This is a genomic window from Cupriavidus sp. CuC1 (assembly GCF_044627735.1).
Taxonomy (GTDB): Bacteria; Pseudomonadota; Gammaproteobacteria; order Burkholderiales; family Burkholderiaceae; genus Cupriavidus; species Cupriavidus ulmosensis.
The window spans coordinates 1-57,491 of the sequence record NZ_JBIUHC010000041.1; the positions used below are offsets into that span (position 1 = coordinate 1).

Sequence of the window (57,491 nt, forward strand, 5' to 3'; positions counted from 1 at the left end):
TGCGGGTGCGGGTCATCGAGTATCGCCTGGAAGGCGTGCCTGACGCTGAGCCGCAGTATCGCCTGATCACCAATCTGCTGGACCCGGCGGTGGCACCTGCCATCGAGATGGCGGCGCTGTACCACCGGCGCTGGAAGATCGAGGAGATGTTCGACGAGATCAAGACACATCTGTGCGATGGAAAGAAGGTGCTGCGCAGCAAGACGCCTGATCTGGTACGTCAGGAGTTCTATGCGCTAATGCTCACGCACGCGGCGATTCGTCGACTGATGTACGAAGCTGCACAGGACAGCGGGCAGCGACCCGAAGACTTATCCTTTGTTCATGCCGTGCGTGTGCTCAACCGACGCCTGCCCGAGGCGGCGGCTATTTCCCCCTGAGCAGTGGCAAAGCTGGAAACAAAGTCTGCTGCGCGAACTCGCCAGCGGCCGCGCGGTGCAAAGCCGCGGCAAGCGCAATCCCCGCGGCGTGAAACGAAAGATGTCGAATTTCCGAATCCGGCGGCGATCCGAGCCGCTGAATCAGCGGATCGTCCCCAAAGTGGTTGTGAAGTGAACAGTATTGCGGCTAGGCAGGCATCGGCAGCGGGGCAAACACGCCCCGATTCGGCAAAGCGTACCCGTTTCTGCGTAGCCAAACGGGTAAGCAGTGGCAGCTGAATCAGCCCTGTCCCGCCAACGCCGAACTCAACCCACCATGCATGGCCGGCCCGGCGGCCACCATCCCCTGGCACCCCCACGCGAACGGCTTGCCATCCAGCGCGGTCACCAGCAAAACGCCAGGCAACCAATCGTAGTAATCCTGCCCGCACTCCCAGTACGCATCGAGCGCGCCGCCGGCAACCCATCCACCACCAGGCACAGCGCAATGGTCCAGCCGGGCATGCCTCTCAGGTAATGCAATGCACGGTGGGAGCAGCCAGTCTAGGCACTTGCCGCATTGCCAGCTAACGATAGAATGCCAACATATATTCGAAACGGGCCAAGCCGATGTCGCTCCGAGAAGTCCGCCCGATCACGCATGAAGCCGCCCGGGAACAGGTGCCGCATGCGCACGCCGAGGGCCAGCTGTTTTCCGTGAAATCCGGCGTGGTCAGCATCGAGGCCGGTGGCGGGCGCTGGCTGATGCCGACCGGCTGCACCGGCTGGGTGCCGCCGTATGCATCGCACGGGGCGCGCATCCATGGCTCGATGACAGGGATGAGCCTGTATTTCGACGAGGCGTGGAGCCGCGCCGCCATGCCGGCCACGCTCAAAGTGGTCCGCCTGTCGCCCCTGCTCGCCGCGCTGCTCGACACGCTGGCGCAAGGCGAGCCGCCGGCCGGGCCGATACGCGAGCATTATCTGGCGGTCTTTGCCGATGCCTTTACCCGCCAGCCAGCGCAAACGCTGTTCCTGCCCATGCCGCAGGAGCCGCGCCTGCTGCGCATGGCCACCGCCTTGCTGGCGAGCCCGGACGACAACACCGACCTGGACGGCTGGGCGGCGCGCATCGGCATGGCGCGCCGCACGCTGACCCGCCACTTCCAGGCCGACACCGGCTGGAGCCTGGCGCAATGGCGCCAGCAGTTGCGCATGCTGGCGGCCATGGAGCGGCTGGTGGCTGGCGAAAGCGTCACTACCGTGGCGCTCGGCCTGGGCTACGCCAGCGTCAGCAGCTTCATTGCCTTGTTCCGCCGTTACACCGGCACCACACCGCGTGCCTACCTGGCGATGGGCAAGGACTGATGGCACGGCGGGCGCGCAGGGCTTGCGCGGGTGCAGCAAGCGCCAACCCACCCGCTCTTGTATGCTACGGCTATTGCCGCCGAACAAGCCTGACCGCGCCATGAGCCACAAATCCCGCAGCCTCCTGCAGTCGATCTTCAGCCACCCGCTCAGCAACAACATCCACTGGCGCGAGGTGGAGTCACTGCTGCAGCAACTCGGCGCGAAGGTGGAGCCGATCCAGGGCGCCCGCTTCCGGGTGGTGCTCAACGAGTACGAGTTCTACCTGCATCACCCGCACCATGGCAATGTCTGCGCCAAGCAAGAGATCAAGCACCTGCGCGATTGCCTTGTTGCCGCCGGCGTGAGCCCTCCCGACGGCGACGACAAGCCGAAGTGACCCGGCGCTTGCCCAGGCAAGCGCCGCGGCGAACACCGGCGCGGCGATCCTCATCGGCCGGCAAGGCCAGGCACTGCCCCAGCCCATCCATCCCTACGGATTTCCATGACCAATCTTTCCGCATTCCTCGTTACCAACAAATGGCCCGCCTTGCGCCCGGACCGGATCCAGCTCTATTCGCTGCCCACGCCAAATGGCGTCAAGGTCTCGATCATGCTCGAGGAGACCGGCCTGCCGTACGAGCCGCACCTGGTGCGCTTCGACGCCAATGACCAGTACACGCCGGAATTCCTGTCGATCAGCCCCAACAACAAGATTCCCGCCATCCTCGATCCGAGCGGCCCCGGCGACCAGCCGCTGGCCCTGTTCGAGTCCGGCGCGATCCTGCTCTACCTCGCCGACAAGAGCGGCAAGCTCATCCCGCAAGATCCCGCCGGCCGCTACGAGACCATCCAGTGGCTGATGTTCCAGATGGGCGGCATCGGGCCGATGTTCGGGCAACTTGGATTCTTCAACAAATTCGCCGGCAAGGAATACGAGGACAAGCGCCCGCGCGACCGCTATGTCGCCGAAGCCAAGCGCCTGCTGGCGGTGCTGAACGGCCGCCTCGCGGACCGCGCCTGGATCATGGGCGACACCTACACCATCGCCGACGTCGCGACCTTCCCCTGGGTGCGCAACCTGATCGGGTTCTACGAGGCCGGAGAGCTGGTCGGCATCCAGGACTTCCCCCATGTCACACGCGCGCTCGAGGCCTTCCTGGCGCGTCCCGCGGTGGCCAAGGGCCTGGATATCCCGAAGCGCGTCTAGACCAGCCCGGAGCAACGCCAGTGCCGCTGATTCAGTTTGATGCCCTTGCCGCCGCGCTACCGGGCAGCCACGGCACGCTGGTGATCGTCGACGTCTGACCCTATCTGCACGCGCGCGCGACAAAGCCGTCCCGCACGCGTTGCATCGCTCAGCTGTCCTTGCCGCCGGCCGCGCCGTGGCAACCGCAGCCGGCTTGATGGCCGTGCCCCCCGCGGCTGTCGTCCCACGCCGACCCCAGAATGATCTGGCAGAAGTTCAGGCGCTGGTAGGTGGGGTCGCGCAGCGCCAGCACATCGGCCTTGACGTTGCCAAAGGTGGTCTCCGGCTTGTGGATCGTGCCGTGGGCGAACGCATCGATGATGTCGTTCTTGAACGTGGTCTCGCGCGGATGCGCCGCCACCACTTGGATGCGTTGCGCCTCGCTGAACTCGTCGTAGGCGAGGCCCAGCACATCCATCTCCACACCGGCCGTCACCAGCGCCACCACCGGCTTCATATGCTCGGGCACGCCCGGCGTGGTGTGCAGCGCGATCGACGCCCACACCTGCTCGATATCGTAGTCGTTCGCGCCATGCTGCAGGAGGAAGTCGCGCGCCGCATTGGCGCCGTCGACCTCGAAGCGGTTCGTCTTGCTGCTGTAGGCATCGACCAGCCCCATGTCATGGAACATGGCGCCGACATACAGCAGTTCCGGGTCATAGATCAGGCCCTTGCGCTGCCCGGCCAGCGCGCCGAACAGGAACACGCGGCGCGAGTGGTGGTACAGCAGGTCGGGCTCGGTATCGCGCACCAGTTCGGTGGCGGCGCGCGCCATCGCGCTATCGGGTATCTTGATGCCTGCAATCGTGGTTGTCATGTGGGCTCCTGGGTATGCGTTGCCATGCTGTTTCGATGGAACCCAGTATTGGCCAATCCCATTGCGCGGACAACGAAGACGGACCGTCCAACACTGCCAACCATGCAGCGTCTTCTGCCATGACCCACAGACAGGGAGTCAGGAGTCAAATGCACCACGTTTCTCAATAAGGCCCATCGATGCAAACCGTCGCGATCGCGATCTTTCCCGGCGTGCAGGCGCTCGATGTCGCCGGCCCCGTCGATGTCTTCGCGGAAGCCAACCGTTTCCTGGCACCGCAGGACCACTACGAAGTTGCCTTGCTTGGCGCCGCGGCGGGCACCCTGCGGGCATCCAACGGCATGAAGCTCGTGGTGGATGAAACGTTTGAGCGTGCTGCGCCTCGCTTCAGCCTGGCCTTGGTGGCAGGCGGCCCCGCGCTGGCCGAAGCGGCGCCGGACCCGCGCCTGGCGCACTGGCTCGCGGCCGTCGCCGCGCATTGCGACCGTTACGGCTCGATCTGCACGGGCGCATTCGCGCTGGGCCATGCCGGCCTGTTGGACGGACGCCATGTCACCACGCACTGGCAGCACGCGCAGCAACTCGCCGAGCAGTTCCCCAAGGCCCATGTCGATTTCGACCGGATCTACCTGCGCGACGACCGCCTCGTCACGTCGGCCGGCGTGACCGCTGGCATCGACCTGTCGCTGGCCCTGGTGGCGCAGGACCACGGCCCGCGCGTTGCGCTCGCGGTCGCCAAGCGGCTGGTAGTGTTCGCGCAACGCCAGGGCGGCCAGTCGCAGTTCAGCCCCTACCTGAGCGCGCCGGCGGATGACGCCTCGCCGGTGGCCAAGGTGCAGGCGCACGTGATGGCGCACATCCGCGAGCGGTATGCCGTGCGGCAGCTCGCCGAGGTGGCCGGCATGAGCGCGCGCAACTTTGCCCGCGTGTTCGTGCAGGAGACCGGTGTCACGCCGCATGAATTCATCGAGCGCGCGCGTGTGGACGCGGCGCGCCAGTTGCTGGAGAGCAGCGGCGCCGCGCTCAAGGCGGTGGCGTGGGACTGCGGGTTTGGCACGGCGGAGCGCATGCGCATCGTCTTCGCGAAGCGCCTCGGCGTGACGCCGATGCAGTATCGCGAGCGGTTTCGCCGCGCGCCGCGCTAAAAAAAGCGGGCACCCACGCGGTGCCCGCCCGATTGCAGCTGCCGTCAATCTCAGCCAGCCATCTCCACCACCGCCGCGGCAGGTGCCGCGGCATAGTGATCGAACTGCATGGCAAAGCTGGCACGGCCCGAGGTCAGCGCGCGCAAGCTGCCGATATAGCCAAACAGGCTGGCCAGCGGCACATGCGCCTGGACCACCGTGGTGTTGCCGCCACCGCGTTGCGATTGCCCGCGCACCATGCCCCGGCGCCGGTGGATATCGCCGATGACGTCGCCCACATGATCGGCGGACGTCACCACTTCCACGCTCATCACTGGCTCCAGCACCACGGGCGCAGCCTGCCGCGCGGCTTCACGGAAGGCGGACGCTGCCGCGGTCTCGAAGGCCAGGGCCGAGGAGTCGCGCTCGTGATAACTGCCGTCCAGCAAGGTCGCCTGGAAATCCACCACCGGGTACCCCGCGAGCACGCCCTGCGCGGCCGCGCGCCGGATGCCGGCTTCCACCGCCGGGACGAACTCGCGCGGCACCGCGCCACCGCTGATGCGGCTCTCGAACCGAACGCCCTCGCCACGCGCCAGCGGCTCGACGCGCAGCACCACCTCCGCGTACTGCCCCGGGCCGCCGCTCTGCTTGCGATGCAGGTAGCGTGCATCAGCGGCACGGGTCAGCGTCTCGCGATACGCCACCTGTGGACGCCCCACGGTGACTTCCACATGAAAGCGCGTACGCAGCTTCTCCCGCGTGACCTCCAGCTGCAGCTCACCCATGCCGGACAGCAGCGTCTGCCCGCTCTCCGGATCCTGGCGCAGGCGCAGGCTCGGATCTTCCTGCACCAGCACTTGCAAGCCACGCGACAGGCCGGCCTGGTCGGACTGGCTCTTCGGCTCGATGGCGACGTCGATCACCGGCTCGGGCGTGTCGATGGACTCCAGCACCATGGGATGCGCCGGATCGGTCAACGTATCGCCGGTGATGGTGGCCTTGAGTCCCGCGATCGCCACGATATCGCCCGCCACGGCAACCTCCAGCTCCTGCTTGCGGTCCGCGTGCATCTCGTACAGCCTTGCCACGCGTTCGCGCTTGCCACTGCCAGCGTTGAGCACGGTGTCGCCGGCAGCGAGCCGCCCGCGATACACGCGCACGAACGTCAGCGTGCCGTGCGCGTCGTGCACGACCTTGAAGGCGAGCGCCACCAGCGGCTGGCCAGCGTCCGCGCTCACTTCATGACGGTCCACCTCGCCAGGTGCCGGCAGGTAGGCTGTCACCGCATCGAGCAAGGGCTCCACGCCCTTGTTCTTGAAGGCGGAGCCCGCCAGCACGGGCACCACGGCACCGCTGATGGTCGCGCGCCGGATGGCTGCGCGCAGTGCCTCCTCGGCCGGCTCGCGGCCCGCCAGATAGTCTTCCAGCAAGGCATCGTCCTGCTCGGCCAGCGTTTCCAGCAAGCGCTGGCGCCACGCCGCGGCCTGTTCCGCCAGCGCCTGCGGCACGGCATCGGTCACGTAGCCTGTACCGCCCGAGCCGCCTTGCCATAGCAGGGCCTGCATGGTCACGAGATCGACTATGCCGGTGAAATCGCCTTCGCTGCCGATCGGCAATTGCAGCACCAGCGGCACCACGCCGAGGCGCTCCTCGATCATGCCGACCACGCGCAGGAAGTCCGCGCCGGTGCGATCCAGCTTGTTGATGAAGGCGAGGCGCGGCACGCGGTAGTGGTCCGCCAGGCGCCAGTTGGTCTCCGTCTGCGGCTCCACGCCGGCCACGCCGTCGAACACCACCACGGCGCCGTCGAGCACGCGCAGCGAGCGGTTCACCTCGATATTGAAATCGATGTGCCCCGGGGTATCGATCAGGTTGACCTGGTGGCCGCGCCAGAACACGGTGGTGGCCGCGCTGTTGATGGTGATGCCGCGCGCCTGCTCCTGCGGATCGAAATCCATGGTGGCGGCGCCGTCATGCACCTCGCCCAGCCGGTGGCTGGCGCCGGTGTAGAACAGGATGCGTTCCGAGGTGGTGGTCTTGCCCGCGTCGACGTGGGCGATGATGCCGATGTTCCTGAGTTTCCTGCTTTCCTTCCTGCTTTCTTTTCTGCTTTCCATGATGGGCTGCCTGAATGCAAACACCCTGGCGGGTGCGTGCCTGCCAGGGTGTTGATCTGCGAGGCCTCCCGGACTGCATGTGCAGCCAGGAGGCTATGGGATCGCTTGCGAGGCGGCGCCGGCATGCCGCATGCGGCACGCAATGGTCTCGGTGACTACGCCAGACGACGCCGTTACCGCACCAAGGGACGAGCGCAAGCTCCCGTTCCCTTGGCCGGTTTGAATCGTGGCAATCAACTTGTCGTAAGTACGCATGGCGTGTCAGATGGTGGCGAATCAAAAAAAACAAAACCCCGGAGGGCCTGCGGGCCGTCCGGGGTTGGCGATGTTCTGATCTCGTCGTTCCCGGAACCGGCCTTGCAGCCCTCCGGGCGGGACGCTCGGAAGACTAGACGTGAATGGCCAGCAGCACGCGTTCACCGTAAGGTGCCGCGGCAAACGCTGCGATGGCGAGGCGTTGCGCTGCTTGCTTCATGTCGTTTGAACTCCAGAGAATGGAGCGCAGTCTAGCACTTGTAGACAGAACGTGCAGCACGCCATACTTGCACCAACCGTGCACCTCGCCGCAAAGTGCACTAGGCTGAAAAGAGCATCCCACGCAGGAGATCCCCATGCCAAGCCACCCAGTCCTGGAACGGGTCACCGCCCGCATCAAAGCGCGCAGCACCGCCACCCGCCAGTCCTACATGGATCGCACCCGCGCCATGGCGGGCCAGAAGGTGGAACGCGCGCAGCTCTCATGTACCAACCTGGCGCACGCCGTGGCGGCCATGCCCGAGCAGGCCAAGATCCGCCTGAAGGCGCAGGAGCGCCCCAACCTCGCCATCGTCTCCTCGTACAACGACATGCTGTCGGCGCACCAGCCCCTGGCCGAGTATCCCCAATGGCTCAAGGAGGCCGCTCTGGAAGCCGGCGGCACCGCGCAGTTCGCCGGCGGCACGCCGGCCATGTGCGATGGCGTGACGCAGGGCCAGGACGGCATGGATCTCTCGCTGTTCTCGCGCGACGTGATCGCGCTGGCCACCGCGGTGGCGCTGTCGCACCAGATGTTCGACGGCGCGCTGTACCTCGGCGTGTGCGACAAGATCGTGCCGGGGCTGGTGATGGGCGCGCTGTCGTTCGGCCACCTGCCGGCCATCTTCGTGCCCGGCGGGCCGATGACCACCGGCATGGGAAACGAGGAAAAGGCCCGCGTGCGCCAGCGCTATGCCGAGGGCAAGCTTAGCCGCGCGGAGTTGCTGGAGGCGGAGAGCAAGTCCTACCACGGCCCCGGCACCTGCACCTTCTACGGCACCGCCAACTCCAACCAGATGCTGATGGAGATCATGGGCCTGCACCTGCCCGGCACCGCCTTCGTCAATCCCAACACGCCGCTGCGCGAAGCACTCACGCGCGAATCCGCGCGCCAGGCGCTACGCCTGGTGCATGGCGGCGATCGCTATACGCCGGTGGCGGACGTGCTCGACGAGCACGCCTTCGTCAACGGCATCGTCGGCCTGCTGGCCACCGGCGGCTCCACCAACCATACGTTGCACCTGGTGGCGATGGCGCGCACCGCGGGCATCGTGCTGGGCTGGGACGATTTTGCCGAACTCTCGGAAGTGGTGCCGCTGCTGGCGCGCGTGTATCCGAACGGCAGCGCGGATGTGAACCAGTTCCAGGCGGCCGGCGGGCTGGGGCTGGTGATTCGCGGCCTGCTGCAGCTTGGCCTGCTGCACGACGACGTCACCACCGTGGTGGGCAAGGGCCTGGCCGATTACACGCGCGAGCCGGTGCTGCGCGATGGCAAGCTCACCTGGATCGACGGGCCCGAAGCGCCGCTGGACGACAGCATCGTGCGCGCCGCCGGCCAGCCCTTCGCGCCGGAAGGCGGCATCAAGCTGCTCGACGGCAATATCGGCCGTGCCGTGCTGAAGATCTCGGCGGTCAAGCCCGAGCACCACATCGTGGAGGCCCCGGCGATGGTATTCCACTCGCAGGATGCGCTGATCGAAGCCTTCAAGCGCGGGGAACTGGAGCGGGACTTTATCGCGGTGCTGCCATGGCAAGGTCCGGCCGCCTGCGGCATGCCGGAGCTGCACAAGCTCACGCCCACGCTGACCGTGCTGCAGGACCGCGGCTTCCACGTGGCGCTGGTGACTGACGGGCGCATGTCCGGCGCGTCGGGCAAGGTGCCGGCCGCCATCCATGTGTGCCCCGAGGCGTTGAGCGGCGGCGGGATCGCCCGCGTGCGCGATGGCGACCCGATGCGCGTGGACGCGCATGCGGGCGTGCTCGCGGTGCTGGTGCCGCAAGCGCAGTGGGCCGCGCGCTCGGTGACGCCGCCCGATCTCAGCGCCAACCGGCACGGCGTGGGGCGCGACCTGTTTGCCAATTTCCGGCGCCACGTCAGCACGGCGGAGGCCGGGGCCTGCTCGCTGTTCGCGGAGGAGGGCTGAAGCGCGGCTCAGAAACTATGGCTGATGCCGGCACCGAACCCGGTGCCGCCGCTGGCGTACCGGCTGTGGCGATAGGACACCGCGCCATGCAGCGTGGTGCGTTTCGATAGCGCATAGTCCAGCCCGCTGGTGACGTAGCCGGTCACGCCCGCCGTGCCGTAGCCCTGGAAATCGCGCGCGCCCGAGAGCTTCAGCGTATAGGCGCCCACGCGCCAGTTGACGCCAAGCGTGGCGGCGCTGCGCTTGGCGCTGGCGTCGCCAAGGAAGGCCTGGCTCGCGGCGCTCAGATGGGTCTGGCTGTATGAGGCCATCAGCCGCACCTTGGTGAACGCATAGGCCAGTCCGGCGAACCACGTGCTGTCGTACGCCGCATTGCGCTCCGCCGTCAGCATGGCCGACCAGGGCCCGGCATCGTAGTTGAGCGAGGCCGCCAGGGGCCGCGTGCGGTCCCGGTTGCCGGCGGCGTCCGGCGTTTCGTTCTTCTCCACGCCTGCGGATACGTGCACGTGCATCCCGCCCCATTTCGGCGAGTCGTAGAACACGCCGTTGTTCAGGCGCGAGTATTCGCCCGCGGGTCCGTTGTGATACGGATCGGTGCGATACGACGGGTGGTACACGAACCACGCCACGGAGCTCACGCGGTTGAAGTTGTCCCAGCTGTCGTACTGCCAGTCGTATTGCCACATCGGCGTCAGCGCGCGGCCAAAGCGCAGATCGCCATAAGGCGACTGGATGCCAACGGTGGATTCGCCCTGGAAATGCGGCGTGGCGCCGCTGGCTTCAAGCCGGCCGTCGCCCAGGTCGAAGCGCGTTTGCAGGTTCAGGGTAGCGGCCCAGCCGGGCGCCAGGGCTTCGCTGCCGCGCAATCCGATAAAGCTGCGCTGCATGGTGCCGAGCTGAATTGGCTGGCCGGGCGCGGGACGAAAGATGCCGACGTCGGCAAACCCATAGAGCGTGAGGCTGCCCTGCGCGTGCACCAACGGCGCGGCGGGGGCGAGCACAGCGGCGCAGGCCAGCGCAGGCAGGCACCGCGCGAGCGTTGCGCGTGGCGCGCAAGCGGGGATGCCTTTATTGGCGGGAGGGACTGTGCGCAAGGTACGCGGCTTCCGGGCGATGGGGTTCAGTTCGAGCTTGTGTGCAGACAGCAAATCCAGTTCCAGAGATTGAAGACATGCCGTGTTCCGCAGCGTGGCGCAGCGGGACGCGGATACCGGTGAAAAACCCAAAGGGGCGAAAGGAATAGAAAGATGGAAGAGGCCAACGGCGGCGCAAGGGCGCGCCAGAGACAGGATCGCCGCCGGGGTGCTTGCGCAGCGCGGCGGCGGTAGCGAAGAGGTTGGTTCGTCAGCTCAAGCGATGCGCGGGATTGGGCACAACGGGCGCAGCCGCTTGCGCGTCCTCGGGCACGCGCCATTCCCGCACCGGCACGGCGATGGCGCAGCCGGCGGCTTCGAGCACCTGCTTGATGCGGTGGTAGAAGGCGAAGCGCACGTTCCAGTAATCCCCGGCGGCAAGCCAGCAGCGCACGTTGAGCGTAACGCCCTGCGCGGCATAGTTGACCACCATGACCTCGGAGGCCGGGTCCGCCAGGACGCGGTCCTCGGCGGCGAGCATGGCGCGCAACGCGTCGAGCGCGGCCTGGATGTCGGCGCCGAAGGTGACCGTGACTTCGATGTCGAGCCGGCGGGTGGGGTTCTCGCTGTAGTTGGTGATGGCACTGCCCCAGATCTTGCCGTTGGGCACGCGCAGGCAAACCCCGTCGAAGGTGGTTAGCTCGGTCATGAACAAGCCGGTCTCTCGAACGGTGCCGGCCACGCCCTGCGCATCGATGTACTGGCCCACGCGAAACGGCCGCAGCAGCACCAGCATGATGCCCGCGGCAATGTTCTGCAGCGTGCCTTGCAACGCCAGGCCGATGGCCAGGCCGGCCGCGCCGAGCATGGCGATGATGCTGGCGGTCTGCACGCCGAATTGCGACAGCACCAGCACCACCGTGATCACGCGCACGATCCACTGCGTGACGCTGGCCAGCATCGGGCGCAAGGTGGCGTCCACGCTCGGGCGGTCGAACGCGCGCAGCACCGCGGCGCGGCCGCGCCCGGAGAGCCACCAGCCCAGGATCAGGATCAGCACGGCGGCGATGCAGTTCAGGCCTTGCTGCACCACCAGTTGCAACAGGTAGGCCCAGGCTGCTTCGAGCTTGTGGGGCTCGGTGAAATTCAGGTTCATGGATTTGGCTCCGGCGATGAGTGTGGAAAGGCTGGACATGCGCGGCTCAGGACGTTGCGTCGGCGCGGCGGCGGTGCACCAGTTCCCCGGCATCCGGCAGCGGTGTTTCGCTGCGCGCCAGTTGGCCCGGATCGAGCTGGTGCGAGAAGCCGGCCACCGAGCCCATGCGGCGCTGGCGGTCCTCCGGCAAGGTAGGTCCGCTCTGAATATAGACGGTGAGCAATTCCGCAAGGTGCACCAGCACGGACAAGCGGGTGCGCTCGTAGCCATGCGAGGCGTCGGTGCCGAAGCAAAGCAACGCGGTACGCACATCGTGCCCGGCACTCACCGCCGCGCCCGCGTCTGAATGGTAGAAGCGGAACACGTCCCGATGGCTCGGAATACCGTGCTCGTCGCACAGGCGCAGCAAGCGGCGCGTGAGGTGGTCATCGTGGGGGCCGGCCGAGTCCATCAGCGCAATGGTCACGCCGTTCTCGCTCGCGCCCTGCCCCGGCGCGACCGGCCCGATGTCGATGCCGACCACTTCGCTGACGTCATCCTCGATCACCGCGGTCGCGCCCGAACCAACTTCTTCGGTGAGTGTAAACACCGCGTGACAATCCATCGGCACCGGCGCGCCGCTCTCGCGCACGGCCTTGAGCGCGGCCAGGACGGCGGCGACTCCGGCCTTGTTGTCAAGATGGCGCGAGACGATAAAGCCGTTGTCGAGGAGCTCGGGGTTGGCATCGAAGGCGACGAAATCGCCCACCTGTATACCGAGTTGATCGAGTTCGCGCAGCGTGGCGCGGATGGTGCCGCGCCGGGTGAGCTGGTACGGAATGTCCAGGCTGTCGAGCACGCGCGCGGTGTAATGCACGATCTCGCCGGTCAGTCCGGCGGGGCTGGGAATGGCGAGCAACTCCAGCAACGTGGCCTTGAGGTAAAGCGAGTCGATCTTCAGTGTCTGCATGCGGACGGGTTCATGGTTCGGTTCGAAAAAAATCCAGGAAGAGGTTGGTACGCTCGTGAAGAGGTTGGTACGCACGGGTGTCGCGTCAGTGATAGCCGCCGAAGACTTCGTCGGCGCCCTGCCCGCTCTGCACCACACAGCTGTGTTTCGCCACCGCAGCCGAGAGCAGGTAGAAGGCCACGCAGTCGTGGCTCACCGCCGGCTCGCTCATGGCGTCGATGGCGTCGGGCAGCGCGCTCAGCAAATCGGCTGCCGGGATCATCATCTTCTCGTGGTGGGTGCCAAAGTGGTTGGCCACCAGGTCGGAGTAGTGGAACTCGTCGCCGGCCTCGCCGCCTACGATTTCGAAGCCGATGGCATAGGTGCGCAGGTCGGGCGTACCCGTTTCTGCGAGCAATCCGGTGATCAGGCTGGAGCCCACGCCGCCCGACAACAGCACGCCCAGCGGCACGTCCGCCACGGTGCGGCGGCGCACGGCGGCGCGCAGCGCCGTGAGGGTGAGATCGCGCCAGGCTTCGAAGGGCCGCACGATGTCCGCTGCGCTCGGGCCGAAATCAAGCCGCCACCAGGCGTGGGGCGCAGGCACCACGGCGTGCAGGCTCAGGTAGTGATGCAGCGCGACGGGATCGAGCGTGGTGTCGACATCGCCCCCGGCCAGCAGCGCCGGCAGCGTGGAGGCAAAGCGCAGGCGCTGCGCGGTCTGCGAGTAGTAAAGCGGCTTGATGCCGAGGCGGTCACGCACCAGGTGCGTGACGCCGGAATCGCGCTCCCACAGGGCAAAGGCGAACCTGCCGGCAAAGCGGTCGAGCGCGGCCGGGCCCCAGGCATGCCAGGCCTTGAGGACGACTTCCGTGTCCCCCGTGGAGGCAAAGCGATAGCCTTTGCCGGCGAGTTCCTGGCGCAGTTCATGGTGATTGTAGATGGCGCCGTTGAACACGACGCCCAGGCCCAGGTCGTTGTCGACGAAGGGCTGGTGCGCGCGCTGCGACAAATCCATGATGCGCAGCCGGCGATGGCCGAACGCGCGGGCGCCCAGGCCGAACAGGCCCTCTCCATTCGGGCCGCGCCTGGCCTGGTCGCGGGTCATATCGGCAACGGCGTGCAGGTCGGCCATGACCTGATCGAAACGTAGTTCTCCGGCAATGCCACACATGTTTAGCCACTCTCCTGTCACCGGCGGTGTCGGGACTGCCAAAGCCGCGGCACCGCGCCACGCATCGTTTTCGCATGGCGCGGTGTCGGGGTCTGCCCGCGACGGCCTGACTTGATGTCAGACGATCACCAACAATTGATTGAAATTGAGGATAAATTCAGGACAAATGACAGGGGAATTGGTTTCCCCGGGGTGTGCAGCGAGAGCCGGGTGAATCGGCGCCAGCCCTTAGTGGGCAAGGGCTGGCCGGGATCGAAAAAAAATTTCGCCGAAGTGGTCTTTGGGGTAATTCTGGCGGAGCGGGAGTCGTGCGGAACCCGGGCGCGGGGCACGCAGAATTGGGTACGCTTTTGGTGCGCGAGGAGATCGGGCGCTGCACCCGGCAGGTGCTCGGACCGGCCGGGTTCGACAATACGCAGGCAATGCTCAGGCCGTGACGGGATGATCGTGCAGGCGGTCGCGCGAGGCCAGCGAGGGAAACAGGCGCATCCACACCACTACCACCAGCAGCGTGCCGATACCGCCAAGCAACACCGCGCCAACCGGCCCGAACAGCGCGGCCGTCACGCCGGACTCGAACTCCCCAAGCTGGTTGGACGCGCCGATAAAGACCGAATTGACAGCGCCCACACGCCCGCGCATGTCGTCGGGCGTATCGAGCTGGACCAGCGTGGAGCGCACCACCACGCTGATCATGTCGGAGGCGCCAAGCATGACCAGCGCCGCCATCGACAGCGGCAGCCAGTGCGAGATGCCGAACACCATCGTCGCCGCGCCGAAGACACCCACGGCACCGAACATGACGCGACCCACGCGGCGGTTCATCGGATGGTGGGCCAGCCACAGCGCGGTCGCCAGCGCGCCGATGGCGGGCGACGAGCGCAGCAGGCCCAGGCCCCAGGGGCCGGTATGAAGGATGTCGCGCGCGTAGATGGGCAGCAGCGCGGTGGCGCCGCCCAGGAGCACGGCAAAGAGATCCAGCGAAATCGCGCCAAGCAGCACCGGCCGGCTGCGGATATACGAAAAACCCGCGAACAGCGTGGCGATGCTGACCGGCGTGGTCAGCCGCTGCGCGGCCTGGCGCAGCTTGAGCGCGGTGACCAGGCAGGCCGCCACGGCGAACAGCGTAGCGCTGATGGCGTAGACCACGCCCGGGCCGGCCACGTAGGCGAAGCCGCCCAGCGCTGGGCCAATGATGATGGCCGTCTGCGTGGCGGAGCTGGACAGCGCCACCGCGCGGGGAAACTGGCGCGGCGTGACCACGCTGGGCAGCAGCGCCTGCAGGGTTGGCGTCTCAAAGGCTCGGGTGGCGCCCATCAGGGCGACGAAGACGAAGATGTGATCGCGCGAGATCCAGCCCGACAGGCTCGCCACCGCCATCGACACCGCGATCAGCGCTTCCAGCGTCTGGCACGTGCGCACGATCAGGCGCCGGTCGAAGCGGTCGGCCACATGGCCGGACATCAGCAGCAGCATCACCGAGGGCAGGAATTGCACCAGGCCCACCATGCCGAGCATGAACGGGTCGCGGGTGAGGTCGTAGACCTGCCAGCCTACCGCCACCGTAAAGATCTGGTAGCCGATGGTGGTGCACAGGCGGGCAAACCAGAACAGCCGAAATGAAGGATCGCGAAAAACTGAATCCGGCTCGGGGGCCGGAACGGAAGCAGGGGTCGACATGGATGGTGGTGATGACGGGACGGGCGGCGGGGCAAAGCTGGGACGCATTCTATCCGAGCCCTGCGATGTATGCAGCCGCATGCATCACCTGGCCAGCCCTTCCATGTATCAACAATGATGCAATGCCCCTGCCGGGAAGGCACGCACCGCAAGTTCAAGAATGCGCCAAGGTGCTTTCAGCGCCGAAAGCGGGCAAAAACGTGGGCATGCCGCGCACGTTCTCGATCCAGGCCTCGCTGGCTTATTGCGGCGACAGCGCCGCGCGCAGGCTGTCGGCCAGCGCCGCGGTGGCTGGCGCCGCGGCGCGGCGCGACAGCAGCAGTACGCGGGTATCGCAGCCGGCATCGGCCAGCGGTACGCAGCGCACGCCCGGCGGCACCATGCGGCCGAGCGAAGCCGGCACCAAGGCCACGCCAAACCCGGCCTCCACCAGCGCCAGCTGCGAGAGCTTGCGCGAGATCGCTGCCGCCGCGCGCGGATAGAAGCCGTGCTCCAGGCAGCACTGCGCCACGCGCTGGCTCAGGCCGCCCCGGTCCGGATGCGGCAGCGACACGAAGGCCTCCTCCCGCAAGCGCGCCAGCGCCACGCTTTCCTCGTGCGCGAGCGGATGCGCGCTGCTCACCGCCAGCGCCAGGCGTTCCGTGTAGAGAGGATCCACGTCGACACCAGGCAGCCGGCGCAGCAGCGGCTCGCGCGCCAGGCCCAGGTCGGCGCGGCCTTCTTCGATCTCCATCGCCTGCTGTTCGCTGGACGCCTGCGAGATCTCGAAACGTATTCCCGGATGCCTAGCCTGGTACTCGCGCAGCACCGCCGTGCAGGCCGGCGTCAGCGGCACCGAGCTGGAATGCAGCAGGCGCACCGCGCCTTGCTCGCCGCGCTCGACCTGGCGCGCCTGCGCCGAGGCCTCGGTCAGCTCGGCCAGGATGCGGCGTGCCGCTTCCAGGAAGGCGCGGCCGGCCGGCGTGGTCTCCACATGACGCGGCTTGCGCACCAGTAGCACCACTTGCAGCATGCCCTCCATCTCCTTGATCTGCCGGCTCAGCGCCGACTGCGCAATAAAGAGCCGCTCGGCGGCCAGGCTGAAGCTGCCGGCATCGACGATTTCAACGAAGTAGCGTAGCTGCTTGAGGGACGGACTCATTGAATGGGCGGGCTCATGGGACGGACGGGCTGGCATCGGCCTGGATCGTGCGCGCAGTGTGCCATGGCGCGCACGCCGCGCCCAGCGCGCTGCCATGCCGCTTTGCGATGGATCGCGGGGCGCTTTGATATTGGTCCGCGGCAGCATGCGTCCCTATGCTGTGGGGCACGCAACCCTGACGCCAAACTCCGTGGACCTGACCCCCCTGCTGTCCGATGTTTCCTTGCCCACCTACCTCGCCATGTGCGTGGCGGTTGCCGGCGCCTATGTGATCTTCGGCATGGCGGGCTTCGGCACCGCGCTGGTGGCCGGGCCGCTGCTGGCCTACCTGATGCCGGTGAGCCAGATCGTGCCGCTGCTGGCGCTGATGGACTGCACGGCCGCCGCCTTTGCCCTGCTGCGTGATGGCCGCGCCGCCGACCGCACCGAGCTTGGCCGGCTGCTGCCCTGCATGCTGGCCGGCAGCCTGGTGGGCGCGGCACTGCTACTCAAGCTGCAATCGGAACTGCTGCCGCTGCTGCTGGGCGTGTTCGCGATGGGATATGCGATCTGGTCGCTTGCCGGCAAGCGACCAACCGGCTTTACGCCGCGCGCAGCGCTGCCCTTTGGCCTGGGCGGCGGCGTCTGCTCGGCCATGTTCGGCAGCGGCGGCTTCCTGTATGCGATCTACCTGTCGGGCCGGCTGGGCAAGGACGCCATGCGCATGACGCAGTCCACGCTGACGGCGTGAGTACGCTGACGCGGCTGGTGCTGTTTGCCTTGGCGGGGGTGTATGCGGGTGCGGCCATCATCAAGCTGGCGCTGTTGCTGGCGCCGGCGATGGCGCTGGGCCTGTGGGCTGGGCGCAGGATCACGCTGCGCTTGTCGCGCGAGCAGTTCCTGCGCATGGTCAACGCGGTGGTGCTGTGCTCCGGCGGCGCGCTGGTCCTGCACTTCCTGCTGCGCCTGGATTAAACGCGCCGCCCGGGCGGGCGGCGCTTGTGCCAGATCGCTCCAGCAGCGCGAAATCAGACGATTTCGCGCGTCTCCATGAACTGCAGCTTGGGGAAGCGCTCCTGCGTCAGGCGCAGGTTGACCATGCTGGGCGCCAGGTAGACGTGGTCGCCGGCGCCATCCAGCGCCACATTGTGGCCGGCCTTCTCGATCAGCTTCTCAATCTCCGCGGGGTCGCCCTTGAGCCAGCGCGCGGTGGCGCAATCATGCGATTCGAAGATCGCGTCGACACCGTACTCGTGCTCCAGGCGGTGCGCCACCACATCGAACTGCAGGATACCGACCGCGCCCAGCACCAGGTCGTTGGAGGCGATCGGGCGGAACATCTGCGTGGCGCCCTCTTCCGCCAACTGCTGCAAGCCCTTTTGCAGTTGCTTGACCTTGAGCGGGTTGTTCAGGCGCGCGCGGCGGAAAAACTCCGGTGCGAACGACGGAATGCCGGTGAACTTGAGCGCCTCGCCCTCGCTGAACGCGTCGCCCAGGCGGATGGTGCCGTGGTTGGGCACGCCGATGATATCGCCGGCATACGCTTCTTCCGTCGTATTGCGGTCCTGCGACATGAAGGTGATGGCGTTGTTGATGGCCATGGTCTTGCCGGTGGACACGTGCTGCACCTTCATGCCGCGCTCGAAGCGGCCCGAGCAGACCCGCACGAATGCGATGCGGTCGCGGTGGCGCGGGTCCATATTGGCCTGGATCTTGAACACGAAGCCGCTGAACCTGGGCTCCTGCGGCTCCACGGCGCGCGACTCGGCATTGCGGCCTTGCGGCGGCGGCGCCAGCTCGCACAATGCGTCAAGCAGCGATTGCACGCCAAAGTTGTTGACGGCCGAACCGAAGTACACCGGCGTCTGCTTGCCGCTGAGAAAGGCCTCCTTGTCGAAGGCGTGGGAGGCGCCTCGCACGAGTTCGATCTCGATGCGCAGCTCTTCCGCCTGGGTCCCCAGCACGCGGTCCAGCTCCGGATTGTCCAGGCCCTGGACCATGGACGAGGTGCCCTTCTCACCGTGCGGATCGAACAGCTGCACGCGGTCGTCGATCAGGTGGTACACGCCGCGGAAGGCCTTGCCCATGCCGATCGGCCAGGTCATCGGCGCGCACTGCATCTTCAGCACGTCCTCGATTTCATCGAGCAGCTCGATGGGCGAGCGGCCTTCGCGGTCGAGCTTGTTGATGAAGGTGATGATGGGCGTGTCACGCAGGCGGCAAACGTTGAGCAGCTTGATGGTCTGCGCTTCCACCCCGTTGACCGAGTCGATCACCATCACCGCGGAGTCCACCGCGGTCAGCGTACGGTAGGTGTCTTCGGAGAAGTCCTCGTGGCCCGGGGTGTCGAGCAGGTTGACGATGTTCTCTCGGTACGGGAACTGCATCACCGACGAGGTCACCGAGATGCCGCGCTGCTTTTCCAGCTCCATCCAGTCGGAGGTGGCGTGGCGGTCGGCCTTGCGCGCGCGCACTTCGCCCGCGACCTGGATGGCGCCACCGAACCACAGCAGTTTTTCGGTCAGGGTCGTCTTACCCGCGTCAGGGTGCGAAATGATGGCAAAGGTGCGACGACGCGCAATTTCGGATACGAGCGAGCTCACGGCAATGGATTCGGCAAACAGAGGATGAAAAAGGGGCCCGGGGCGCAGCGGACCGGCGCCAGGGGCCGGCGCGACCATCAGCTTGCGGTCGGGGGCCGGGCACTGCGGGCATGCACGAAGGGAATCGGGCCGTATTTTACCGGTTCGCGGGACCGGCCGCGCGCGGATCGGGCGGCGGGCTGACGCTTTGCCCTCGCAAGCTGCCGAATTGCAGCGCGTATTGGCGGGTTAGCTCAGCGCCGAAGAAGAATATTTGTGCCGAATAATACACCCACAGCATCAACGCAACCACGGAACCGGCGGCCCCATAGGACGAGGCCACGGCGCTATTGCCCAGGTAGAGCCCGATCAGCCGCTTGCCCACGGAAAACAGCAGCGCGGTGATGATGGCGCCCATGATTACGTCGCGCCAGGCAATGCGGGCATTGGGCAGCATCTTGAAGATCACGGCAAACAGCAGGGTCACCACGACAAAGGAGAATGCCGTGGAGATCACGTCGGCCACGGGCGCAAACCACGATTGCGTCCACATCTGCCCCCAAAACCGGTCGACCACTGCCAGCGCGGCATTGACGATCAGCGACACCAGCAGCATGAAGGCCAGCACCAGCACCAGGCTGAACGAGAGCAAGCGGGCCCGCAGCAGTTGCTGCCAGCCGGCACCCTGCGGCGCCGGTGTCTCCCAGATCTCGTCCAGGCTGCCTTTGAGCTCCGCGAAGGCGCTGGTGGCGCCGACAAACAGGATACCGGTGGCGATGGCCGCGGCCAGTCCGCCCCCGCCCGAGCGGTGCGTGGCGGCAAGGATTTCCTGGATGGCGGCCGCGCCCTGGGCGCCGACGAGGTCGTCGATCTGGGAGAAGATCTCGCCCCGTGCCGCCTCCGCGCCAAAGAAAATGCCGGCAATCGAGATCACCAGCACCAGGACCGGCGCCAGCGAGAAGAGCATATAGAAGGACAGCGCCGCGCCCTTGCTCGCGGCTCGGTGCGCCAGCCACGCGCTGATCGCGGCCAGCACCACCCTGACCGTGCGCGCGGCGGTATGGCGATCGGGCAGCCAGTGGCCGATGCCGCGAGCGCGTGGCGTGGGTGGCGTGCGGTCCAGGGACTGGTCCGGGGAATCTGCTGGATTCACGCGTGGATCCCGTTGTTGGTCCGGCGGCTGAATGGTCCGGCGACCTGCCCTAGCGCTGGTCTTTGCTCAGGCCCCATATCAACGACACCGCTGACAGTACGAGGAAGATGATGAAGAGGATCTTGGCAAACTCGGCCGCCGCAGCGGAGATGCCACCGAAGCCAAACACGGCCGCGATCATGGCGATGACGAAGAAAACCACGGCGTAGCGCAACATGATGGGACTCCAACGAAGCCATCTCCCGTTTTGTTATCCGTTCCAAGGTTCATGATACAGCCCATCCCGCGCTTTGCCCAAGCCGCCGGGGCGCGGCTCACGACCCGGTTCCGGCCCGGTCCGGGCGGTGAACGGCTAGACTGAAAGGCGGGCAACGCGCCCTCTCGCCGCAGGCGGGGCGCGCCACCGGACCGGCTGGCAGCAACTCCCAACCGTGCTAGCACCGTCCTCCCGCACGCAATCTTTCGACAACCAGAAGGAGGCACCATGAACCGGAAAACCCTCCGCCGCCTTGGCACCGCCGTCTTCCTGGCGCTCGGCCTGCTCGCCGCCGCCGGGTGCGAACGCAGCCAGCCGGGACCTAAGCCGATTTCCGGTGCACTGGCCGGGCACACCGCCGGCACCGCGCCGACGCACCTCGCTCCACCCGCCATGCCGGTACTGTCGGCCTGAGCGTCGACAGCTTCGCAACCGCGCGCCCAGGCCAATGCCGCCAACCCGCGCATCACGCTCCGGCAAGCTCGGAGCGTACCCGTTTCTGCGTATGCAATCTCGCGCCGCTGAACGCGCACAAAGCGGCGCAGACGAGGCGCAAGCGACCGGGGCCGCCCGCGTTGCTGCCAGCACCAAAGACGGGCCGGCACGCTAGCCGGCCCCTGCGTTGTTTCAGCGATGCAACCAGCACCGGCCCGCCCTTGCGGGCGCTCATGGCGTGTCGTCGTGCCTGACTCAGCATGGCCGTGCGCCCAGTCGGCCATCGCTTTGGGCCGGTGCCATCGGCAATGCCGCGTTACAGCACTGCAACCAAAATGTTCTTCCTCTCTCGGGGAACTTCCGCGCGCTCTTGCCTACCACCCGCAAACCGTTGCCAGTGCTCGATTGCCGGGTATTGGCACGTTTGTCGCTCTGTTCGCCACAGGGAGACATATAAAAATGACGCGACGAGTCCTACAACGTGGGAGTGAGTTCAGCCATGCGTCAGCCGCCAGCGCGAATGACGGCGCGGAGGCGTTCGTATCGACTGGCGCGGCCTGCGCCATCGGTCTTGCAGCTTTTGTCGCCGCCCTTGCTTCCTTCTCCGCGATTGCAGATCCAGGCGATATCGTCGTTCTGCGCAGCGTCGAGCCGCGTATTGCCTATCGCGGCATTCCGCAGGGGGACATGCCGATAGCCGCCGCTGCCGAGCCGTTTCCGTCCGCACGTTTCCAGCAGTCCGCCACTGCCGTGGCCAGCGACCTGACCGACAGCGATCTCGCTGCCGCGGTAGGCCGCAACACCGCCGGCACCGCCGTGTCCGGCGCCAGCCAGTCCGCCACCGGGCGGCTGGCCCTGGCGCCCAGCCAGATCGAGGGCCTGGCTAATGGCAGCGGTGCTGGAGGCGTTTCGGGCGGCATCGCCGGCCAGGTCGCGCAGGCTACCGGCAACATGACTGGCGCCTTGATGCACGGATTGGCGCCGCTTGCGGTGGGAGGCCGGCCATGACCCGCATCCACACCGCGCACGCCAGGCACGCCGTCTTGCTTGCCGGCCTCACGCTTGCCTGCATGCCGATCCACGCACAGGTCCAGGGCGCCGGCTCCGACAGCACCCGCATCGATGCCGGTGCGCTCGCCGGCGTTGCCGGTCGTGCCGCCGTGAACCTGGCCGCGGGCAGCGGCAATGCGCAAAGCAACCAGGCCGCCATCGCCGGTGGCAGCGCCAGCGTGCAATCGCAGCAGCGTGCCGGCGCAACCGCGCCCGCGACGGGCGCGGTCAGCCAGATCGGTGGCGGCGCCTTCGCCAATGGCAGCGGACTGCTTTCGGCGAACGTGGCCAGCGGCAACGGCAACGTGCAAATCAATGCGGCAGTGCTGGCGCCGGCCGCCAGCGTCAGGATCGAAGCCATCTCCGACGGCTTGCTAGCCGCGGAATCGGCCGGAGGAAGTCGCCCGGGTTCAGCGGGCCATGCAACGGGTCAGCGCGAGGCAATCATCCAGACAGATGCCTACCGCAACGCAACAGGCCTGGTGCAGCTGAACCAGACGGCAGGATCGGGGAATGTCTCGTCCAACGTTTTTGTGCTCCGTCCCCCGGCGGGCACTTTTTTCTAAGCAGGGAAGGAGAAAATCATGAGAACGAAAATCCTCGCCATCGCAGCGGGCATTGCGCTTTCAGGCAGCGCATTTGCTGGCGGCTTCAGTTACTTCGACCGGCCGGACGATGCCGATATCTACAGCCAGACAGCGATCAGCAACGACATCTATGTCCGTGGCTTCGGCTTTGCCTGGGGCGATATCCACTTCAGGTCCGAATCTGGCGCGGTGGTCAACAGCCAGCAAAGCGCGCGTGACAATAACGTGCGCATCGGCCCGTCCAGCAATAGCGCATTCGGCGGCGGCAACGCGCTGTTCAATGCGCAAGGCAATATCGGCGTGAACATATCCGCGGGCGCGGGCAACGGCCAGTCCAACCAGGCCGCGCTGGCCAGCATCGACGCGTCGGATGTCTTCGCCTCGGCGCAGGTGTTCTCCAGCCAGAAGACCGGGGATAACGGCATGCACATGGTCGGCGCCGCAAACAGCGCCAGCATGGGCGATAACATGCTTGCCGGGGCCAAGGGCAACGTCGGCGTGAACATCGCCGCGGGCGCAGGCAACCTGCAAAGCAATGCGCTGGCGGCCTCGGTCAATATGGGCAGCGGCGGCCGCAAAGGCGGGGAGCCCGTCGGCGCACTGGCCAAGGCAACCGCGTCCAATGACCAGGCTACCTACGGCAATGACCTGTCGATGTGCGGCTGCAGGCCGAACAACGCCGCCACGCTCAACGGGGGCGCTCTGGCCAACGCAGTGGGCAACATCGGCGTGAATATCGCCGCCGGGGCCGGCAACGCGCAGAGCAACGGGCTCGCCATTTCCACGGCGACCCACTGAGCACGGCGGCAAGAACGCGAACGCGGCAGGAGAGCCGGGGCCCCGGGGGGGCGCCGGCTCAACCCGCCCAAGGGGGAGTGTCATGCGCGCGCTATTCCGCGTGATCGGGGCATGCGTGCTGCTAGCAGCGGCATTCAGCGCTTATGGTCAGAGCACGATGACGATCGACATCGACGGACAGCCGATGCTCAGGAAGCCCGTCAAGAGCATGCTCGAGATGCGCTACCAGAACATGATGCGCCAGCAACTCGACTTCAGTTGCGGCGCGGCCGCGGTGGGCACGTTGTTGCGCTACGGTTACGGCTTTGACCTGGCGGAGCCCAGGATCGTCGAGGACATGCTGCGCATCTCAGACGCCGATACCGTGGTCAAGAACGGGTTCTCCATGCTCGACATGCGCAACTACGTCGAAACGCTGGGCTTGCGCGGACGGGGGTTCCGCGTCGACTACAGCGCCCTGCGGCAACTCAAGATCCCGGTCATCACCTTGCTTGACGTCAACGGCTACCTGCATTTCGTGGTGGTGCGCAAGGCCATCGACGGGCGCGTGTTCGTTGCCGATCCGGCATTGGGCAATCGCATCATCAAGGAGGAGGACTTCGCTGCCAACTGGAACGGGCTGGTGTTCGCCATCGTCGGCCGGCCGTTCGATCCGAACTCGCCGCTGCTCGACATCGCCGCGCCCGCCTTGCGCAACCGGACCAACGCCGCGCTGGCCGGGGGCATGGTGCCCGCGGCGCTGGACTTTGGCCTGATCCGGATGGATTACTTCTGACATGGACACCGCGCATCGCCTCCTCTGCCTGGGCTGCTCCGCCGGCATGGCGCTGGTCACGCCAACGCTTGCGCTCGCGTCCTCCGAGGCTGACGATGCCAGCGACGTGATGGCAGCGCCAGCGATGGCCGAACTTGTCTCCGACGCGGAAATGGCCGGCGTGCGCGGCAAGTACATGGGGGCGAGCCTGGTCAGCGGCTTTGTGGTGGAAATGGTCTCGCGCTGGCAGAACGACACAGTGATCGCCACGGCAACCGCCCGTGTGGCCGCCGCCAACCTCGCCGCCAGCAACGCGGCCGCGCAGGCCACGGCGAGCCTGTCGGCTCACGTCCAGAGCCTTGCCCCGGGCAATGTGCAAGGCAATGGCGGCATAGCCAGCTCCGCGGTGCGGGCGGCGGGCGTGGGCCAGGTCGCGCAGATCGCCGGCGACGGCAATTCGGCCAGCAACGTCAGCACCATCACGACCCAGACCACGCCCATCGCGGCGGTGCCGACCGCGAGCGTGGCAAGCAACACCCCGGCATCGAAGGTGGCACATGCCAACGGCATCACCGCCAGCGCCACGGTCGCACCAGGCGGCGGCGTGTCGCTGGCCATCCAGTCGGCCGCGGGCAGCGCCACGCAGAATGCGCAAGGCGGCAGCCTGATGCAGGCGGCGCGCATCACGGGCGACGCGCAGCAAGTGCTCAACCTCACCAACATTACGCTGCAGGTGCAGCAACTGACGATCCGGCAACTGACACAAACCAGCATGCGGGACGCACTAGCGGCAATCGCAACGATGCGACGATAATCCAGCATGCAAAGGGCTGGCGCACCCGCTTCGCGCCCATTCAGATTTCCGGGGGGAAAGATGAAGACCGAATTCGCTCTGATAGGTACCCTGGCGGGTACGCTGATCTCGGCTGGCGCGTGGGCGCAGGTCAGCGCCCAGCCCAGTGCCGACGAGCGGATCGAACGGCTGACACAACTGGTCGAGCAACAAGACAAGACCATCAAGGCTCTCGAGCAGCGCCTGAACGACCTGGAAATGGTCGGGGCGCGCGGGCGAGGGGTAGTAGTGGGAACGGGGAGCAGTGCCGACGGGAACGCCGGTGGCGCCATGGCCGCCGCCGGTGTTCCCTCCTTGGCACAGAGCGCCGGCCCCGCCGCGAGCGGCGCGACCACGGCGACGCCTGCCGGCGACACGCCGGTAGTGGGCTCGGATGCGCGCGAGACACAGCAACAGGCACGCGTGCAGAGCAAGGACCTGGTCTACCAGAGCGAGCATGCGCCACTGTTCGAGCGGCGCCTGACCATCGACAGCGGCTTTATCTACAGCTACTACGACCGGCGCGCCCTGTCGCTGTCCGGCTTCCTGGCGCTGGATGCCATCTTCCTCGGCACCATCAACCTCAACCAGACCAAGTCGCACACGCTCACGTACGATACCATCGCGCGCTACGGCCTGTCCGACCGCCTGTCGATGGACTTCGATCTGCCGGTGATGTACCGCAACACCAACTTCATCTCCGGCGGCGCGGGCGGCTCCGCCTCGAGCCTGTCCGATGCCACGCTCAGCACCACGGCGCTGGGCGATATCAGCATGGGCTTGTACTACCAGTTCCTGCGCGAGAGCGGCGCCGCGCCTGACGTGGTCGGCAGCATCCGCGTGCGCGCGCCCACCGGGCGCACACCGTTCGGCATCAAGCTGGTGTCGGCGGATTCCAATAACAACAACCTCAACATCGCCGACCGGTTGCCAACGGGCAACGGCGTGTGGGCCGTGACGGCCGGGCTGTCGCTGCTCAAGACGTATGACCCCGTGGTGCTGTTCCTCAATGCCAGCTACACCTACAACATCAAGCGCTCGGTGAGCGATATCTCTTCGGTGCAGGGGCAAGTCACGCCGGCCGACGTGAAGCTGGGCGACACCATCGGGTTCGGCGGTGGCCTCGCGCTCGCGCTCAACGACCGCACGTCGATGTCGATGGCCTTCAATGCCGCTATCTCGTCCAGCACGCAGGTCACCACCTCGGGCATCACGCAGACCGTGATCGGCAGCCGGGCTAACGTGGCAACCATGACATTCGGCTTCAATCACGTGATCACCAAAGGCTTGTCGGTGAGCACCGCGATCGGCCTCGGGCTTACGCCGGACGCGCCGAACTACACTGTGACGCTGCGTTTCCCCTATACGTTCTGAACGCCGCGGGGGCGCGAGCCTGCAAAGCAAAGCAAAGCGGGCCGCGGCCCGCTTCTGCCTTGTGCGTCCCCTCGCCGGCTATTCGCCGGCGCCGGGGTGTGCTTCGATGCGGATATTGTGCTTGTGCATCAGCCGGTACAGCGTAACGCGCGAGACGTTGAGCTCGCGCGCGGCCGGCACCACGTGGAAACCGTGGCTCGCCATCACGGTACGGATCGCCTCGCGTTCCGCCTCTTCGCGGATCGCGTCCAGGGTCTTGCGTGGCGAGTCGCTGCCGCCGTGCAGTTGCAGGTCCTCCGCCGTGATCTTGCGGTTATCGGTCATCACGATGGCGCGCCGTACCCGGTTGATCAGTTCGCGCACATTGCCCGGCCACTCGTATTGCATCATGGCCTGGGTGGAACATGGCGAGAATCCGCGAATGCGCCGATGGGCCTCGTGGCCATGCTCGGCAAGCACCGAGTTGGCCAGCAGCAGGATGTCCTCTCCGCGCTCGCGCAACGGCGGGATCGACAAGGTCAGCACGCATAGCCGGTGGAACAGGTCGGCACGAAAGCGCCCGTCCGACTGCGCCGCGACCAGGTCCACGTGCGTCGCCGAGATAATGCGCAAATCCAGCGGGATCGACTGGTGGCCGCCAAGCCGGGTGATGGTGCCTTGCTGCAAGAAGCGCAACAGGGCAACCTGGCTTTCCAGTGGCAGGTCGCCGATTTCATCGAGAAACAAGGTACCGCCCTGCGCCTGCTCGATCCAGCCGATCTTGCGCTGGTTGGCGCCGGTGAACGCGCCCTTCTCATAGCCGAACAGTTCGGACTGCACCAGGTGCGGGGGAATGGCGCCGCAGTTGATCGCCACGAAAGGGCCTTTGCGCCGGCTCGAGGCTTCATGGATGGCTTGCGCCGCCAACTCCTTGCCCGTGCCGGACTCGCCGGAGATAAAGACGGGCGCCTCGTTGTGCGCGACCTTGGCGAGCGAGCGGAACATGCTGCGCATCACCGCGCACTCGCCGATCATGGGACCGTGGCCGATCAGTTCGTGGCTACGCGCGCCATGCAGGCACGCCATGCCATGGGCATGCTTGAGCGTGTAGAGCAGTTCGCTGAACGAAAACGGCGTGCGCACGTAGTCCACGCAGTAGTCGCGTATCAGCCGGCGCACGCGTTCGTCTTCCAGCATGCGCGACGACGTGATCGCCACCCACATCACGTGCAGGTATTGCAGGCTCTGCTCGAGCTGCGTCAGCTCGGCATCGCTGTATTCCGTCTCGAGATCGAGCACGCCGGCCATCGGCGCGCTGCCCCGCACTACCCGGCTAAGATCCCGGATCTGCTGGATGTGGCGAATCTCCCAGCCAGAGCCGAACTGGGCCGGATCAAATCCATAGGCTTCGTGGCGCGATACGACCAACACCTGTGCGGTGCGTGTCGCCGCCTTGCACAGTCGGTCCATAACGTTCTCCCTGACATTGAGCATCTTGACTATTCCGGCTTGCTCCGCGGTCCCGCTCTCATGCGGGCCCTGTATGCGGTCAAGCCGAGTCGGTTGAGGGGCATCCCCCACGCGCAACGTCGGCATCACGGCTTGGACTGACTACGGGACTGCTCGCCAAGAATGGCGGTATGGTCGCCACCGGCATGGAGCTGGTCGCGAATATGTCGGCGCACCTGGTCTTTCTCGCGCATCAGCTCGGTACGCGGCGCTTCCGGCGATTGGCCGGAGTACCGGTAATAGAGCGCCTTGTAGGTCAACTGGCTGAGTATCCATTCCTGCAGCAGCGCGCGCTGGCGGGACAACTCACCATCCATCGTTCGTTGTCGCTGCAGCAATTGCTCGATCGCGGTGCGCGCGTAAGCCGGCAGCGTCTGGTCCTGGCTCAGGAACGCTTCGACGGTACTGGCGGCGGGGTCGCCGCGCTCGCTGGCGCGGCTTCGGCGTGGTGCCTCGGCTGCGGCTTCTCCCAAAGCCGCCCAGGCACGGTGAATGGAAAGACTGGCGGACTCGCTGATGGGCCCTATGGCGGGTCGCCGGATTTCTCCTGCAGTCATGATTGATCCCCGTTGAACAACACCCCCGGCACTACACGTTCGCGATTGCCACTTTTGTTTAGTCTTATTGTTTGCTCTAATCGGGCGGGCGTGTATCCGCGCGCTCCTTTTCGTGGTGGCGAAGCCATCTTGGCGATGGTTTGCTCATTCAGTCCTTGCCCTCTGTCTTGAGGTGGACTTGTTGTTGTCGCGATAGCAAGCCTGACGACGCTGAGCCAGCCGGCGCGACCCCGGAGTGCCGGAGTCAAGAAGGGGCGCCCTGAAGCGCCCCGCAATCTGCCACGCCTCTAGTTCAGTGCATTTGGGCCAGTTTGTCCAGTCCTCAGTATGGGTACTCAGCCGAATATCATCCTTTAGTATGAGCGCCTTGGCACACATAATCTGCCACGCGAGGTAATTGGTCACTTACATTCCGCGCAGAAATGGGTACGCAATCTTATTCGGAGGTAGGCTCCGGGTACGCAGAAACAGGTACGCCCCCGCGTGGCGGGGAAACGCGGGAGGGTCGCGGCGAGCCACGCAGAAACGGGTACGCTCTTCTCGTCACCCGGCAAACGCGCTCGCCTATGCGGCGCTTCAAGCGGGCGCCTGGCTCAATGCCCCGGCAAGTAATAAAACTTGAAGATGAAGACCGCCGCGATGATCCACACCATGAGCGGGACGCTCCTGGCGTGTCCGGTCAGCAGCTTGAGCCCGGCATAGGTGATGAAGCCGAAGGCCACGCCGTTGGCCACCGAATAGGTGAAGGGCATGCCGAGCGCCGTCAGGACGGCTGGGACTACCTCGGTCGCGTCGCTCCAGTCCAGGTCCACCAGCTCGCGCAGCATCAGGCAGGACACGTAAAGCAGCGCCGGCGCAGTCGCATAACCCGGCACCGTGCCCGCGAGCGGCGAAATGAACAGACAAGCGAGGAAAAGCACCGCTACGGTGACCGCGGTCAGCCCGGTGCGGCCGCCCGCCTGCACGCCGGAGGCACTTTCGATATAGGCGGTGGTGGACGACGTGCCCAGGAACGAGCCCGCCATGATCGCCGTGCTGTCGGCCATCAGCGCCTTGTTCAGCCGGTCCATCTTGCCCGCCTTGAGCAGCCCGGCGCGATTGGCCACGCCCATCAGGGTGCCGGTGGCATCGAACAGCTCGACCAGGAAAAACACCAGCACCACGTTGATGATGCCGATCGACAGCGCGGCGGAAATGTCCAGCTTGAACAGGGTCGGCGCAATCGAGGGCGGGGCGGAAAACACGCCGTGGAAGGTGTTGTCGCCCACCACGAAGCTGAGCAGGGTGGTCAGCAGGATGCCGATCAGGATGGCGCCTTTGACCTTGAGGTGGTCGAGCGCGACGATCGCAAAAAAGCCGACGATCGCAAGGATGGCAGGGGTCTGGTGCAGGTCGCCGATGGTGACGAGGGTGGCGGGGCTCGCGGTGACGATGCCAGCGTTCTTGAGCGCGACGATGGCAAGGAAGAGCCCGATGCCCGCGGTAATCGCCACCCGGATCGAGTGCGGGATGCCGTTGACGATCATCTCACGCACCCGGAACAGGGTCACGAGCAGGAACAGGCAGCCGGAGATGAAGACGGCGCCCAGCGCGGCCTCCCAGGGAAAGCCCATGCCCTTGACAACCGTGTAGGCAAAGTAGGCGTTCAGTCCCATGCCCGGCGCCATCGCGATCGGGTAGTTGGCGTACAGCCCCATGATCAGCGTGCCAATCGCGGCCGCCACGCAGGTTGCCACGAATACGGCGTCCTTCGGCATGCCGGCATCGCCCAGGATGCTCGGGTTGACGAAGATGATGTAGGCCATGGTCAGGAACGTGGTCAGCCCCGCCAGCAGCTCGGTGCGCACGTCCGTCCGGTGCTCGCTAAGCTTGAACCAGCGTTCCACCAGCGAAGCGCCGGCGGCGGCGGGTGGCGTGGGTTGGCTGATGGGTTCCTGTACCGGCATGGGGTCTCCTGTTATCGTGGTTGCGGCCTGTGTTTCCGGCTTGCGCCTGCGGCTCGGGTTGCGTGCCGTGCACGCCGGCCCTGCCGAGCGTACTGTCGGGCAATTTCCGCCTCGGCGCAGCGCTAGCGGCGAATAGGCTTCATCTGAAGAACGTGATGTTCCAACGATGGCTGGCAGTGGATCCAGGCAGACATCCAGAATGACCCTACCTTGACGCTGGCGCTAATCCGCCGTATAAACCCCGCTAGATTCAAGCGACGAGGCAACAGCACATTCGTTAGCCACCGTCATGGTACTTCCGTTGTCCATGGTGTCCTTTCCTTGAGTTGCTTTGCTCGGATATGCGTGAGCTATCCGTTTCTTTTAAATTTTTCCCAGGAAAAGCAATACCATGCAAACCGGTATCGTTAAATGGTTCAACGACGCCAAGGGCTTCGGTTTCATCAAGCCGGACGCTGGCGGTGACGATCTCTTCGCGCACTTCTCTGAAATCCGCTCCGACGGTTTCAAGTCGCTGCAGGAAAACCAACGCGTGTCGTTCGAAGTCAAGAACGGCCCGAAGGGCCTGCAAGCTGCGAACATCACGCCGCTGTAAGCAGTAGACTGGCACCCCGCTAGGGGTGCGCCCAGTCAGGAAGACCCCGCCTCTCGAGGCGGGGTTTTTTTTCGTCCCGCAATCCGCCTTGGCCTTGCCCAAGTCCCGCACCGCAGTGGGATCGCCGCAGAGACGGCGCCACTGCTCTCGCCTGGCACGCCATCAGCCAATCCCCCTCGCAAGGCACGCAGAAACGGGTACGCCCCGCTCTCTGCGGCCAGATCGATCCCGGCATGCCTGCGAATCCCCACGCAGAAATGGGTACGCACGGTGCTGTTGGACCGGCCCATCGCTCTCAGGCTGGCTTCCGTGCTGGCCAGCGCGCCGCAGAAACGGGTACGCCCCCTCCCGGGGACCGAGATTTCACCGCCTGTAGTCGCCTCTCCTGAAGCCGGGCAGCGACCAGCCACGCAGAAACGGGTACGCAAGGTGTGAAATTCAGCTGCGCATCGGCATCTGAGCGCAGCGAGCATCTCCGAGGGCATCTCGCAAGGGGTCGACTGACGCAATATCACAACGCAGAAACGGGTACGCCGCCGTTTTTTTTCTTCTCGCCGCCCCGGCAACTCGAACACCTGAAATTTCGCAGAAACGGGTACGCCCAGGCGCTCAGATCGCGTTTTCGCGCACCTGCTTGCCCCCTCCAGGCAGTCCCTCGGCCGTATTCCACGTCGCTTACCGCCCCAATTTCCTTGCCCAGGCAAGGAAATTGTCATTTTCGCGCAGAAATGGGTACGCGCTGGACCCTTCCCGGCCTGGTTGCCGCCGCAGAAACGGGTACGCATGTCTGACAGACGCTCGCAGCAGAAACCCGCATCGGCACGGGCCCCTTCGGCAGCAAGCGCAGAAACGGGTACGCCTGGCAAAACCTTTTTACCTATTTGCTATTTTTGAGTGCAAGCACTCGCTTTCGGTACGAAGCTTGTGTATAATGAGAAGAGAAATATTTTTCCCGCAAGAGGACCCGCCAGGTGGACGCAGAAACGGGTACGGAATGCGGAAAACGTGGTCGCGGCAGGCACGCAGAAACGGGTACGCTTTCGGCGAAACGCGATCTCCAACAGGGGTTCGCAGAATTGGGTACGCCGCAGAAACGGGTACGCTTCGGGCAGGCGAACCCTGAAAAGTCGGTTTTCAAATGCCCCAGCGCAGAATTGGGTACGCAAATGGAACGGCGAGGGCCTTCGCTACGCAGAATTGGGTACGCAAGGCGGCTAAAAGGGCTTTGGTAAACCTGGGGGCGTACCAAAATCTGCGGGGATAACTTCTCCGAAACGCCGGTTTACGCGGTATACGTGACGAAAAGCGCTCAGCGCACGCAGAAACGGGTACGCTTTTGATGCTCCCAACTGTGGAAAAGCCTGTGGGAACAGGGAGTTATCCACGCAGAAACCGGTTCGGGCTTTGCGCTGAAACGGGTTCGGTATACCGCAGAATCGGGTACAGCACTTCGCAGAATCGAGTACGGTTTCACGCAGAATCGGGTTCGCGGAGGGTGTTTTTCCCCATACGAATCAAGGCCCTGGGTCTCCCGTATACGGTTTACAAGTAGTTAACCCATACTCTTAACGTTTACCGGTAGCTGATGGCTGGCCTTCCGTGGACAACCCTTCGGGATTGCCCACCGCAGTCCACCATGCAATCAGCCATGAGACCCAGCACCCCCAAAACACGCGGCATTGCAGGAAATTCGTCTACCGAACCCGTTTCTGCGTGACAAGGCGGATTGCTTCGCGTAAAAAGTCGTGTATTCCGAAGCACGCCAATATGCCCATCAAACGCAGCCAGACCATCCTTGGGTCTCGCGGTCCAGCCGATATGGACAGTGAGCCCCCCCGCATCATCGTTCCCGGCGACGAGAACAGTCTGGTTCCGTCCGAGAAGTTCCAGCGCCTGTTCGACGAAGCCCAGGCCATGGAACGCGAAGATGCCTGGCAAAGTGGCGAGGTTGGCTTTCTGAGCCGCGCCAGCGTGCAGGTCACCTTGCCTTACCGGGCGCCAAAGGGCGCCCCGCCAGTGTGGACGCGGACCAGCGGAAATATTTCGCTGATGATCCAGCCTGGATACTTCACCCAGCAGCGTTCAGAGAAGGCCAGCAACGGTCGCCAGAAACTGGTGTCCGAGACGGTCTCGCTGGGCTATCCCTATGGCTCCTATCCGCGCTTGATGCTTGCCTGGATCGGTAAGGAGATCATGGCCAAGAAGAAGCGCGGCGAGTTTACCGGGACGGTAGAGGACCGCCGCATTTCGCTGGGCAATTCGTTGTCCGAGTTCATGTACAACCTGGGCATTCCGATGGCCACAGGTGGCAAGCGCGGCACCATGACCTTGGTGCGCCAGCAGATGATCCGCCTGTTCTCGGCCACCATTGCGATCGTCCAGAACAAATCCACGCCGAGCCAGAATCAAAACCAGAGCCACGAGCCGCTTTCGATCGATCGCGTCGGTTATCTGCTGGCAGACCAGCTGTCGACCTGGTGGGATCCCATGCAGCCGGGGCAAGGTTCGATGTTCGAGAGCTTTGTGGTGCTGTCCGAGCCGTTTTTCAATGAACTGGTTAACCGGCCCGTTCCAGTCGATATGCGTGCGCTGAAGGCGCTCAAGCAGTCGCCGTTCGCGCTGGACGTATACTCCTGGCTGACTTACCGCTTCTTCACGATCCAGCGTCGTACCGAGATTCCGTGGGAAGCCCTGCAGATGCAGTTCGGCACTGAAACCGAGAGTGAGCGAAAATTCCGCGCACTGTTCCGCAAGGCGCTCAAGGACGTGCTGGTTGTCTATCCGGGCGCCAAGGTGGACGCGGATTCGTCCAAGGCCCTGATCCTGCAGCCTTCCCGGACGAGCGTTCGCAAGCTCGCCTGAGCCTGGCCGGATGCATTGCCGAACCCGCCCGCTGAACCACCGGGCGGGTTTTTCATTAGGTACGCCGGAAATGGAGCGGAACCGCCTCGGCGTTGAGCAGGGGAGAGGTTTTCGCGCTGCAAGAAGCACAAAAGGCAAGCGTGGAACGCTTGCCTTTTGCTTTGCCTACCGCGTCAAGCCCGAGAGCCCGGCGCAGTCTGCGATTTCGGCGTGATTCGTGAGATCAGGCCGGCTTGATGGCGGATGCCTGCAAGCCCTTCGGGCCCTGCTTTACTTCAAACGTGACGCGCTGACCATCCTTGAGCGTCTTGAAGCCCGAACCCTGGATTTCGGAGAAGTGCGCGAACAGATCCGCACCGCCGTCGTCCGGGGTAATGAAGCCAAAGCCCTTGGTCTCATTGAACCATTTGACCGTACCGGTTGCCATGTGAATTTCCTTTCGAAGCAAGTTCTTGTACACAACGCAAACAACGCTAACAACCGTTCAAGCACGCTAAGTTCTCGTAGTTACCGAACGGACGCCGACGAGGTGACACGACTTGACTCGACTGTTGCGCGCATCATAACCAGTTTGTCTAGTTGTGTCATGTGCGTCGAAAGACGCACTATCGCTACTTTAGGCGTATTCCATGCCGCATTTCAAGTGGAAATCTTTCATTTCCATAACGCGAAATATTCCCGCCAATATTACATTTAAAATATAAATTCAAAAAACAGTTGAGCCAGCACGTCACTTTGACTAAAGTTGCGGCTAGAGATAATCGCGCTTTCAGCGCTGAAAGAGAGGTCGTAGTGCCAGCTAAAATCATCACGGTCTTTAACCAGAAAGGCGGGTGCGGAAAGACTACGGTCAGCATGCATCTCGCAGGTACGCTCGGATTGCGCGGCGCGCGATCGATGCTTGTGGATATGGATGAGCAGGGCACGGCAACGCGCTGGGCTGCCCAGGCAAGCGACGAGCGGCCTTTTCCTGCTTCCGTGATCGGCCTGGCTCCGTCCGGCGGCGCGATGCACCGCGAAGTCAGGAAATTCATCCAGGACTACGATTACATCGTGGTCGATTGCCCTCCGGCGGTACATTCGGCAGCGCCTTCGAGCGCCCTGTTGATTTCCGATCTGGCAATCATCCCGGTTGTCCCATCGCCTCCCGACCTTTGGGCCGCGGTGGCCGCCAAGACCCTGGCCCAACACGCTCAGGTCCAGAATGAGACCTTGCGTATTCGCGTCATGGCAAACATGGTGCAGCGACGCGTTTCCATTGCGCGCCAGGCGATTGAAATCCTCGGGGACGACCTGGAGATACCGCTGATGCAATCGATGATCGGCTCGCGCTCACCGTTCCGCGAATGCCAGGCGATTGGATGCACCGTGCACGGTGTGGCAGGCGCGCGCGAGTCCGTGCAGGAAGTCGACATGATGGTCGACGAAGTATTGTCTTTGATCGAGCACTAGGTATGGCGACAAAATTGAAAAGCCTCAAGGCAGGCATGTTGGCGGGAATGGCGGCTGAAAAAACGCGAGGAGACGCAATCGATCGCTTTGCCCGTGCCGAAGCGGCAATTTCGCAACACCCGAACGGCTTGCTCCAGGCGCGCGGCCGAGAGCCAACCCCCATTTTCAGCGCTGAAAGTGAGTTCGAGGAGGAGGGCGGCCGGATCCTGATGAACGTGCCGCTGGCGCAGCTCCACGACAATCCGTTCAATGCCCGCCGCATCTACGATCCGGTGGTGGTGCAAGAACGCGCGGCTTCGATCGCCACTCACGGCCAGAAGACACCGGGCCTGGCGACACCGGATCCGGCCCGGCCAGGGCACTACATCCTGATCGATGGCCACTACCGCAAGCGTGCGCTGGCCTCCGCGGGCAAGCTCGAGATGGAATGCTTCATCGAGAGCAACCTGAGTGACCTCGATTTCTACCGGCTGTCCTTCTTGCTCAATGAGCAGCGTTCCGATCAGTCGGCGCTGGACAATGCGATTGCCTGGCGACAACTGCTGGACGAAGGCAAGGTCCAGAAAGAGGAAGATATCTGCGAACTGACGGGCATGTCAGCCGGCACGGTTAACAAGACGCTGGCGCTGCTGAGACTGCCCGAGTCGGTCCTGGGCGTCATGCGCGAGCGTCCCAGCGCGATCGGGATTGCCACCGGCTATGAGCTGACGCTCTACTGCAAGATCGTTGGCGAGGACCGCACGCGGGACCTAGCCACACGCATCATGGCAGAGGGCTTGTCCAGCCGTGAGGTCGAGGCGATTCGCAAGCATGCGCAGGAAGGCAAGGCGCGCAAGATCAAGGAGATCAGCCGCCAATACAAGATCCGCAGCGACGCCGGGCAGTTGCTGGGCACGATCAAGGAGTGGGATTCCGGGCGCGTGGTGCTGGACGTTCAGGTGGGCGACCGAGGCGCGCGCGAAGCCTTGGTCGAGACCCTCAAGGCGCGTTTCGGCCTGGAGAAGACCGCTAGCTGACAGCTTGCGTAGAAGAGAAGAGGAGAGGGGGAGGGCAGCGCTCACCACCCCACCGGTCACCCCAGGGCCGCAGCGACACGGTCCTCCATGCCTGCCCCAGAATCCTCAGGGGCCATGCTTCCCGCCCCGCCCGCCGCAACGCGTTTCATCCGGGTTCTTCGCCCCGCCAGGTCGCGCGGCGAGCGGGCCGCAAACTCGCCATCTTCGGCCTCCCGATACCGCTCCATTGTCTGGCTCAGCAAGGCGTGCAACCCCCTTACCGAATAGCCTGAGCCAGGCGACCTGTCTGCCTTGCGCCTGGCACGGCCGGTCGGTGGAAGCCGGGGAGGGCCGACGAGCACGATCGGCTGGCCAGCCAGGCTGGCCCAATCCAGCCCGCGGTCCTGCCAGTGACGCTCCAGTGCGCTGCGAGCGGCTTCGCTAAGACCCTCGTTCCCGCGGCGCTCTTCCATGGCGCCGGGCGTACCAACTTCTTCATGCGTACCAACTTCTTCGTGCATTCCAAGCTTGTCGCGCGTGAACGTCGCCAGGCTCGCAAATCCGATCGGCTGCTCTTGCAACAAGCGCACTGCGGCTTCGGCGGCGCGATAGCGAAGGCCTTCGGGATCCCGGCCCTGGGCAGCTAGCCAGGCCAGGAATCTAGCCAGCGCTTCGGGCTCGAGGGTGGTACCGGCGGCAACCGGCACCGCCATGCGCAACGCCATCCTCTTCGCCTGGCTCTCGGGCTGCCAGATGTGCTCCGCAACATGCCCCTGGCTTTGCAGCCATTCAAACAGCGCTCCCAGGATGCGCGAAGCATGGAGCACGCTGCTCTCCGATAGCGGACCGGTGAACGGCCGCCATGCCGCGGACTCCCTTGGCGCACGCGGGCCGACCCACAACCGCGCGGGAGCAGGATGACGAAGGAAAGCAAAATAGTCCTGTCGATCCTGTCGATCCAGCTTGGCCAGCGGCTTGCCTCGCTCCATCGCCGCCCAGAGCAAGAGCCGCTCGGCCTCCTTGCGGTAGGCCAGCCAGGTACTTTGCTGCGCCTGATTCGCTGCGAGCCAAGCCCGAACGGCAGCAAGGTCACTTCTAAACGTGCTTACAACATCACTCACGGGCTCGATGGTCGCCACCGTACCCGATTCATCTTCGCGCATCAGTTCAAACGGCACCAGCTGGCGCAACCGCGGCCCAAGCGTGGCTTCGGCCAGGGCGCCCCGGGCGAAAACGTGCTCGCGCAGCAACGGCTCTCCGCGCTCATCCCGGACGACATCCCGATGATCGGCGAGCCACCGGTTGATCGCTGCCCCGGCAAGGGCGCCGATGCGCGGCACCGAGCGCCACCATGCATTGCCATGGCGATTGGCAAGATCCACCAGGACGTGCAGATTTGATATCTTTTGCGCTCGCAAGCGCCTCGCCAGGGCCGGGGAAAACCAGAGTTCGATGCCATGATCGGCACGAGGCTGGGCGGTACCAAGCCGCTCCAGTTCGGCCAGGGCTTCGACCCGTCGATCCATCCCCCGGTTAGAGCGGCCAGGGCCGCCTTCCAGCAGTTCGGCCAGATCCTGCCGGCTATGCAGGTGCGCCAGCTGCACCATGCGGTCGCGCAGCCCGAGCAGCAGCCGCAAGGCGGATTCGCCACCGGTGTCGTCATCGTCGCTGTCGTCGAAGAGGTAGCGCCCGGCTACCATGGCGGCCGGCATGCCCTGTACGTAGGCCCGAACAGCGGCAAATTCGCTGCGAGTGAGACTCAGGTTAGGGGCCTTACCGGGCTGCATGACAACGCTCGATTTGGTCGCTAAGATCTTGATTCATAAGGCACTTAATCAATCGCTAAATGCATCCGGGTATAAATGCATAGTGAAATTCAATGCCGATAATTATAGCGGCAAAACACCCCACTTTCCCCGGTTAACCCCCCTGGGGCAGCCCAATCCGGCCACGCCGCCCAACGCCGTTGGTATCGCACGACACGCTTCGCCGTGTGTAACCCTGACTTGCATTCACCCCCGCCAGTGCATATCCTGAGACCCAGAGTTAGATTTCTTTAACTCTGACTTAAGAAACATCTACAGCGTAAAAAGCGCAAACGGGGCGATTCGAAAGCGACTCCACGGGATGGTCAGTCCGGCAGCGGGACCTGGACGGGTACGCAGCCACGGCCTGGAGACGAAACGGATCGTATGGAAATGCAACCGCAGCATAGTGGGCATTTCCGTTAGCATGTGCGGGTTGTCGCGGGGCTCGCCATGCCGTAACAAAAAAAGAGAGCGGCCATGGCCACAATCCTCTTGATCGAGCCTCATCCCCTCCTGCGCCTGGGTCTGCGCCATTTGTTGACCCAGGCCGGCCTCCACGGCGACCTCGTCGATATCGATCCAGGCGCTCTGCCTTATCCAGCCGAGTGGCTCTGCCATGCCGACCTGATGATCTACGGATTGTCGGCGGATCCGGCATTGAGCTGGCAGGAACTGGAGCAGGTCTGCCAGACCCTGATGCCGAAGCGGGTGCTTGTGCTATCCGAACAGATCCTGTCGCCGCAAAACGGAGCCGCCATGCCCGACAGCGTGCGCGGCCTGTTGTCCAAGGCCTGCAGCGCCGACATGCTGGACGCGGCGATTCGCCTTGTTCTTGCCGATGGCGAGTGTTTTCCGGCCCGGGCCCAGGCGGGGCGCGTCAACGCGAATCCGGTCCCATGGCCTTCGGTCCCGGCCAGGCCGTCGCCGGCCACGCTATATATGCATGCCGGTCCGATCCAGGTGGACGGCGAACTCGCCGCTGCGGCCCATCCGGCGCAGCACCTCCCCACCGCCGCCACGCCCGAGCCGGAAACGCCCTCGGCCGGCTCGCACCTGCTCAATATTACCGAGCGCCAGTACGAGGTGCTGGCGCTGCTGGCGCGTGGCTATCCGATCAAGACCGTCAGCCGCCTGCTGAATATCTCGGTGGCCACCGCCAAGACGCATGCGTGCACCCTTTACCAGCGGCTGCACGTGCGCAACAAGGGCGAGGCCGTGTACGTAGCGCTGCAGCGTGGCGCGAAGCTGAGCTGGCCGGGCCCGGCAACGGCTGCCGTGCCCGTTCGCGGCGCCGGGCTGTCGCCGGTCGAGTTGGCCAGTGTCTGCCAGGCGGCCTGATTGTTAGTCCCGCCGGGCGCGCGCAGTGGCGCCCGGCGGTCCAGAGCACCAGCGACTCCATCCTCTGCAACACGCCGCCTCATCCGAATGCACGAGGCGGCGTAGTGCTGTACTTGCTACCCTGATCAACAAGTGCCTCTCGCGGGAAGCCGATCCTGGCGCTCGCTGGCTTCGCGCAACCAACGCAACCCGCTGTCACCCACAGCCGATGACAACGCTCCTGCTTGCCCACAATATGATGCTGCGACGGGGTGTGCTGCGGCACCTCCGCGAGCTCTCCGCGCTCGCCCCCGTGCTATCGCAGACCCCCGAATGGCTGCTGGAAGCGACTCCGGCCGAATTACCGCCAGGTCCCATCGATTTCGCGCTGCTCGATTGCAGCGGCACCGATACCGATTCGTTCCGTCTGCTCGATGCACTCCACTCCCGCCTGGCGCCGCGGCGCTGGCTGGTCATGTGCGAGGCCCCCGACCCCGAGTTCGCGCGCTACGCCGCCAGCCTTGGCGCCAGCGGCTGCCTGCCGGTGCCCGCCACGCCCGAGCAAACGCGGGCCGCCGTGGCGCTGGTGCGCGCCGGCGGCCAGTGTTTTCCGCGCCGGGCTTTTGCCGTGCCACCGCCTTCCCCCATCAGTTCAGGTGGGTCTACGGCAAGGGGATGATGCGCGCGCCGATGCGGCCACCTATGCTGAAAGCGCGCGGATAACGAAGCCGGGACGCTCAGTGTCAAACCGGCCGCCGCGCGTTGCACAGGGGGTCGTATGGAAAACGGGCTGGATATCCTGGTCGTGCGCGGCTTTGCCGTGCCGGAGGGCCGGGGCAAGTGGGCGTGCTGCTACGAAATCAGGTTGACTACCGGGCGCGACGAACCGCTGCTGTATCGCGGAGAGTTGCATGGCAGGCGTTACGCATGCGAGGCTGCTGCGATCGCGGCAGCGACTTTTGCCGGTGAGCAGGAAGCACGAAGGCAAGTGGCATCCGTGCGGGCCGGGCTGCTCGCTCGCCACGAGTACTGCGTGGTGGTGGCGAGCGAGCCGGCGCTGGAGCGCGTGCATGAGTGCGTGCATGAGCCGGCGGCCGGCTAGGCCGCGGCCACTGGATAGGGCGTCCCGGTAGCAGCGCGGGATGCAGACACCTGGTCATCCGCGGCAAGACCACGAGGGCAGGACAAGAAGAGGGAGCGACGAGAAGCGCGTGTTCGGGGGACCGGAGCTTTTCCGGTGCGCATGCCGGCAGTGATGCGCGCACGCGTGTTTCGGTCGCAGCGCATGCTGCGCCGGATCTTGATGGCCACGGTCGAGCCGGCCGGCAGAGGCGGCAAACCGTGGCCTGTTTCTTTTCCTGCCTGCCGATGGCTGCCCGGCAAGATTGCCAAAACCAGAATGCGCCGCACAAAAAAAAAGAGTCCGCCGACCGGGGGACCATGCGGACTCTAAAGTGGCCTGCTCGATTCCGCTCGGCCGGCCACTCTCCGACGATAGCTAAACCCCGGCGGTAGCTGTATCGACCAGAAGACGCATCTGCCACATGGCTGAAGGGCTGGCCCGCCGGCTCCCCGCGCAGACCCGCCAGCCCAGCGCGCGCTTCGCGCCACCGCGTGGCCCCGCGGCTGGCACCCTGGCCGCCTCATGCTTTTGGCTGGGTTTAGGCCGACCCGAAAGCACGCGCGGCAGGCAAGCCCGTCGCGCAACTGTGTTACTTTGCTCGCGTGCTCGCCCCCTGACAGCCATCATGATTCCCTGGCATTTCATTTCCCGCTTTGGCGAAACCTCCCTTCTGCTGCCCTGCGCCGTGTTGATCGCCGCATGGCTGTTCCATGCCGGCGCCGTTGCCAGCGCGCGCCGCTGGGTGCTGAGCTTCGGTGTGACCGCCGCGGTGGTGCTGGCCTCCAAGCTGGCCTTCATGGGCTGGGGCATCGGCTGCGCGGCGCTCAACTTCACTGGGTTTTCCGGGCATAGCATGATGTCGGCGTCGGTACTGCCAGTGCTGTTCTACCTGGTCGTGTCGGCGCGGCATCCTCGTCTTGCGGTTGGCGCTGGCTGGATCGGCCTGCTGCTGGCGTTGCTGGTTGGCGTATCGCGGCTGAAGCTGGAGGCACATTCCGGCTCCGAAGTACTGAGCGGGCTTGCGCTCGGATTTGCCGTCAGCCTGAGCTTCATCTTCTGGGGCCGGCGGCCGGCCCGCTCCGCGCCGGCCCTGGCAGGCGCGCTGGTGGTCGTCCTGATGCTGGGGGTGCCGGCGGTTGGCGTCGCCGCGCCCACGCATCACTGGCTCGAAATCATTGCCGCCCGGCTGGCCGGGCGCGACAAGCCATTCCAGCGCGGGCAATGGCGCGAATGGGCTGGCCAGCGCGAGGGTTCCGCGCTGCTGGCCTGCATGCCGACCTCCACGCCGCCCTGAGCCGGGCTGCCCAGCCGGCCAGCACGCGTCCTGAGCGTGTGTGTGCGCAAGCAAACAGACTGTATCGCCGCCGCGGCGCAACCATGATCTGCATAACAAGTCCGGCTCGCCGGATGGAGGCAAATCATGTCGACGGTGCGCGCATTCGTTGCCGAGAGGCAGGCCGCCCTGCAAATCCTGTATCGCTTCGCCGACGCGGCCATCGTTGCCGCCTGCGGCGCGGTGGTCGGCGCGCTCCTGTTCCCCCAAGGCCTGCGGGGCGCCGCCCCGGTCCATGGCTTCATCACCGTGCTGTGTTCGGTCAGCACCTTGCTGGTGTTCCCCGCCTGTGGCCTGTACAACTCCTGGCGCGGCCGCAGCCGCGCCGCGTTGGCGGTGCGCACGCTCGCGGCCTGGGGCGCGGTGTGCATGCTGGGCTTGGTCACTGCGTACCTGATGCACCAGTCGGCCGCGCTGTCCCGGCTCTGGTCGATGGGCTGGGTGCTGAGCGTCGCCGTCATGCTGCTGGCCTCGCGGGTGGTGCTCTACGGCATGCTGGGCAGCGTGCGCGAGCACGGCATCAATGCCAAGCGCGTCGTGATCCTGGGCTACGGCTCGCTCGGCCACGAGATGTACCAGCGCGTACGGAACAATCGCGGCGCGGGCTACGACGTGGCCGGTATCTACGACGAAGGCACGGAGCAGCCGGTGCCCGCGGGCGTGACGCGGCTGGATTCGCTACAGCAGGTCTGCGCGTTCGTGCGCAACAACGGCGTGCGCGAAATCTGGCTGACGCTGCCGATGGCTGCGTGCCGTGATCTCTATGACGTGGTATCCCACTTCCGCAATGACCTGATCGACATCCGCTGGGTGCCCGACATCATGGCGGTCGAGTTGCTCGGCCATCGCTTCAGCGACTTCCTCGGCCTGCCGGTCATCGACCTGAACAGTCCGCCGCAGTCGGGCATCACGGGTCTGCTCAAGGCCAGCTTCGACCGCGCCTTCGCGCTGGCGGCGCTGGTCGGGCTGTCGCCGCTGCTGCTGCTGATCGCCGTGCTGGTCAAGCGCTCCTCGCCCGGCCCGGTCCTGTTCCACCAGACCCGCCTGGGCATGGATGGCCGGCCGTTCCGCGTCTACAAGTTCCGCACCATGGTGCAGCACCAGGAAGCAGGCAGCGTGACCCAGGCCGTGCGCGGCGATGCGCGCGTCACCCGTATCGGCGCCTTCCTGCGCCGCACCAGCCTGGACGAGCTGCCGCAGTTCATCAACGTGCTGCGTGGCGAGATGTCGGTGGTGGGCCCGCGTCCCCACGCCATCGAGCACAACGAGATCTACAAGGAGGTCATCGATCGCTACATGCTGCGCCACCGGGTCAAGCCCGGCATCACCGGCTGGGCGCAGATCAATGGCCTGCGCGGCCAGACCGACACGGTGGAGAAGATGCGCAAGCGCATCGAGTTCGACATCTTCTACATCCGCAACTGGTCCTTCCGCCTGGACCTGCACATTATCCTGCGCACCGCGCTGCATGGCTGGACGGGACGCGAGGCGGTCTGAGCCGTTCGCGCCCCCGAGCACCGGCGCCGGCAACCGATATGCAAGGTTGGTGGGCCAGCGCACCGAAGGCGGCCTGCCGCTGCGGCCCAATGATGAATCCCGACCATCCTCACCGAGGAGACACAGTGATGAAGGCAACCATTCGACAAATCCTTGCCGATGTGGCGCGGCTCGACGTGTCGGTCGACGCGCTCGACGACCAGGCCGATCTTTACGAGGCCGGCTTGTCATCGCTTGCCACCGTCCATGTGATGCTGGCGATCGAAAACGCATTCAATATCGAGATCCCGGACGCCATGCTGACCCGCCAGCTCTTTCGCAGTGTCAACTCGCTGGCAGCGGCGGCCGCGCATCTAAGACAGCAACAGGAGGCAGCATGAGCCCCTCGCTAGCCAGTGTGGACCTGGCACGCCCGATGGCGGCCCACACCACCGCCGCCGAACTGATGGCTGCAGCGCAGCTCGCCGCGACCGAGGCGGCCAAGCATGCCGACCAGGTTGACCGCGACGCAGCCTTTCCGCATCAAGCCTTTGCCGCCATCAGGCAGCACCGGCTGCTCAGCGCCATGGTGCCCGCCGCGCACGGCGGCGCCGGCGCCTCGCTCGACACCGTTGCGGCCCTCTGCCGTGTGCTGGGCGGGGCCTGCTCGTCGGCCGGCATGGTCTACGCCATGCACCAGATCCAGGTGGCTTGCATCGTCGAGCACGGCACGGGGAGCCCTTGGCATGAGCATCTGCTCGAACGCATTGCCTCGGAACAGTTGCTGCTCGCCTCGGCCACGTCCGAAGAAGCGATCGGCGGCGCGCTGCGCAACAGCGGCTGCGCCGTCAATGTCGAGAGCGGCCGCTTCCATCTGCTCAAGATGGCGCCCACGATTTCCTATGGCGCGCATTCCGACGCCATCCTGGCCACCGCGCGCCGTCATGCCGATGCCTCGCCCTCGGACCAGGTCATGGTGTGCTTGCTGAAAGACGATTTCACGCTGCAGGGCCTTAGCACCTGGGACACCCTTGGCATGCGCGGCACCTGCAGCAACGGCTTTCGCCTGGAGGCGCGCGGCGCCTGCGAGCAGATCCTGCCGGTGGCGTTCGGCGAGATCGCGGACGGCACCATGACGCCGGTTTCGCACATCCTGTGGGCCGCCTTGTGGACCGGCATCGCCGGCGATGCCGTGCAGCGCGCCAAGGCCTTTTTCCAGGGCCAGGCGCGTGCGCGCCCGGGCTCGCTGCCGCCCTCGGCGACGCGGGTGGCGGATGCGGTGGCGATGGTGCAGATGATGGAAGGACGGATCGAGCTCGCATTGGCGCACCAGCGCCAGCGTCACGCTGGCCTCTCGGTGTCGGCGCTGTTCTCGCTCGCCGCGGAAATGAACGGCCTGAAGACCAGCGTCAGCACGATGGCGATCGAGGCCGTGCAGCAAGCGATGATGGTCTGCGGCATGGCCGGTTACAAGCAGGGCACGCCCTACAGCCTGGGGCGTCACCTGCGCGATCTCTGGTCCGCGCCGCTGATGATCAACAACGACCGGATCCTGACCAATACCGCCAGCCTGCTGCTGGCCGAGCGTTCCAGCTAGGGAGCACGACATGGATGCCAACGTCAGCGTGGAAGATCGCGCCAGTTCCGCGCCCGGGGACGCCGCCGCCGCCTCGGCCGCTACGCCCTCGTACAGCGATCCGCAGGCAGGCCAGCGGCGCTACCAGCAGGCATTGATCGAGGCGGGCCTGCTGATCCCGAGCGGGGTCGATGGCGTCTATGGCCGCAGCGCAGTGTTCGAGGCCATCGCGGACGGGCTGAACGTGGCCGTTACCGAGCTCGGCGCCGACCAGCGCGCGGAAGTGATGCGCTTTCCGCCCGCCATGTCGCGCAAGGATTTCGAGGCCAGCGACTACCTGAAGAGCTTTCCGCAGCTAGCCGGCACCGTGCACAGCTTCTGCGGCAGCGATCGCGATCATCATCGCCTGCTGGCGCGGATGGAGACGGGCGAGGAATGGGCCGACGAGCAGCGGCCGACCCGCGTGGTGCTGACGCCGGCCGCGTGCTACCCGATCTATCCGGCGGTGGCGCGGCGCGGCCCGATGCCGCCGCAGGGGCTGGTGGTGGATGTGCTGTCGTATTGCTTCCGCCATGAGCCGTCGATCGATCCGGCGCGCATGCAGATGTTCCGCCAGCGCGAGTACGTGCGCCTGGGCAATGCAGGGCAGATCATCGCCTTTCGCCAGCTGTGGATGGAGCGCGGCCAGCAGCTGGCCACCATGCTCGAGCTCCCGCACGAGGTGGACGTCGCCAATGACCCGTTCTTCGGGCGTGGCGGCAAGATCGTGGCGGACAGCCAGCGCGAACTGAAGCTCAAGTTCGAGCTGCTGATCCCGATCAACGAGGGCGCCCCGCCCACGGCGTGCATGAGCTTCAACTACCACATGGATCACTTCGGCCAGGTGTGGACGCTGCGCACCGCCGACGGCGAGCCGGCGCACACCGGCTGCGTGGGTTTCGGCATAGAGCGCCTGACGCTGGCGCTGCTGCGCCACCACGGCTTCGACCTGTCGCTGTGGCCCAAGGACGTACGCGCCACCCTGGGAGGGCTGTAATGCTCGTCGACCCGCGATCCCTGGAGCGTGGCACGCACGTGTCGCACGCCTTGCACAATGGCAATCCCGTCTGGCCGCAGACCAACTGCTATGTGGACCTGTGGATCGAACTGCTGCACGGCTGGGGGCTGGACCCGGTGGCGGCGCTCGGCTTCACCGTGTCGCAGGATTTCGAGGGCGACCAGTTCACCTTCTTCAAATACCCGCCGGACGATCTCGAACGTCTCTACGGCGTGGTGGTGCAGGAGCTGTCGCTATATGAGTCGATGGAAGACCGCGTCGCCGGGCAGACCTGCCGTGGCCACGTGGTGCTGCTCGAGGTGGACGGCTTTTACCTGCCGGACAACCGGGCCACATCGTACCGCCGCGAACATACCAAGACCACCATCGGCATCGATGTGATGATGCCCGAGACGCAGTCCGTGGGTTATTACCACAACGAGGGCTATCACGTGGCCAGCGGCGAGGACTACGCCGGGCTGTTCCGCCGCCTGCCCGCGCTGGCGGACGACGTGAACCTGCTGTTCCCGTACGCCGAGGTGGTGCGCCGCCGCTTCCCCGCGCTCGAAGGGACGATGCTGGTGCGCGCCTCGCTGGCGCTGCTGCGCAAGCACCTGGCGCGCCGTCCGCGGCAGAATCCGATCACAGCCTTCCGCACAGCGTTTCCCGCGCATCAGGAAGCGCTGATGGCGGGTGGCGAGCAAACCTTCCATCCCTACGCCTTCAGCGTGCTGCGCCAGCTCGGTGCCAACTTCGAGCTGCTTGGGCAGTACCTGCGCTGGCTGGTGCAACACGGCCAGCCGATGCCAGAGAGCATTGCGGGCGCGTGCCAGAAGCTCGCGTCCGAGGCCATGGTGATGCAGTTCCGCCTGGTGCGTTCCATCATCAGCCGCCGCGTGGATCGCTGCCGCGATTGCCTGGACCAGCTCGAGGCTTCCTACGAGGCGGCGGTGCCGGCGCTGGCGGGCTACGTGGGCGAAGCCGAGTACTGAGGGCCGCCCGCCATGCACGCGCCGCTCGCCTTGACGCCCGTCCCCGGGCGACCCGCGCACCGGCAGCCGCTCGCCGGCGACTGGACCTTGCTGGAGACGCCCGCCGGCGCCGTGGCATCGCCCGCGGCGCTGGCCGGGCGCGGCCCGTGGCTGCCGGCCCAGGTGCCCGGGACGGTGGCGCAGGCGCTCCAGACTGCGGGGCAATGGCAGGCGGCGGCGCCTCGGCCGCTGCACGATCACGACTACTGGTACCGCGTGACGGTGTGCGGCGCGGGCGCGTACCGCCTGCGCCTGCACGGCCTGGCTACCGTGGCCGAGGTCTGGCTGGGCGAGGTGCGCGTGCTCGACGCGCAGAACATGTTTACGGCCTTTGAGGCCGAGCTCCATCTCGATGGCGAGCATGTGCTCTGCCTTTGCTTCCGTTCGCTACACCGCTGGCTGCGCACGCAGCGCGGCCCGGTGCGCTGGAAGCCGCGCATGATCACGCCGCCCACATTGCGCCTGGTCCGCACCACGCTGCTTGGCCACATGCCCGGCTGGTGCCCCAGCGTGCACACGATCGGGCCCTGGCGCGGCATCGACCTGCTGCCGCTAGCCACCGACGCAAGCCCGCTGCTGACGGCGCGCCTGGACCTGCAGGCATGCCTGGCCGCCGATGCGGCGCAAGGCGGTGTCATCCGCTTGCGCCTGCGCGACGTGGCACCGCTGCCGCCAGCGATGACGATCATGCTGTGCGCCGATGGCCGCGAGGCACCCGTGACGGCAGTGGACGCCGGCATCGGCGGCATCGTCTACGAGGGCGAGCTGAGCGTGCCCGAGCCGCGCTTGTGGTGGCCGCACACGCATGGCGCGCCCGAGCGCTATGCGGTGCACCTGCGGCTTGGCGAAGAGCGCATCGCGTGCGGACAGGTCGGCTTTCGCCGCATAGAGATCGACAGGTCCAGCGATGGCGGCACCGACGGCCTGGCGGATCGCGAAGAAGACGCCCAGGGCTTTGCGCTGCGCATCAACGGCGAGCGCATTTTTTGCCGCGGGGCCTGCTGGACCAGCCACGACCTTGCCGGCCACGCCGATGCACCCGCCGAAGTGGAAAAGTGGCTTGCGCTGGCACATGGCGCGGGCATGAACATGGTGCGCGTAAGCGGCGTCACCTGCTACCAGGGCGAGGCCTTCTTCGACGCGTGCGACGCGCTGGGCCTGCTGGTCTGGCAGGATTTCATGTTCGCTAACTTCGATTACTCGGCCAACGCCGAGGCCGCGCGCCCGCTGATGGCGCAGGCCGGGCGTGAGGTCAGCGAGTGGCTGGCGGCGCATCGCCATCATCCCAGCGTGGCGGTGCTGTGCGGCGGCAGCGAGGTCGAGCAGCAGGCCGCGATGATGGGCACGCCCGCGGCCACCTGGCGCCAGCCCTTGTTCGACGAGATCATTCCGGCGTGCGTTGCGGCCTGGCATCCCGACGCGGTTTATGTGCGCAACTCGCCGTGCGGCGGCGCATGGCCCTTCCAGGCCGACAGCGGCGTGACGCATTACTATGGAGTGGGTGCCTACCAGCGCCCGCTCGACGACGCGCGCCGCGCCAATGTGCGCTTTGCCTCGGAGTGCCTGGCATTCTCCAACGTGCCATGCGCGCGCACCATGTCGGATGCGCTCGCGGTTCCGCCCGTGCACGACCCGCGCTGGAAGGCCCGCGTGCCGCGCGATGCCGGCAGCGGCTGGGACTTCGAGGACGTGCGCGATTTCTACCTGCGCGAATTGTTCAAGGTGGACCCGCCGCGCCTGCGCTATGAGGACACCGCACGTTACCTGGCGCTGTCCCGCGCCGTGGTGGCGGAGGCGATGACCGACGTCTTCAGCGAATGGCGCCGAGCGGGCTCGACCTGCTCGGGTGGGCTGGTGTGGCAGTTGCAGGACCTGCTGCCGGGCGCGGGCTGGGGCATTATCGATGCGCTGGCCCGGCCCAAGTCGGCCTGGCATGCCTTGCGCCAGGTGTGGCAGCCGCTGCAGGTGCTGATCACCGACGAAGGCCTCAACGGCATTCACCTGCACCTGATCAATGAGAGCGCCACGCCGCGCAACGTGCGCCTGCAACTGCAATGCTGGCGCGACGGCGAGACCGCGTTGCTCGATGTAGCGCGCGATGTGTGCCTGGCCCCGCGTTCCACGCGGCGCATCAGCGGCGCCGCGCTGGCCGGGGCCTTCTTCGATTTCACCTATGCCTATCGCTTTGGGCCGCGCATGCATGACGTGGTGCGCGCCGCACTGGTGGATCCGCACCATGGTGCCTTGTTGAGCCAGGCCTGCTACCTGCCCGATCGCAGCGCGGCCGCGCTCGAGCCGCCGGAGCTGACGGTCGACGTGGCGCGCGAAGACGGCGACTGGTGGCTGACGGTGTCAACGCGGCGCTTTGCGCGCTGGGTGCATATCGACGATATGGCCTTTCGCGCGGAGCAGGACTGGTTCCATCTCGCGCCCGGCAGCCAGCAGCGGGTGAAACTCTTACCCGACGACGGCACGAAAGGTGGAGGCCATGGAGGAGCGCAGGGTGTAGGCGTTGCGCAGGCGGATCCCATCCCGATGGGGGAGGTCCATGCGCTCAATGCGCGCCGCGCGATTGCCTACAGCGCGCCAGGCGCCTGAAGAGGCGGAAAAACGCTAGGCGATGGCGGTGCGAAGCGCCGCTTGGCCGTCATTGCCGCGCGCCGGCGATGCGGCCTGGCCGCGCTCTCACACCTACCGAAGGATGATCAGGTTTCAACCGTGCGGCTACTGTTGGCAGGGCCACATATGGCACTTAATACAAGCACAAATGCCGTGCGAACCAGGGTCAAAGAATAGGTGGTCGGCGCGGGTCCCCGGATCACGGCGGGCCGGCTTCGGTCGATGAGTTCGTACGGCTGGTCACGGGGAGTGGGAAATGATCAGTCAGCGTTCGGATCTACACGTCAATCATGTGCTTGGAGCCTTGCCGCGCAAGGATTGGGAATCACTGTCGTCACATCTTGAGCTGGTGCGCATGCGCGCCGGGCAGTTGCTGACCGATTCCGGCCAGCGCATCCATCATGTCTATTTCCCCACGACGGCCATCATTTCGATGCTGTCGCTGCTGGAGGACGGCGCCACCGTAGAGATCGCCGCCATCGGCAATGAAGGCCTCGTCGGCATCCCGGTGCTGACCGGTGGCGACACCATGCCCTGCCGCGTCGAGGTACGCACGCCGGGCTTTGCCTACCGCCTCTCGGCCGCCACGCTCAAGCAGGAATTCACGCACTCCCCGGCGATCCAGCGCGTCACCCTGCTCTATGTGCAGGCCGTGCTCACCCAGATCGCGCAGACCGCCGTGTGCAATCGTCACCACTCGCTCAACAAGCAGCTTTGCCGCTGGCTGCTGCTGGCCCTCGATCGCATGGCGTCCAACGAGCTGGTGATCACCCAGCAGGTCATCGCCAACATGCTCGGCGTGCGCCGCGAAGGCGTGACGGAAGCCGCCGGCAAGCTGGAGGACCTGGGCTTGATCCAGCATAGCCGCGGGCACATCACGGTGCTCGACCGGCATGGGCTGGAGGCGCATTCCTGTGAGTGCTACAAGCTCGTCAAGCGCGAGTTCGATCGTTTGCTGCCGGCGCTTGCCAGTGCTTGAGGCGGGAGCGGGGTTGGGTCAGGGAGATTGCCGTGAAGAGGTTGTACTTTGCCGGTGCGTCGCCGGCTGCAAATGAGCCGGCGCAACCGCGAGCGCCCGGATCGCGCGCGCTTGTTGATCACCTTGGCTGGATCGTTGCGCTGACGCTTGCCGGTGGCGCCATCGGTGCGCTGGTTGCGCTGTCCATGCCGCAGCGCTATCGCGTCGAGGCGCTGGTGCAGGTGGAGCCGCGCGATGGCGGGCAGAATGCCGCCGTGCGCGGTGGGACGCAGGGCGGCCCCGCCGCCCCGTTCGATACCGGCATGCTGACCAGCCGCGCGGTGGTCGGGCCCGTGGTGGAGCGGCTGCACCTGGACATCTCGGCGGTGCCGTTGCGCGCGCCGCTGGTGGGTGCGCTGGCGGCGCGCTTTGCCGAGCCCGGGCAGGCCATGGCGCCTTGGCCGGAAAGCCTGGGCTACGCCTGGGGCGGCGAGCGCATCCAGATCGACAGCCTGGCGGTGCCAGAGCGCCTGCTCAACGTGCCGCTGATGCTGGAGGTCCAGCCGCAGGGCCACTATCGCCTGTATGCCGGCAAGGCGCTGCTGTTCGAGGGCGTGACGGGCGAGCCGGCCGCGGGCAACGATGTGGAGCTGCAGGTGGCCAAGCTCGATGCGCTGCCCGGCGCGCGCTTCGAACTGATCCGCCATGATTCGCTTTCCACCGTGGATGCCATCTCGCGCGAGCTGGTGGTGGACGAACACACGCGCGACGCCGGCACGGTGCGCATCTCCTGGCGCTACCCCGATCGCAAGCTGGCCGCCGCGCTGGTCAATGGCGTGGCGCAAGCGTATATCGACAGCCAGACCACCCAGCGACGCGACGATGCCGCCGGCAGCCTTGCCTTCGTCACCGGCGAGCTGCCGCGCGTGCAGGGCGAGCTGGAGCGTGCGGAGGCCGCGCTCACGCGCTACCGCGCCCGTAGCGGCACCATGGCGCCGACCCAGGACGCGCAGTCGTACCTGAGCGGCAGCATGGACTATCAGCGCCAGATAGCGGCGCTGCGGCTGGAGCGCACCCGCCTGCTGCAACGCTTCACCACGGACAGCAATGAAGTGCGCACCGTCGACACCCAGATCCAGGAGCTCAGCAAGGTGCGCCGCGACATGGATTCGCGCATGCAGAACCTGTCGGAGACGGAGCGCGAGTCCGTGGCGCTCACGCGCGACGTAAAAGTGGCCGAGGACATGTACATGACGTTGCGTAACCGGATGCAGCAGCTCTCGCTGGTGCGCTCGGATCGCTCCAACAACATGCGCATTGTCGATGCGGCGCTCCCGCCGGCCCGGCCGGACGGGGTGGGCCCGTGGCCGTTGACCGGCGGTGGCGCGCTGCTCGGGCTGTGCCTTGGGCTGGCCGGCGTGGCTGCGCGGCAGCGCTACCGGCCCTCGGTGGCCGATGCGGCCGACGCCGAGGCGCGGCTTGGCATGCCCATGCTCGGCGAGATCGCGTTCAGCAGCGAGCAGACCGAGCTCGAGCACCAGTCCGAAGTGCATCGCCGCCTGGGCATGATGATGGGCTTCGCCCCCCAGCCCACCCCGCGGCTGTATGCCCCCGCTCCTGGCAGCGCATTGGCCGAACCCGGCGGCTTCTCCGCCGGCGAGGCCGAGCGGCTGCAGCGGTGCGGGCTGCATGACCGCTTCCTGCTGGCGCGGCGCTCGCCGCACGCGCTCGCGGTGGAGGGCCTGCGCAGCGTGCGCGCGGCCCTGCATTTCGCCGTGCGCAACGCGCCCGATGCGGTACTGGCCGTGACCAGCCCGGCGCCGGGCACCGGCAAGACCTTTGCTTCCGTTAACCTGGCCGTGCTGTTCGCCGAGGCTGGCCAGCGCGTGCTGCTGATCGACGCTGACCTGCGCCGCGGCAAGGTCGCCAACTGGTTCGACCAGGCCGCCGAGCCGGGGCTGGCCGAACTGCTCGCGGGCCATGCCGAGCTGGCGGCCGTGGTGCGGCCCACCGTGGTGTCGGGGCTCTCGGTGATCACTGCGGGATCGATGCCACCCAATCCCTCCGAGCTGCTGATGATGCCGGCGCTGGCCGAGACGCTGCAGGCCTGCAAGGCCCGGTTCGACCTGATCATCATCGATACGCCGCCTGTGCTGGCCGTGGCCGACGCCACCCTGGTCGCCAACCTGGCCGGCTCGACGCTGCTGGTGGTGCGCGCCGATGTCACGCCTGCCGCGCAAGTGGATGAGACGCTAAAGCGCCTGGCTCGCGCCGGGGCGCGGCTTGCCGGCGGCATGCTCAACGGCGTCACGCGCCGGCGCAGCAACCGCGCGGACTTCGCCACGATGAGCCCGTACCTGGGGCTGCCGCTGCCGCCCGCGCAGCCCGAAGCGCTGGCGCTGGAGTCACGCCCCGCGCGGGCCGCTACGGCAGAGCGGCAGGCAGGCCATGGCTCCATGCCAGCCGGCTGATAGCGGGAAACGCCAGGGAAATCTCCATGAGCGTACCCGTTTCTGCGTGTGGTCGGACCCTGTGAAAAGCCGCCTTGCAACCAGCGCGCAACGTGCCCGGCACGTTGCGCGTTGTCGTGAAATTCGCTGCCTGTTGCGGCCAATGCTGGCCGCTGGGAGGGCCGGGACGCGGATTTTGAAGGATTGTGCCCGGTCGGGAGCCGCCGGCGGGCACGGTGCACGGACACGAACAATCAACAGCAGAAGGCAAAGCGTACCCGTTTCTGCGTGCGCCAATGCCAGGGGCCAACGCCCCGTTTTTCTTTGGGAGAACGCATGAAACCGGTCTTGTTCGACGGCTGCGCCGGCTGGCTGCACGAGGCTGCAGGCACGCTGGGCGTGGTGCTGTGCAACCCGCACGGCCACGAGGCGATGTGGTCGCACCGGGCCTTTCGCCACCTGGCTGGAGACCTCGCCGCGGCGGGCTTGCCGGTGCTGCGCTTCGACTATCCCGGCACCGGGGACTCCGCCGGCACCGACGCCGACGGCGAGCACATTGCCTGGTGCGTGCATGGCATCCTGGCCGCGGTAGCCACGCTGCGCGAGCAGGCCGGGGTTAGCCGGGTCGTGCTCTGCGGCCTGCGCCTGGGGGCCACGCTGGCCGTCCTGGCCGCCGAGGCGCTGGCCGCGCGCGAACCCGATGCTGTGGCAGGACTGGTCCTGGTGGCGCCGGTGGTCAGCGGCCGCGCCTATCTGCGCGAGCTGCGCGCGTTGCACACCAGCTGGGTCAACAACGTCATCCCTGACATCGAGCTCGCGCCGCCCACCGACGGATCGCTTGAGGTGCTCGCCTATCGCCTCCAGCCCGACACCGTGACAACGCTAGAAGGCTTGCGCCTGGACCGCCGCAAGGGCTGTCCCGCGCCGCGGGTGCTGTTGCTCGACGCCTGGCCGGGGGCCACGTCCCCCGTCGCAGAAATGGGTACGCTTTATCGCGGCTCGGGCGTCGAGGTCACGCTGGGCGCCTTTGGCGAGTATCCCGGCATGATGCAAGCCGCCGAGTATGCGCAGGTGCCTGAGACCGCCTGGCAAGAGGTGCTGGCCTGGGTACGCCCGGCCATCGCCGCCGGGCGCAGCGGCGCCGCGCGCGGCGTGCCAGCGGCAGGCAATGAGGGCCTCGCGCTCGAGTGCGAGGTGGACGGCGTGCGCGAGCAACGGGTATGGCTGGACCGCGGCCGGCAATTTGGCATCCTTTGCCAGCCCGCGCGGCGCGGCGCGAGCGATGTCGCGGTGCTCTTTCCCAATACCGGCGGCAACCACCATGTGGGCGACGGTCGGGTCTTCGTGAGCCTGTCCCGCGAGCTGGCGCGGCACGGCGTAACCGCATTGCGCCTCGATCTCTCCACGCTGGGCGATAGTCCGGCCCCGGCTCGCCAGATGAGCATTCCCGCGGTATACGCGCAGAGCGCCTGCGACGATGCCAGTGCCGCCGTCGACTGGCTGCGCGCACAGGGGTACAAGCGCATCGTCATGTCCGGGGTTTGCTCGGGCGCGTTCATCAGCCTGCACGTGGCGCTGCGCAATCCGGCGGTCAACGGCCTGGTCCTGGCCAACCTGGCGAAATTCCGCTGGGACGATGCCGACACCGCCGCGGTGAACGAACGGGTACAGTCCATGCGGGGCTACGTGGCGGCTGTGCGCCGCGCGCAGAACTGGCAGCGGCTATGGCGCGGCCAGGTCAAGGTCTGGCCGATCCTGTCCGGCTTCGCACGCCGGTGCAAGCGGCGCGTGGTGCAACGCGCCGCTGCCGCCGTGGCGCGCTGGCGCGGCGGCGACGACACCACCACCGTGACCGGCTTCGCGCGGGCCGCCATGCGGGAACTCGACCGGCGCGGCGTGCAGACGGACTTCCTCTACGGCATGAGCGATATCGGGCTGGAGGAAGCCAAGGACCACTTCGGCGGCAACCTGGAAGCGCTGCAAGGCCTGGCCAACATTCGCGTGCGTACCCTGCCCAAGTTCGATCACTCGCTGTTTCTTGCCGACAGCCGCGCTGCGCTGGGTGCGCATCTGGTGCGCTATATCGAGGTGCAGCTGGCGCGTGGCGAGCCGGTTGAGGCGAGCGAGGAAAGAGCCGGCGCGCTGGCGGAAGCGGTGTCAGGCACGGCGAGCGCCTGAGCGGGGGGCCAGCCGCCGCGCACGACAAGAAGGCGCCGGAAACGCCGGCGCCTTTCAGACTGCTGACAAACCTGATGCGTTAGCCGAAGCTGCCGAACGGGCCACGGCCGCGAGTCATGACGACGGCTGTTACTCCCTCTCCCCTCATGGGGAGAGGGCCGGGGAGAGGGGTGGCTTAGCTAGGAGCCACATGAAGCGAAGCCCGTGGTGTGTTCCAGCACGCAGGCGTAACGAGCGCCCGCCCTCTCCCCCAGCCCCTCTCCCGCACGCGGGAGAGGGGAGCACGACAGCGCAGATCCGGCTTTGTCGGCAAGCTGAAGCCAGCCACCGAAGCGACTGGCCTCAGACTGCTGACAAACCTGATGCATTAGCCGAAGCCGCCGAACGGGCCACGGCCGCGCGCCATGACGACGGCTGCTACTCCCTCTCCCCCAGCCCCTCCCGCACGCGGGAGAGATGGAGCACGACAGCGCAGATCCAGCTTTGTCAGCAAGCTAAAAGGCGCCGGATACCCGGCGCCTTTGACTAATCGCTGCGCGCAGCGGGGTTACCGGCTCTGCACGGTATCCACATCCTGATACTTATAGCTCAGGTACCGATACTTGCCAAAGTTGTAATGCGCCCGATACCACCGCCCTTGCACATTCAACCCATTGAACAGCACCCCCTTGACCTCCCCGCCAACCTGCCTGATCGCCCTGCCCGCGGCTTCCAGCTCATCTACGGTAGTCGAGTCGGCCCGAGCCACCATGAAGACCGCATCCGCCTTGGTAGCAAGGATCCCGGTGTCCGAGGCGGCCAGCACTGGCGGCGTATCGATCAGCACGATGTCATAGTTCGCCTTTAGCGCATTGAGCAGCGCATCCATCGCGGGACTCAGCAGCAGGTCCGCGGGATGCTCGGGCAGTGTCCCGGTGGGAATGAAATCCAGCCCGGGCACAACCTGCCTGCGCACGGCGGGTTCTACCGGCGCGCCCTGCAGCAACTCGGTCAGGCCGGGGCCGCGGTCGGTGTCGAAGCGCCGGTTCAGGTTGCCCCGCCGCAGGTCGGCGTCGATCAGCACCACGCGCTTGCCGCCGGCGGCGAGCACCGCGGCGAAGTTGGCACAGATAAAGGATTTGCCGACGCCCGGCGCCGGGCCAGTCACCAGCACCACCGGATGGCGGTTGCCAAGCAGCGAGAACTGCAACGCGGTGCGGAAGCTGCGCAAGCTTTCCATGGCGGGATCGTCCGGCATCCGGCAGGCCAGCAGCGAGACTTTCGGGTTGCCCTGCGTGGCCAGGCGCGACTGTTCCGGGCTGAACGGGATGGTGGAGTACACCGTGAACCCTGTCAGGCTTTCGATATCGTCCGCCTCGGCGACGCCGCCGTCCAGCATGTGGCGCAGGCACACCACGATCAGCGCGCCCACGGTGCCAAGCATGGCCGAGAAGATCACCAGCAGCGACCGGTTGGGCCGCACGGGCTGCAAGGGCACTTCAGCCGGGTCGACCATGCGCGCGGTGCCCACCTTGCTGGCCTTGGTCAGCTTGAGTTGCTGGGCGTCGTTGAGCAACGACTGGTACAACTCGGTGCTGACCTTGACGTCGCGCAGCAGGCGCAGCACGTTTTGCTCCACCTCGGGCAGCTTCTGGATGCGTGTGGTCACGCCGGCGAGCGCCGTGTTCAGGCCGGCGATCTGCTCGTCGATGATGCCGATGCTGGGGTGGCTGCCGGTAAAGCGCGTCACCAGTTCCTGGCGCTTTGCGCGCAGCTCCTGCAAGCGGGTTTGCAGCTGCACGGATTGCGACAGGATCAGCTTTGATTCTTCGCCCAGGTCGATCGTGCCCCGCTGGTTGCGCAGCGCGTTGTAGCGCGTCTCGGCCGTTTCCACCTGCTGCTTGACCTGCGGCAGCTGCTGGTCGAGGAAGGCCAGGGATTTCTCGGCCTCCTCCGCCCTGCGGCGCACGTTCTGGTCGACATACTCGCTGCCGATCTCGTTAAGCGTTGCCGCGATCAGGTCCGGGTCCGGGCCTTCAAGGGTGATGCCGATCACGCCGCTCGACTTGCCGCGCTCGGCAATCTGCAGGGATTGCTGCAACTGTGCGATGGCAATGGCCCGCGGCAGCCGCGTCACGTTGAAGGTCGCGCCCGGATTGCCTTCGAGTTCCGTGATGAGGATCTCGATGTTGCCGCGCGTGGTCGGTACAACGAGCGGCTGGCCGATGGTGCCCGTTGCCATGGTCTGCTCGCCCTTGATCTTCAGCCGGTACCGTTTGCCGTCAAGGGCCGTCACCATCATCCTG

General features: G+C 66.1%; 50 protein-coding genes (1 of these 50 running past the window's edge). 32 read left to right on the top strand and 18 right to left on the bottom strand.

Features of this window, described 5'->3' with window-relative positions; all coding sequences use genetic code 11:
• The coding region (locus ACGLHR_RS18890; protein ID WP_400095826.1) for a transposase at positions 1-380 on the top strand (380 nt) is incomplete at its 5' end.
• A gap of 280 nt (positions 381-660) precedes the next feature.
• Here ACGLHR_RS18890 and ACGLHR_RS18895 read toward each other — a convergent pair.
• Positions 661-861 carry a hypothetical protein gene (locus tag ACGLHR_RS18895; RefSeq protein WP_400095827.1) on the bottom strand — a complete coding sequence of 67 codons (201 nt, stop codon included), beginning with the start codon at positions 859-861 and terminating at the stop codon, positions 661-663.
• 128 nt (positions 862-989) lie between these two features.
• Between ACGLHR_RS18895 and ACGLHR_RS18900 the strand changes: the two genes are divergently transcribed.
• From ACGLHR_RS18900 to ACGLHR_RS18910, 3 genes are all read left to right on the top strand, one after another.
• Positions 990-1,727 carry a helix-turn-helix domain-containing protein gene (locus ACGLHR_RS18900; RefSeq protein ID WP_400095828.1) on the top strand — a complete coding sequence of 246 codons (738 nt, stop codon included), beginning with the start codon at positions 990-992 and terminating at the stop codon, positions 1,725-1,727.
• Positions 1,728-1,827: 100 nt separating this feature from the next.
• A complete protein-coding gene (locus ACGLHR_RS18905) occupies positions 1,828-2,106 on the top strand; it encodes a type II toxin-antitoxin system HicA family toxin (RefSeq protein WP_174425730.1) in 279 nt (92 codons plus the stop codon).
• A gap of 105 nt (positions 2,107-2,211) precedes the next feature.
• Complete coding sequence (locus tag ACGLHR_RS18910; protein WP_400095829.1) at positions 2,212-2,916, top strand: glutathione S-transferase N-terminal domain-containing protein; 705 nt, start codon at positions 2,212-2,214, stop codon at positions 2,914-2,916.
• 148 nt (positions 2,917-3,064) lie between these two features.
• Here the strand turns inward: ACGLHR_RS18910 and ACGLHR_RS18915 are convergent, their stop codons facing one another.
• Positions 3,065-3,772 (bottom strand): HD domain-containing protein, encoded by a 708-nt coding sequence (locus ACGLHR_RS18915; protein ID WP_400095830.1) that lies wholly within the window; start codon positions 3,770-3,772, stop codon positions 3,065-3,067.
• Positions 3,773-3,951: 179 nt separating this feature from the next.
• Between ACGLHR_RS18915 and ACGLHR_RS18920 the strand changes: the two genes are divergently transcribed.
• Complete coding sequence (locus tag ACGLHR_RS18920; protein ID WP_400095831.1) at positions 3,952-4,917, top strand: GlxA family transcriptional regulator; 966 nt, start codon at positions 3,952-3,954, stop codon at positions 4,915-4,917.
• Positions 4,918-4,967: 50 nt separating this feature from the next.
• Here the strand turns inward: ACGLHR_RS18920 and fusA are convergent, their stop codons facing one another.
• Positions 4,968-7,016, bottom strand: coding sequence for an elongation factor G (gene fusA / locus ACGLHR_RS18925; protein ID WP_400095832.1), 2,049 nt, complete (start codon positions 7,014-7,016; stop codon positions 4,968-4,970).
• 611 nt (positions 7,017-7,627) lie between these two features.
• Between fusA and edd the strand changes: the two genes are divergently transcribed.
• Positions 7,628-9,454 carry a phosphogluconate dehydratase gene (edd, locus tag ACGLHR_RS18930; RefSeq protein WP_400095833.1) on the top strand — a complete coding sequence of 609 codons (1,827 nt, stop codon included), beginning with the start codon at positions 7,628-7,630 and terminating at the stop codon, positions 9,452-9,454.
• Between the two features lie 8 nt (positions 9,455-9,462).
• Here the strand turns inward: edd and ACGLHR_RS18935 are convergent, their stop codons facing one another.
• From ACGLHR_RS18935 to ACGLHR_RS18960, 6 genes are all read right to left on the bottom strand, one after another.
• Positions 9,463-10,602, bottom strand: coding sequence for a porin (locus ACGLHR_RS18935; protein WP_400095834.1), 1,140 nt, complete (start codon positions 10,600-10,602; stop codon positions 9,463-9,465).
• Between the two features lie 196 nt (positions 10,603-10,798).
• Positions 10,799-11,683 carry a mechanosensitive ion channel family protein gene (locus ACGLHR_RS18940; protein ID WP_400095835.1) on the bottom strand — a complete coding sequence of 295 codons (885 nt, stop codon included), beginning with the start codon at positions 11,681-11,683 and terminating at the stop codon, positions 10,799-10,801.
• Between the two features lie 46 nt (positions 11,684-11,729).
• A complete protein-coding gene (locus ACGLHR_RS18945; RefSeq protein WP_400095836.1) occupies positions 11,730-12,632 on the bottom strand; it encodes a M20/M25/M40 family metallo-hydrolase in 903 nt (300 codons plus the stop codon).
• A gap of 85 nt (positions 12,633-12,717) precedes the next feature.
• Positions 12,718-13,785 (bottom strand): asparagine synthase (glutamine-hydrolyzing), encoded by a 1,068-nt coding sequence (gene asnB / locus ACGLHR_RS18950; protein WP_400095837.1) that lies wholly within the window; start codon positions 13,783-13,785, stop codon positions 12,718-12,720.
• Positions 13,786-14,211: 426 nt separating this feature from the next.
• Positions 14,212-15,465, bottom strand: a complete 1,254-nt coding sequence (locus ACGLHR_RS18955) for an MFS transporter (RefSeq protein WP_400095838.1) — start codon at positions 15,463-15,465, stop codon at positions 14,212-14,214.
• 241 nt (positions 15,466-15,706) lie between these two features.
• A complete protein-coding gene (locus tag ACGLHR_RS18960; protein WP_400095839.1) occupies positions 15,707-16,606 on the bottom strand; it encodes a LysR family transcriptional regulator in 900 nt (299 codons plus the stop codon).
• Between the two features lie 190 nt (positions 16,607-16,796).
• On the opposite strand from ACGLHR_RS18960, the gene ACGLHR_RS18965 reads away from it, so the two are divergent.
• Both ACGLHR_RS18965 and ACGLHR_RS18970 read left to right on the top strand, forming a co-directional pair.
• On the top strand, positions 16,797-17,336 hold the full coding sequence (locus ACGLHR_RS18965; RefSeq protein ID WP_400095840.1) for a TSUP family transporter: 540 nt from the start codon (positions 16,797-16,799) through the stop codon (positions 17,334-17,336).
• On the top strand, positions 17,333-17,560 hold the full coding sequence (locus ACGLHR_RS18970) for a hypothetical protein (RefSeq protein WP_400095841.1): 228 nt from the start codon (positions 17,333-17,335) through the stop codon (positions 17,558-17,560). The genes ACGLHR_RS18965 and ACGLHR_RS18970 overlap by 4 nt, the downstream gene beginning before the upstream one ends.
• A 53-nt stretch (positions 17,561-17,613) precedes the next feature.
• Here ACGLHR_RS18970 and ACGLHR_RS18975 read toward each other — a convergent pair whose 3' ends face one another.
• The 3 genes from ACGLHR_RS18975 to ACGLHR_RS18985 form a co-directional block, all read right to left on the bottom strand.
• Positions 17,614-19,188 carry a peptide chain release factor 3 gene (locus ACGLHR_RS18975; protein ID WP_400095842.1) on the bottom strand — a complete coding sequence of 525 codons (1,575 nt, stop codon included), beginning with the start codon at positions 19,186-19,188 and terminating at the stop codon, positions 17,614-17,616.
• 136 nt (positions 19,189-19,324) lie between these two features.
• Positions 19,325-20,290, bottom strand: a complete 966-nt coding sequence (locus ACGLHR_RS18980; protein ID WP_400095872.1) for a YihY/virulence factor BrkB family protein — start codon at positions 20,288-20,290, stop codon at positions 19,325-19,327.
• 79 nt (positions 20,291-20,369) lie between these two features.
• Positions 20,370-20,537 carry a DUF1328 domain-containing protein gene (locus ACGLHR_RS18985; RefSeq protein ID WP_400095843.1) on the bottom strand — a complete coding sequence of 56 codons (168 nt, stop codon included), beginning with the start codon at positions 20,535-20,537 and terminating at the stop codon, positions 20,370-20,372.
• A gap of 267 nt (positions 20,538-20,804) precedes the next feature.
• On the opposite strand from ACGLHR_RS18985, the gene ACGLHR_RS18990 reads away from it, so the two are divergent.
• The 7 genes from ACGLHR_RS18990 (at position 20,805) to ACGLHR_RS19020 (ending at position 26,406) form a co-directional block, all read left to right on the top strand.
• Positions 20,805-20,990, top strand: coding sequence for a hypothetical protein (locus ACGLHR_RS18990; RefSeq protein ID WP_318231529.1), 186 nt, complete (start codon positions 20,805-20,807; stop codon positions 20,988-20,990).
• 480 nt (positions 20,991-21,470) lie between these two features.
• Positions 21,471-22,019: a hypothetical protein gene (locus ACGLHR_RS18995; protein WP_400095844.1), complete on the top strand. Its 549-nt coding sequence runs from the start codon at positions 21,471-21,473 to the stop codon at positions 22,017-22,019.
• A complete protein-coding gene (locus tag ACGLHR_RS19000) occupies positions 22,016-22,627 on the top strand; it encodes a hypothetical protein (RefSeq protein WP_400095845.1) in 612 nt (203 codons plus the stop codon). The genes ACGLHR_RS18995 and ACGLHR_RS19000 overlap by 4 nt, the downstream gene beginning before the upstream one ends.
• A gap of 18 nt (positions 22,628-22,645) precedes the next feature.
• The gene (locus ACGLHR_RS19005) at positions 22,646-23,446 is read left to right on the top strand and encodes a hypothetical protein (protein ID WP_400095846.1); all 801 of its coding nucleotides are present in this window, start codon (positions 22,646-22,648) and stop codon (positions 23,444-23,446) included.
• A gap of 82 nt (positions 23,447-23,528) precedes the next feature.
• Positions 23,529-24,221, top strand: coding sequence for a C39 family peptidase (locus ACGLHR_RS19010; RefSeq protein ID WP_400095847.1), 693 nt, complete (start codon positions 23,529-23,531; stop codon positions 24,219-24,221).
• A gap of 1 nt (position 24,222) precedes the next feature.
• Complete coding sequence (locus ACGLHR_RS19015) at positions 24,223-25,014, top strand: hypothetical protein (protein ID WP_400095848.1); 792 nt, start codon at positions 24,223-24,225, stop codon at positions 25,012-25,014.
• Between the two features lie 60 nt (positions 25,015-25,074).
• Positions 25,075-26,406 carry a transporter gene (locus ACGLHR_RS19020; RefSeq protein WP_400095849.1) on the top strand — a complete coding sequence of 444 codons (1,332 nt, stop codon included), beginning with the start codon at positions 25,075-25,077 and terminating at the stop codon, positions 26,404-26,406.
• A gap of 78 nt (positions 26,407-26,484) precedes the next feature.
• Here the strand turns inward: ACGLHR_RS19020 and ACGLHR_RS19025 are convergent, their stop codons facing one another.
• The 3 genes from ACGLHR_RS19025 to ACGLHR_RS19035 form a co-directional block, all read right to left on the bottom strand.
• On the bottom strand, positions 26,485-27,855 hold the full coding sequence (locus ACGLHR_RS19025; RefSeq protein ID WP_400095850.1) for a sigma 54-interacting transcriptional regulator: 1,371 nt from the start codon (positions 27,853-27,855) through the stop codon (positions 26,485-26,487).
• A 125-nt stretch (positions 27,856-27,980) separates the two neighbouring features.
• The gene (locus ACGLHR_RS19030) at positions 27,981-28,451 is read right to left on the bottom strand and encodes a hypothetical protein (RefSeq protein ID WP_400095851.1); all 471 of its coding nucleotides are present in this window, start codon (positions 28,449-28,451) and stop codon (positions 27,981-27,983) included.
• A gap of 593 nt (positions 28,452-29,044) precedes the next feature.
• Positions 29,045-30,397 carry an NCS2 family permease gene (locus ACGLHR_RS19035; RefSeq protein ID WP_400095852.1) on the bottom strand — a complete coding sequence of 451 codons (1,353 nt, stop codon included), beginning with the start codon at positions 30,395-30,397 and terminating at the stop codon, positions 29,045-29,047.
• A 391-nt stretch (positions 30,398-30,788) separates the two neighbouring features.
• Here ACGLHR_RS19035 and ACGLHR_RS19040 point away from each other — a divergent pair, with 391 nt between their 5' ends.
• Together ACGLHR_RS19040 and ACGLHR_RS19045 are read left to right on the top strand one after the other, a co-directional pair.
• Positions 30,789-30,992: a cold-shock protein gene (locus tag ACGLHR_RS19040; RefSeq protein ID WP_006159057.1), complete on the top strand. Its 204-nt coding sequence runs from the start codon at positions 30,789-30,791 to the stop codon at positions 30,990-30,992.
• Between the two features lie 1,767 nt (positions 30,993-32,759).
• Positions 32,760-33,854 (top strand): replication protein RepA, encoded by a 1,095-nt coding sequence (locus tag ACGLHR_RS19045; RefSeq protein WP_400095873.1) that lies wholly within the window; start codon positions 32,760-32,762, stop codon positions 33,852-33,854.
• A gap of 223 nt (positions 33,855-34,077) precedes the next feature.
• On the opposite strand, the gene ACGLHR_RS19050 is transcribed toward ACGLHR_RS19045, so the two are convergent.
• Entirely contained in the window at positions 34,078-34,281 is a 204-nt protein-coding gene (locus tag ACGLHR_RS19050; protein ID WP_006159056.1) for a cold-shock protein, read from the bottom strand.
• Between the two features lie 365 nt (positions 34,282-34,646).
• Here ACGLHR_RS19050 and ACGLHR_RS19055 point away from each other — a divergent pair, with 365 nt between their 5' ends.
• Both ACGLHR_RS19055 and ACGLHR_RS19060 read left to right on the top strand, forming a co-directional pair.
• Complete coding sequence (locus ACGLHR_RS19055; protein ID WP_006159055.1) at positions 34,647-35,306, top strand: AAA family ATPase; 660 nt, start codon at positions 34,647-34,649, stop codon at positions 35,304-35,306.
• A gap of 2 nt (positions 35,307-35,308) precedes the next feature.
• On the top strand, positions 35,309-36,322 hold the full coding sequence (locus tag ACGLHR_RS19060; RefSeq protein WP_400095853.1) for a ParB/RepB/Spo0J family partition protein: 1,014 nt from the start codon (positions 35,309-35,311) through the stop codon (positions 36,320-36,322).
• 56 nt (positions 36,323-36,378) lie between these two features.
• On the opposite strand, the gene ACGLHR_RS19065 is transcribed toward ACGLHR_RS19060, so the two are convergent.
• Positions 36,379-38,088 (bottom strand): phage integrase family protein, encoded by a 1,710-nt coding sequence (locus ACGLHR_RS19065; protein ID WP_400095854.1) that lies wholly within the window; start codon positions 38,086-38,088, stop codon positions 36,379-36,381.
• A 498-nt stretch (positions 38,089-38,586) separates the two neighbouring features.
• Here ACGLHR_RS19065 and ACGLHR_RS19070 point away from each other — a divergent pair, with 498 nt between their 5' ends.
• From ACGLHR_RS19070 to ACGLHR_RS19130, 13 genes are all read left to right on the top strand, one after another.
• A complete protein-coding gene (locus ACGLHR_RS19070; RefSeq protein ID WP_400095855.1) occupies positions 38,587-39,447 on the top strand; it encodes a response regulator transcription factor in 861 nt (286 codons plus the stop codon).
• Between the two features lie 208 nt (positions 39,448-39,655).
• Positions 39,656-40,105: a DNA-binding response regulator gene (locus ACGLHR_RS19075; RefSeq protein ID WP_400095856.1), complete on the top strand. Its 450-nt coding sequence runs from the start codon at positions 39,656-39,658 to the stop codon at positions 40,103-40,105.
• Positions 40,106-40,204: 99 nt separating this feature from the next.
• A complete protein-coding gene (locus ACGLHR_RS19080) occupies positions 40,205-40,528 on the top strand; it encodes a hypothetical protein (protein ID WP_318231514.1) in 324 nt (107 codons plus the stop codon).
• 646 nt (positions 40,529-41,174) lie between these two features.
• Positions 41,175-41,843, top strand: coding sequence for a phosphatase PAP2 family protein (locus tag ACGLHR_RS19085; protein WP_400095857.1), 669 nt, complete (start codon positions 41,175-41,177; stop codon positions 41,841-41,843).
• 126 nt (positions 41,844-41,969) lie between these two features.
• On the top strand, positions 41,970-43,379 hold the full coding sequence (locus ACGLHR_RS19090) for an undecaprenyl-phosphate glucose phosphotransferase (protein ID WP_318231512.1): 1,410 nt from the start codon (positions 41,970-41,972) through the stop codon (positions 43,377-43,379).
• A gap of 128 nt (positions 43,380-43,507) precedes the next feature.
• Positions 43,508-43,759: an acyl carrier protein gene (locus ACGLHR_RS19095; RefSeq protein WP_400095858.1), complete on the top strand. Its 252-nt coding sequence runs from the start codon at positions 43,508-43,510 to the stop codon at positions 43,757-43,759.
• A complete protein-coding gene (locus ACGLHR_RS19100; RefSeq protein WP_400095859.1) occupies positions 43,756-44,955 on the top strand; it encodes an acyl-CoA dehydrogenase family protein in 1,200 nt (399 codons plus the stop codon). Before ACGLHR_RS19095 ends, ACGLHR_RS19100 begins: the two co-directional genes overlap by 4 nt.
• Before the next feature lie 10 nt (positions 44,956-44,965).
• Positions 44,966-45,970 carry an amino acid--[acyl-carrier-protein] ligase gene (locus tag ACGLHR_RS19105; protein ID WP_400095860.1) on the top strand — a complete coding sequence of 335 codons (1,005 nt, stop codon included), beginning with the start codon at positions 44,966-44,968 and terminating at the stop codon, positions 45,968-45,970.
• Entirely contained in the window at positions 45,970-46,962 is a 993-nt protein-coding gene (locus ACGLHR_RS19110; protein ID WP_400095861.1) for a DUF1839 family protein, read from the top strand. The genes ACGLHR_RS19105 and ACGLHR_RS19110 overlap by 1 nt, the downstream gene beginning before the upstream one ends.
• A gap of 12 nt (positions 46,963-46,974) precedes the next feature.
• Positions 46,975-49,599 carry a glycosyl hydrolase 2 galactose-binding domain-containing protein gene (locus ACGLHR_RS19115; RefSeq protein WP_400095862.1) on the top strand — a complete coding sequence of 875 codons (2,625 nt, stop codon included), beginning with the start codon at positions 46,975-46,977 and terminating at the stop codon, positions 49,597-49,599.
• 277 nt (positions 49,600-49,876) lie between these two features.
• Complete coding sequence (locus ACGLHR_RS19120) at positions 49,877-50,599, top strand: Crp/Fnr family transcriptional regulator (RefSeq protein ID WP_318231507.1); 723 nt, start codon at positions 49,877-49,879, stop codon at positions 50,597-50,599.
• A 41-nt stretch (positions 50,600-50,640) separates the two neighbouring features.
• Positions 50,641-53,049: a polysaccharide biosynthesis tyrosine autokinase gene (locus ACGLHR_RS19125; protein WP_400095874.1), complete on the top strand. Its 2,409-nt coding sequence runs from the start codon at positions 50,641-50,643 to the stop codon at positions 53,047-53,049.
• A gap of 315 nt (positions 53,050-53,364) precedes the next feature.
• A complete protein-coding gene (locus tag ACGLHR_RS19130; protein WP_400095863.1) occupies positions 53,365-55,206 on the top strand; it encodes an alpha/beta fold hydrolase in 1,842 nt (613 codons plus the stop codon).
• 547 nt (positions 55,207-55,753) lie between these two features.
• On the opposite strand, the gene ACGLHR_RS19135 is transcribed toward ACGLHR_RS19130, so the two are convergent.
• A protein-coding gene (locus tag ACGLHR_RS19135) for a polysaccharide biosynthesis tyrosine autokinase (protein ID WP_400095864.1) crosses the window boundary here: on the bottom strand, positions 55,754-57,491 show its 3' portion. Its footprint extends 506 nt past the window's final position; only the last 1,738 of its 2,244 coding nucleotides appear in the window; its start codon lies off the right edge, out of view — the gene reads right to left on this strand; the stop codon is at positions 55,754-55,756.

Bases quoted from the DNA above. Each gene is read 5' to 3' on its own strand.
- ACGLHR_RS18900 (WP_400095828.1), top strand. From the start codon at position 990: ATGTCGCTCCGAGAAGTCCGCCCGATCACGCATGAAGCCGCCCGGGAA.
- ACGLHR_RS18905 (WP_174425730.1), top strand. From the start codon at position 1,828: ATGAGCCACAAATCCCGCAGCCTCCTGCAGTCGATCTTCAGCCACCCG.
- ACGLHR_RS18910 (WP_400095829.1), top strand. From the start codon at position 2,212: ATGACCAATCTTTCCGCATTCCTCGTTACCAACAAATGGCCCGCCTTG.
- ACGLHR_RS18915 (WP_400095830.1), bottom strand. From the start codon at position 3,772: ATGACAACCACGATTGCAGGCATCAAGATACCCGATAGCGCGATGGCG.
- ACGLHR_RS18920 (WP_400095831.1), top strand. From the start codon at position 3,952: ATGCAAACCGTCGCGATCGCGATCTTTCCCGGCGTGCAGGCGCTCGAT.
- fusA (WP_400095832.1), bottom strand. From the start codon at position 7,016: ATGGAAAGCAGAAAAGAAAGCAGGAAGGAAAGCAGGAAACTCAGGAAC.
- edd (WP_400095833.1), top strand. From the start codon at position 7,628: ATGCCAAGCCACCCAGTCCTGGAACGGGTCACCGCCCGCATCAAAGCG.
- ACGLHR_RS18940 (WP_400095835.1), bottom strand. From the start codon at position 11,683: ATGAACCTGAATTTCACCGAGCCCCACAAGCTCGAAGCAGCCTGGGCC.
- ACGLHR_RS18945 (WP_400095836.1), bottom strand. From the start codon at position 12,632: ATGCAGACACTGAAGATCGACTCGCTTTACCTCAAGGCCACGTTGCTG.
- asnB (WP_400095837.1), bottom strand. From the start codon at position 13,785: ATGTGTGGCATTGCCGGAGAACTACGTTTCGATCAGGTCATGGCCGAC.
- ACGLHR_RS18955 (WP_400095838.1), bottom strand. From the start codon at position 15,465: ATGTCGACCCCTGCTTCCGTTCCGGCCCCCGAGCCGGATTCAGTTTTT.
- ACGLHR_RS18960 (WP_400095839.1), bottom strand. From the start codon at position 16,606: ATGAGTCCGTCCCTCAAGCAGCTACGCTACTTCGTTGAAATCGTCGAT.
- ACGLHR_RS18985 (WP_400095843.1), bottom strand. From the start codon at position 20,537: ATGTTGCGCTACGCCGTGGTTTTCTTCGTCATCGCCATGATCGCGGCC.
- ACGLHR_RS18990 (WP_318231529.1), top strand. From the start codon at position 20,805: ATGAACCGGAAAACCCTCCGCCGCCTTGGCACCGCCGTCTTCCTGGCG.
- ACGLHR_RS18995 (WP_400095844.1), top strand. From the start codon at position 21,471: ATGACGCGACGAGTCCTACAACGTGGGAGTGAGTTCAGCCATGCGTCA.
- ACGLHR_RS19000 (WP_400095845.1), top strand. From the start codon at position 22,016: ATGACCCGCATCCACACCGCGCACGCCAGGCACGCCGTCTTGCTTGCC.
- ACGLHR_RS19005 (WP_400095846.1), top strand. From the start codon at position 22,646: ATGAGAACGAAAATCCTCGCCATCGCAGCGGGCATTGCGCTTTCAGGC.
- ACGLHR_RS19010 (WP_400095847.1), top strand. From the start codon at position 23,529: ATGCGCGCGCTATTCCGCGTGATCGGGGCATGCGTGCTGCTAGCAGCG.
- ACGLHR_RS19015 (WP_400095848.1), top strand. From the start codon at position 24,223: ATGGACACCGCGCATCGCCTCCTCTGCCTGGGCTGCTCCGCCGGCATG.
- ACGLHR_RS19020 (WP_400095849.1), top strand. From the start codon at position 25,075: ATGAAGACCGAATTCGCTCTGATAGGTACCCTGGCGGGTACGCTGATC.
- ACGLHR_RS19025 (WP_400095850.1), bottom strand. From the start codon at position 27,855: ATGGACCGACTGTGCAAGGCGGCGACACGCACCGCACAGGTGTTGGTC.
- ACGLHR_RS19030 (WP_400095851.1), bottom strand. From the start codon at position 28,451: ATGACTGCAGGAGAAATCCGGCGACCCGCCATAGGGCCCATCAGCGAG.
- ACGLHR_RS19035 (WP_400095852.1), bottom strand. From the start codon at position 30,397: ATGCCGGTACAGGAACCCATCAGCCAACCCACGCCACCCGCCGCCGCC.
- ACGLHR_RS19040 (WP_006159057.1), top strand. From the start codon at position 30,789: ATGCAAACCGGTATCGTTAAATGGTTCAACGACGCCAAGGGCTTCGGT.
- ACGLHR_RS19045 (WP_400095873.1), top strand. From the start codon at position 32,760: ATGCCCATCAAACGCAGCCAGACCATCCTTGGGTCTCGCGGTCCAGCC.
- ACGLHR_RS19050 (WP_006159056.1), bottom strand. From the start codon at position 34,281: ATGGCAACCGGTACGGTCAAATGGTTCAATGAGACCAAGGGCTTTGGC.
- ACGLHR_RS19060 (WP_400095853.1), top strand. From the start codon at position 35,309: ATGGCGACAAAATTGAAAAGCCTCAAGGCAGGCATGTTGGCGGGAATG.
- ACGLHR_RS19065 (WP_400095854.1), bottom strand. From the start codon at position 38,088: ATGCAGCCCGGTAAGGCCCCTAACCTGAGTCTCACTCGCAGCGAATTT.
- ACGLHR_RS19070 (WP_400095855.1), top strand. From the start codon at position 38,587: ATGGCCACAATCCTCTTGATCGAGCCTCATCCCCTCCTGCGCCTGGGT.
- ACGLHR_RS19075 (WP_400095856.1), top strand. From the start codon at position 39,656: ATGACAACGCTCCTGCTTGCCCACAATATGATGCTGCGACGGGGTGTG.
- ACGLHR_RS19080 (WP_318231514.1), top strand. From the start codon at position 40,205: ATGGAAAACGGGCTGGATATCCTGGTCGTGCGCGGCTTTGCCGTGCCG.
- ACGLHR_RS19085 (WP_400095857.1), top strand. From the start codon at position 41,175: ATGATTCCCTGGCATTTCATTTCCCGCTTTGGCGAAACCTCCCTTCTG.
- ACGLHR_RS19090 (WP_318231512.1), top strand. From the start codon at position 41,970: ATGTCGACGGTGCGCGCATTCGTTGCCGAGAGGCAGGCCGCCCTGCAA.
- ACGLHR_RS19095 (WP_400095858.1), top strand. From the start codon at position 43,508: ATGAAGGCAACCATTCGACAAATCCTTGCCGATGTGGCGCGGCTCGAC.
- ACGLHR_RS19100 (WP_400095859.1), top strand. From the start codon at position 43,756: ATGAGCCCCTCGCTAGCCAGTGTGGACCTGGCACGCCCGATGGCGGCC.
- ACGLHR_RS19105 (WP_400095860.1), top strand. From the start codon at position 44,966: ATGGATGCCAACGTCAGCGTGGAAGATCGCGCCAGTTCCGCGCCCGGG.
- ACGLHR_RS19110 (WP_400095861.1), top strand. From the start codon at position 45,970: ATGCTCGTCGACCCGCGATCCCTGGAGCGTGGCACGCACGTGTCGCAC.
- ACGLHR_RS19115 (WP_400095862.1), top strand. From the start codon at position 46,975: ATGCACGCGCCGCTCGCCTTGACGCCCGTCCCCGGGCGACCCGCGCAC.
- ACGLHR_RS19120 (WP_318231507.1), top strand. From the start codon at position 49,877: ATGATCAGTCAGCGTTCGGATCTACACGTCAATCATGTGCTTGGAGCC.
- ACGLHR_RS19130 (WP_400095863.1), top strand. From the start codon at position 53,365: ATGAAACCGGTCTTGTTCGACGGCTGCGCCGGCTGGCTGCACGAGGCT.